The sequence below is a fragment of the Chryseobacterium sp. CP-77 genome (assembly GCF_036362765.1).
Taxonomy (GTDB): Bacteria; Bacteroidota; Bacteroidia; order Flavobacteriales; family Weeksellaceae; genus Chryseobacterium; species Chryseobacterium cupriresistens.
Genome location: NZ_CP143637.1, coordinates 2,249,189 through 2,306,859 on the forward strand (window position 1 = coordinate 2,249,189; position 57,671 = coordinate 2,306,859).

At 36.2% G+C, this 57,671-nt stretch carries 50 protein-coding genes and 1 riboswitch (2 of these 51 running past the window's edge); of the genes, 33 read left to right on the forward strand and 17 right to left on the reverse strand.

What is annotated here, in order from left to right; genetic code table 11:
- Positions 1–97 carry the 3' end of a CCA tRNA nucleotidyltransferase gene (locus V0410_RS09955; RefSeq protein ID WP_330747350.1) on the forward strand. It extends 1,322 nt beyond the left edge of the window, so the window shows 97 of its 1,419 coding nt (coding positions 1,323–1,419); the start codon falls outside the window, past its left edge; it ends in the stop codon at positions 95–97.
- A gap of 152 nt (positions 98–249) precedes the next feature.
- Here the strand turns inward: V0410_RS09955 and V0410_RS09960 are convergent, their stop codons facing one another.
- The 3 genes from V0410_RS09960 to V0410_RS09970 all read right to left on the reverse strand — a co-directional run bounded on the left by V0410_RS09960 (position 250) and on the right by V0410_RS09970 (position 4,817).
- Positions 250–1,308, reverse strand: coding sequence for a YncE family protein (locus V0410_RS09960; protein WP_202838854.1), 1,059 nt, complete (start codon positions 1,306–1,308; stop codon positions 250–252).
- 21 nt (positions 1,309–1,329) lie between these two features.
- Positions 1,330–3,156 (reverse strand): TonB-dependent receptor plug domain-containing protein, encoded by a 1,827-nt coding sequence (locus V0410_RS09965; protein ID WP_330747351.1) that lies wholly within the window; start codon positions 3,154–3,156, stop codon positions 1,330–1,332.
- A 32-nt stretch (positions 3,157–3,188) separates the two neighbouring features.
- A riboswitch (cobalamin riboswitch) is annotated at positions 3,189–3,366 on the reverse strand.
- A gap of 137 nt (positions 3,367–3,503) precedes the next feature.
- On the reverse strand, positions 3,504–4,817 hold the full coding sequence (locus V0410_RS09970; RefSeq protein ID WP_330747352.1) for a T9SS type A sorting domain-containing protein: 1,314 nt from the start codon (positions 4,815–4,817) through the stop codon (positions 3,504–3,506).
- A gap of 154 nt (positions 4,818–4,971) precedes the next feature.
- Between V0410_RS09970 and V0410_RS09975 the strand changes: the two genes are divergently transcribed.
- Positions 4,972–6,585 carry a helix-turn-helix domain-containing protein gene (locus tag V0410_RS09975; RefSeq protein WP_330747353.1) on the forward strand — a complete coding sequence of 538 codons (1,614 nt, stop codon included), beginning with the start codon at positions 4,972–4,974 and terminating at the stop codon, positions 6,583–6,585.
- The gene (locus tag V0410_RS09980) at positions 6,582–7,712 is read left to right on the forward strand and encodes a tetratricopeptide repeat protein (protein WP_330747354.1); all 1,131 of its coding nucleotides are present in this window, start codon (positions 6,582–6,584) and stop codon (positions 7,710–7,712) included. Before V0410_RS09975 ends, V0410_RS09980 begins: the two co-directional genes overlap by 4 nt.
- Positions 7,713–7,803: 91 nt before the next feature.
- Here the strand turns inward: V0410_RS09980 and pafA are convergent, their stop codons facing one another.
- The gene (pafA, locus tag V0410_RS09985; RefSeq protein ID WP_330747355.1) at positions 7,804–9,450 is read right to left on the reverse strand and encodes an alkaline phosphatase PafA; all 1,647 of its coding nucleotides are present in this window, start codon (positions 9,448–9,450) and stop codon (positions 7,804–7,806) included.
- A gap of 102 nt (positions 9,451–9,552) precedes the next feature.
- Between pafA and V0410_RS09990 the strand changes: the two genes are divergently transcribed.
- The 13 genes from V0410_RS09990 to V0410_RS10050 all read left to right on the forward strand — a co-directional run bounded on the left by V0410_RS09990 (position 9,553) and on the right by V0410_RS10050 (position 25,805).
- On the forward strand, positions 9,553–10,338 hold the full coding sequence (locus V0410_RS09990; protein ID WP_330747356.1) for a hypothetical protein: 786 nt from the start codon (positions 9,553–9,555) through the stop codon (positions 10,336–10,338).
- Between the two features lie 19 nt (positions 10,339–10,357).
- Entirely contained in the window at positions 10,358–10,750 is a 393-nt protein-coding gene (locus tag V0410_RS09995; RefSeq protein WP_330747357.1) for a VOC family protein, read from the forward strand.
- 9 nt (positions 10,751–10,759) lie between these two features.
- Entirely contained in the window at positions 10,760–11,296 is a 537-nt protein-coding gene (locus V0410_RS10000; protein WP_330747358.1) for a GNAT family N-acetyltransferase, read from the forward strand.
- Between the two features lie 80 nt (positions 11,297–11,376).
- Positions 11,377–11,607 carry a hypothetical protein gene (locus tag V0410_RS10005; protein WP_330747359.1) on the forward strand — a complete coding sequence of 77 codons (231 nt, stop codon included), beginning with the start codon at positions 11,377–11,379 and terminating at the stop codon, positions 11,605–11,607.
- A 98-nt stretch (positions 11,608–11,705) separates the two neighbouring features.
- Positions 11,706–12,776 carry a tetratricopeptide repeat protein gene (locus V0410_RS10010; protein ID WP_330747360.1) on the forward strand — a complete coding sequence of 357 codons (1,071 nt, stop codon included), beginning with the start codon at positions 11,706–11,708 and terminating at the stop codon, positions 12,774–12,776.
- 208 nt (positions 12,777–12,984) lie between these two features.
- Positions 12,985–13,542, forward strand: coding sequence for a putative glycolipid-binding domain-containing protein (locus V0410_RS10015; RefSeq protein ID WP_330747361.1), 558 nt, complete (start codon positions 12,985–12,987; stop codon positions 13,540–13,542).
- Between the two features lie 252 nt (positions 13,543–13,794).
- Positions 13,795–15,423: a T9SS type A sorting domain-containing protein gene (locus V0410_RS10020; RefSeq protein WP_330747362.1), complete on the forward strand. Its 1,629-nt coding sequence runs from the start codon at positions 13,795–13,797 to the stop codon at positions 15,421–15,423.
- A 10-nt stretch (positions 15,424–15,433) separates the two neighbouring features.
- The gene (locus V0410_RS10025; protein ID WP_330747363.1) at positions 15,434–18,850 is read left to right on the forward strand and encodes a hypothetical protein; all 3,417 of its coding nucleotides are present in this window, start codon (positions 15,434–15,436) and stop codon (positions 18,848–18,850) included.
- 4 nt (positions 18,851–18,854) lie between these two features.
- Positions 18,855–22,289, forward strand: a complete 3,435-nt coding sequence (locus V0410_RS10030) for a DUF6443 domain-containing protein (RefSeq protein WP_330747365.1) — start codon at positions 18,855–18,857, stop codon at positions 22,287–22,289.
- Between the two features lie 712 nt (positions 22,290–23,001).
- Complete coding sequence (locus tag V0410_RS10035) at positions 23,002–23,487, forward strand: PaaI family thioesterase (protein ID WP_330747366.1); 486 nt, start codon at positions 23,002–23,004, stop codon at positions 23,485–23,487.
- 33 nt (positions 23,488–23,520) lie between these two features.
- Complete coding sequence (locus V0410_RS10040) at positions 23,521–24,438, forward strand: alpha/beta fold hydrolase (protein ID WP_330747367.1); 918 nt, start codon at positions 23,521–23,523, stop codon at positions 24,436–24,438.
- A gap of 163 nt (positions 24,439–24,601) precedes the next feature.
- Complete coding sequence (locus tag V0410_RS10045) at positions 24,602–25,153, forward strand: REP-associated tyrosine transposase (RefSeq protein ID WP_330747368.1); 552 nt, start codon at positions 24,602–24,604, stop codon at positions 25,151–25,153.
- Positions 25,154–25,268: 115 nt separating this feature from the next.
- On the forward strand, positions 25,269–25,805 hold the full coding sequence (locus tag V0410_RS10050; RefSeq protein ID WP_330747369.1) for a hypothetical protein: 537 nt from the start codon (positions 25,269–25,271) through the stop codon (positions 25,803–25,805).
- Positions 25,806–25,865: 60 nt separating this feature from the next.
- Here the strand turns inward: V0410_RS10050 and V0410_RS10055 are convergent, their stop codons facing one another.
- The 3 genes from V0410_RS10055 to V0410_RS10065 all read right to left on the reverse strand — a co-directional run bounded on the left by V0410_RS10055 (position 25,866) and on the right by V0410_RS10065 (position 29,703).
- Positions 25,866–26,792 (reverse strand): malate dehydrogenase, encoded by a 927-nt coding sequence (locus V0410_RS10055; RefSeq protein WP_034699354.1) that lies wholly within the window; start codon positions 26,790–26,792, stop codon positions 25,866–25,868.
- Positions 26,793–26,907: 115 nt separating this feature from the next.
- A complete protein-coding gene (locus V0410_RS10060; protein ID WP_330747370.1) occupies positions 26,908–27,459 on the reverse strand; it encodes a biliverdin-producing heme oxygenase in 552 nt (183 codons plus the stop codon).
- A 21-nt stretch (positions 27,460–27,480) separates the two neighbouring features.
- Positions 27,481–29,703, reverse strand: coding sequence for an ATP-binding protein (locus tag V0410_RS10065; RefSeq protein ID WP_330747371.1), 2,223 nt, complete (start codon positions 29,701–29,703; stop codon positions 27,481–27,483).
- 344 nt (positions 29,704–30,047) lie between these two features.
- Between V0410_RS10065 and V0410_RS10070 the strand changes: the two genes are divergently transcribed.
- The 6 genes from V0410_RS10070 to V0410_RS10095 all read left to right on the forward strand — a co-directional run bounded on the left by V0410_RS10070 (position 30,048) and on the right by V0410_RS10095 (position 37,228).
- The gene (locus V0410_RS10070; RefSeq protein WP_330747372.1) at positions 30,048–31,097 is read left to right on the forward strand and encodes a linear amide C-N hydrolase; all 1,050 of its coding nucleotides are present in this window, start codon (positions 30,048–30,050) and stop codon (positions 31,095–31,097) included.
- 152 nt (positions 31,098–31,249) lie between these two features.
- On the forward strand, positions 31,250–32,413 hold the full coding sequence (locus V0410_RS10075; protein ID WP_330747373.1) for a porin: 1,164 nt from the start codon (positions 31,250–31,252) through the stop codon (positions 32,411–32,413).
- 18 nt (positions 32,414–32,431) lie between these two features.
- Positions 32,432–33,862 (forward strand): anion permease, encoded by a 1,431-nt coding sequence (locus tag V0410_RS10080; protein ID WP_089690053.1) that lies wholly within the window; start codon positions 32,432–32,434, stop codon positions 33,860–33,862.
- 16 nt (positions 33,863–33,878) lie between these two features.
- Entirely contained in the window at positions 33,879–34,535 is a 657-nt protein-coding gene (locus V0410_RS10085) for a succinate dehydrogenase cytochrome b subunit (protein WP_330747374.1), read from the forward strand.
- Positions 34,536–34,546: 11 nt separating this feature from the next.
- Positions 34,547–36,463 carry a fumarate reductase/succinate dehydrogenase flavoprotein subunit gene (locus V0410_RS10090; RefSeq protein WP_330747375.1) on the forward strand — a complete coding sequence of 639 codons (1,917 nt, stop codon included), beginning with the start codon at positions 34,547–34,549 and terminating at the stop codon, positions 36,461–36,463.
- Between the two features lie 12 nt (positions 36,464–36,475).
- Positions 36,476–37,228: a succinate dehydrogenase/fumarate reductase iron-sulfur subunit gene (locus V0410_RS10095; protein WP_330747376.1), complete on the forward strand. Its 753-nt coding sequence runs from the start codon at positions 36,476–36,478 to the stop codon at positions 37,226–37,228.
- Between the two features lie 91 nt (positions 37,229–37,319).
- Here the strand turns inward: V0410_RS10095 and V0410_RS10100 are convergent, their stop codons facing one another.
- From V0410_RS10100 to V0410_RS10115, 4 genes are all read right to left on the reverse strand, one after another.
- Positions 37,320–38,093 (reverse strand): cyclase family protein, encoded by a 774-nt coding sequence (locus V0410_RS10100; RefSeq protein WP_330747377.1) that lies wholly within the window; start codon positions 38,091–38,093, stop codon positions 37,320–37,322.
- An 80-nt stretch (positions 38,094–38,173) separates the two neighbouring features.
- A complete protein-coding gene (locus V0410_RS10105) occupies positions 38,174–39,070 on the reverse strand; it encodes a GLPGLI family protein (protein WP_330747378.1) in 897 nt (298 codons plus the stop codon).
- 13 nt (positions 39,071–39,083) lie between these two features.
- Positions 39,084–40,046, reverse strand: coding sequence for a hypothetical protein (locus V0410_RS10110; protein WP_330747379.1), 963 nt, complete (start codon positions 40,044–40,046; stop codon positions 39,084–39,086).
- A gap of 61 nt (positions 40,047–40,107) precedes the next feature.
- On the reverse strand, positions 40,108–41,121 hold the full coding sequence (locus V0410_RS10115; RefSeq protein WP_330747380.1) for a nucleoid-associated protein: 1,014 nt from the start codon (positions 41,119–41,121) through the stop codon (positions 40,108–40,110).
- A 637-nt stretch (positions 41,122–41,758) separates the two neighbouring features.
- Here V0410_RS10115 and V0410_RS10120 point away from each other — a divergent pair.
- The 4 genes from V0410_RS10120 to V0410_RS10135 all read left to right on the forward strand — a co-directional run bounded on the left by V0410_RS10120 (position 41,759) and on the right by V0410_RS10135 (position 43,504).
- Positions 41,759–42,115: a DUF7674 family protein gene (locus V0410_RS10120; RefSeq protein WP_330747381.1), complete on the forward strand. Its 357-nt coding sequence runs from the start codon at positions 41,759–41,761 to the stop codon at positions 42,113–42,115.
- A gap of 82 nt (positions 42,116–42,197) precedes the next feature.
- Entirely contained in the window at positions 42,198–42,329 is a 132-nt protein-coding gene (locus V0410_RS10125; RefSeq protein ID WP_262710328.1) for a hypothetical protein, read from the forward strand.
- A gap of 51 nt (positions 42,330–42,380) precedes the next feature.
- A complete protein-coding gene (locus V0410_RS10130) occupies positions 42,381–42,776 on the forward strand; it encodes a DUF7674 family protein (protein ID WP_062674152.1) in 396 nt (131 codons plus the stop codon).
- A gap of 128 nt (positions 42,777–42,904) precedes the next feature.
- Positions 42,905–43,504, forward strand: coding sequence for a hypothetical protein (locus V0410_RS10135; RefSeq protein ID WP_330747382.1), 600 nt, complete (start codon positions 42,905–42,907; stop codon positions 43,502–43,504).
- Between the two features lie 77 nt (positions 43,505–43,581).
- Here the strand turns inward: V0410_RS10135 and V0410_RS10140 are convergent, their stop codons facing one another.
- Positions 43,582–44,094, reverse strand: coding sequence for a thioredoxin family protein (locus V0410_RS10140; RefSeq protein ID WP_330747383.1), 513 nt, complete (start codon positions 44,092–44,094; stop codon positions 43,582–43,584).
- Between the two features lie 82 nt (positions 44,095–44,176).
- On the opposite strand from V0410_RS10140, the gene V0410_RS10145 reads away from it, so the two are divergent.
- From V0410_RS10145 to V0410_RS10170, 6 genes are all read left to right on the forward strand, one after another.
- Positions 44,177–44,752 (forward strand): hypothetical protein, encoded by a 576-nt coding sequence (locus tag V0410_RS10145; protein ID WP_330747384.1) that lies wholly within the window; start codon positions 44,177–44,179, stop codon positions 44,750–44,752.
- Positions 44,753–44,967: 215 nt separating this feature from the next.
- Complete coding sequence (locus tag V0410_RS10150; RefSeq protein WP_330747385.1) at positions 44,968–45,237, forward strand: hypothetical protein; 270 nt, start codon at positions 44,968–44,970, stop codon at positions 45,235–45,237.
- A 59-nt stretch (positions 45,238–45,296) separates the two neighbouring features.
- Positions 45,297–46,064 carry a GLPGLI family protein gene (locus V0410_RS10155; protein ID WP_330747386.1) on the forward strand — a complete coding sequence of 256 codons (768 nt, stop codon included), beginning with the start codon at positions 45,297–45,299 and terminating at the stop codon, positions 46,062–46,064.
- 185 nt (positions 46,065–46,249) lie between these two features.
- Positions 46,250–47,041 carry a helix-turn-helix domain-containing protein gene (locus V0410_RS10160; protein WP_330747387.1) on the forward strand — a complete coding sequence of 264 codons (792 nt, stop codon included), beginning with the start codon at positions 46,250–46,252 and terminating at the stop codon, positions 47,039–47,041.
- 112 nt (positions 47,042–47,153) lie between these two features.
- Positions 47,154–47,573, forward strand: a complete 420-nt coding sequence (locus V0410_RS10165; RefSeq protein WP_330747388.1) for a DoxX family membrane protein — start codon at positions 47,154–47,156, stop codon at positions 47,571–47,573.
- 19 nt (positions 47,574–47,592) lie between these two features.
- Complete coding sequence (locus tag V0410_RS10170) at positions 47,593–47,946, forward strand: cupin domain-containing protein (protein ID WP_330747389.1); 354 nt, start codon at positions 47,593–47,595, stop codon at positions 47,944–47,946.
- A 71-nt stretch (positions 47,947–48,017) separates the two neighbouring features.
- Here the strand turns inward: V0410_RS10170 and V0410_RS10175 are convergent, their stop codons facing one another.
- The 5 genes from V0410_RS10175 to V0410_RS10195 form a co-directional block, all read right to left on the reverse strand.
- Positions 48,018–49,127 carry a heparan-alpha-glucosaminide N-acetyltransferase domain-containing protein gene (locus V0410_RS10175; protein ID WP_330747390.1) on the reverse strand — a complete coding sequence of 370 codons (1,110 nt, stop codon included), beginning with the start codon at positions 49,125–49,127 and terminating at the stop codon, positions 48,018–48,020.
- A 314-nt stretch (positions 49,128–49,441) separates the two neighbouring features.
- Positions 49,442–50,392, reverse strand: coding sequence for a BPSS1187 family protein (locus V0410_RS10180; RefSeq protein ID WP_330747391.1), 951 nt, complete (start codon positions 50,390–50,392; stop codon positions 49,442–49,444).
- Between the two features lie 45 nt (positions 50,393–50,437).
- A complete protein-coding gene (locus V0410_RS10185; RefSeq protein WP_330747392.1) occupies positions 50,438–51,193 on the reverse strand; it encodes an aspartate/glutamate racemase family protein in 756 nt (251 codons plus the stop codon).
- Between the two features lie 366 nt (positions 51,194–51,559).
- Entirely contained in the window at positions 51,560–53,515 is a 1,956-nt protein-coding gene (locus tag V0410_RS10190; protein WP_330747393.1) for a beta strand repeat-containing protein, read from the reverse strand.
- Between the two features lie 585 nt (positions 53,516–54,100).
- Positions 54,101–55,468, reverse strand: coding sequence for a LuxR C-terminal-related transcriptional regulator (locus V0410_RS10195; RefSeq protein WP_330747394.1), 1,368 nt, complete (start codon positions 55,466–55,468; stop codon positions 54,101–54,103).
- 1,260 nt (positions 55,469–56,728) lie between these two features.
- Between V0410_RS10195 and V0410_RS10200 the strand changes: the two genes are divergently transcribed.
- Positions 56,729–57,671 carry the start of a beta strand repeat-containing protein gene (locus V0410_RS10200; RefSeq protein ID WP_330747395.1) on the forward strand. 1,190 nt of this gene lie beyond the right edge of the window, so 943 of the gene's 2,133 nt are visible here — the first part of the coding sequence; its start codon is at positions 56,729–56,731; its stop codon lies beyond the right edge, outside the window.

Genomic DNA, 57,671 nt, shown 5'->3' on the forward strand with positions numbered 1-57,671 from the left:
GAAAGAAGCTATTCTTGAGGGTGAAATTCCCAATGAAAAAGAAGAAGCAACGAAGTTTGTCATTGCTGAAGCTGAGAAACTGGGATTAACCTTATAATTCAATTTAGAAAAATATTAAAAATTCCGGCGGGATGTTCCATCCCGCCGGAATTTTTTTCTTAAGGAAACAAAGCCGGCCGGTTTCTTCGAAACCGGCCGGAAAAAAACACAAATGATGAAAAAATAAAAAATTATTTTTAGAAGTAATAATTATTGCGGGTTAAGGAAAGTTCCGTTAGCACCAAGACCACCTGTTTTAAGGGAGGTAAGCTTGGTACCCGTAGTTGCTGAATATACAGTCATTTCGCTTTCCTGAGTGAATTGTTTAACATCTGATGCAAAAATTCTACCATCAATAACATTAAATCCATAAAGCGTAAAATAAGGACCACCGTCTGCAGCTGTTAATAGCGGGCTTGCAGGAACTGTTGGTGTAGCTAAACTTGTTGTATACACTTTATTGGCAGAACTGAAATAGATTTTATCATTATCAATCTGAAGATTGGTAGCACTTGGAATTCCTGTCAATGTAACTACTGGTGTCATAGCCCCTGTGCCGGAGATTTTATAGATATAAGAATCAGTAGCTGTAGAAGAAATTGTATATACATTGGATTTGTATGAAATAGTACTGTTGATCTTACCATTCGGAACAGTAAGTTCAGTTTTACTGTCATTAGAAGTATTGATATAAGTAATCATATTTCCATATCCTGAAGTAGCATTCTGTACAAAAATATTTCCACCTGCTTCCACTGCTTTATCAGCCCCGCCTGTCATCGTGATTTTGCTTACAAATGAATAGTCGGAAGCCTTATATTTCGTTACACTTGTTGCATTCGTAGAGAAGTTTAGGTTAGCAACATAGATAAAGTCATTGGCAAAAGCAATTCCTCTCGGGTTATCAATCTGATTGGTGATTACTCCTAATTTCTTAAATGTGTAACGGTCTACTACAACAATTTTGTTTGAGTTATTGATCACAAGATAAGCCTTATTTCCATTAAGACCAATGGTCTGAAGAACGTCACCCAGAATTTCTTTATTGTTATTGTACCCATATACGTCATCCTGCTTTAAGCTTAAATCTCTTGTCAGGAATGTTACTTTAGCACCCTGGCTGTTAAAATTCCCTTCATTAGAGATAAAATATCCGTTCTGGTAAGTGATCGGAGAAATTTCAAACTCGGCAGAGTCACTTGTACATGAAGACATATTAAACAATAGTACAACTGCAAATAAGACAGTTAAAAGTTTAGTTATTTTCATAATTTATTCAATTTTAATTTATTAAAAATTTATTGCGGCATACACACTATAGTTTCTTTTCGGTAAAGGATAGAAAGAAACGGTTTTATAGTAGGTATTGGTTAGATTATTCACTTTAAACCCTAAGGTATATTTTTTTGCTAAGGTGGCAGAAACTCCCATATTTAAAAGAAAATAAGGATCTATAGCTTCTGATCTCTTTTCATCACTTGTGGTGTAGGTAACACCGTTCAGCTGTCCCTGTGCATACAACCTGAAGAAACCATATTCGTAATCTATACCGGCATTTCCCCTGTGCATGGGAACGTAAGGTCTCTGCATCTTCGTTTCTTTATCGATAGCTTTTGCATAATAATATGCTGCATTGGCTCTGAATTTATGATTTCCCCACTGCTTGCTGAAAGACAACTGAGATTCCAGCCCGTAAGATTCGGATTTATTGACATTGTATGCCTGCCAGTATCCCATAGCCGTTGGAAGCCATACAATAAGATCTGTGATGTTCATATAATAGGGAGACAGAGTAAGTTTGAAATCTCCCGCTTTGAACTCATTGGTCATATCCACCTGAGTAGAGGTTTCCGGTCTCAGATCTTTATTTCCTCCCGGTTCATAATAAATATCATTAAATGAAGGATATCTGAAGTTTTTGGATACGTTAATACTCAGATCATACCATTTTGCGGCGTTCCATTTTCCGGAGAATGAATACATAAAGGGAGACTTTACATCTTCTACAAAATCTTTTTTGAATCCTCCTTCAAAACGCAGGTCTTTTGTTGCAAAATACCGCAATAATCCCGAAACAGAACCTATATTCCTGCTGACATTGGATATTCCGCTCTCGTACCCTTCTCCTTTATTAATCTGAAATTCTCCGATGATATTAAAATTCCATTTTGAGTTCAGGAAATAATTAAAATCATTTTTAAAGATATAATTTTTCCCGGTTCCTCCACTGGATTTAGGCTGGTTTAACGAACCGAAATACTGAAAATTCTCTTCCGTGTAGGCTGTTTTAAGGGAATTGCTGAACTTCGCTTTGTTCCAGTCCCAAGAAAGAAGACTTCTTACACTTTGAGTTGTATATTTTGTTTTTGTTCCCGTTTCCTCATACACGGGATAATGCTGTGAAGAATCAAAAAACTGGCTTTGCCACGAAACCTTATGATCGTTTGTAATTTTATAGGATGCTCCTACATTGAATGTCGTATTGTAATAATTCCCGTTTCTGTTGATATAATTCAGATCGCTTACCTTATAATCATTTTCACTTACGGAATAATTTCCGGAGGCTTTAAAACTGAACTTATCATTGCTGTAAGACCCTTTCACAAAATTATTATAGGTATTAAAGGAAGCCACTTCAGAAAATAAAGAACCATGGAAACCTTTATTAAAATCAAGGGTGTTATTCAGGTGAATACTTCCCCCGATGGCACCACTTCCGTACACCACGCTTCCTCCACCCGCTTTGATACCGATCTGATCATAGCCGAACAAAGCAATATTATTGATATCTCCCTGCCCTAAAAAATTAGAATTGATATTAATTCCGTTCCACACGAATGCAGTCTGCTGGGCGGTAGTTCCTCTGAAAGAAGGTGAAGACACAGCTCCACGGCCATTTTCTTTAATAAAAACCTGCGACTGAAACCTCAGAAGCTCCGAAAGATTACTGGAATTTTTTTCAGCATCTTCTGCTGTAATTGTTTTTACGGGATGAAAAAGTTTCACCCTGTTCATCTGGTTGTCGAAGACATAAATAGTGTCAATCGTTTTCTCTTGTCCAAAAAGAAAACACCCATAAGATGAAAAAAGCAGTACTAAAGATCTTTTTATATCCATACTTTTTTACTTTTCCTCCGAAAGCAATATGTTTTTTAATTATAATCCTGGCAGGTCTCCTGACTTTCGCATTCTGCTCCTTCCCGTTTTTACACAGTGGCGTTTTGCAGAAACTTGTGTTGCGATTTACAGTTGCGGGGACAGTCCGGGAGTTACACCCGATTCCCTTTTCATTCCAAAATACTGGAAACCAAAATTTTTGCAAAGATAGTTTTTTATATGTATTCGCCAAAAATCAGACTTTTCTATACAAAACATGCTATCCTTTTGTTATATACACAAAAAAGAACGGCCGCTTTCAATACTGAAAACAGCCATTCATCCCACTACTTTACTATTTATATATGTTACTTTTTAATAAATTTATAAGGCTCCTGTTGTACTCCTTTTACTGAATATTGTAAAATATAATCTCCTTTTGACAGGGATGAAACATCAATCTGTCCTTCTACAGTATCCAATGATTTTACCTTTTGTCCAACCATATTATAAATTTCTGCTTTCTCTATTTTTCCTTTCCCTTTAAAATACAGGATGTCAGCCACTGGATTAGGATAGATACCTGCATTGTTTTTCTCTTTCACAGCATCACTCACCGATAAAAATTCAGAAGTATCGAGGTAAAAAGCAATCATCTGCCCTGAAGCATTCGTCCCTGACCCGGCAATTTTCTTTCCGTCCTGTGAAATCGCAAGAGGAAGTCCCATTGTTACTCCATTAGTGGCAATTCCTAAAGAAGCCGCATAATCATTCAGGTTTATCCTTCCGGCGGCAGAGGTCCAGATAAAGCCTTCTCCTGACATGGGTGGAGCCCCAAATGCTCTGTAATACCCGATCACTTTTTTCCCATCAGCAGAAATCCCGGTGGCACCTCCTTTGAAGCTGAAAGAAGCATTAGGATGCGTTATATAAGTAAGTCCGCTCACAGCATTCCAGACATAAGGATTAGGATTTGCCGAACCTATTATTGTATTTCCGTCTGCAGAAATTCCTCCTGCTTCTCCTACATGATTCCCATTATTATCTGTAATAAAACTTTCCACTCCATCCTGCCATTTTGCTCCGCTTCTCGTTCCGGTTGATTCATCCTGCCAACCTACAATCACTGTTCCTGCTGCATTGATTGCATTTGCTCTGGAGCTGCGTCCAGGAACTATACTTCCCAGATCTACCACGCCGTTTACTTCGTCCCATTTCACAGCATGTGCGTTCGCAGCTGTAAGGAATCCCAGCCCTACAATAGTATTTCCATCGGTTGACATTCCCCAGGTAGAGCTTACGCTGCCATCCCATCCTGTAGGTACAAGCCCGCCTCTGTTTACCCATGTGGCCGTAGCAACATCATAAGTAGATATTTCATTAAATCCTGTTGCGGCATTGGTAACGGAGGATGATATTTTGGTCCCGTCATTCGAAACAATGGTTCTGCCTGCAGCCGGATACCCGTTTGTTATAGAACCTATCTGTACAAGTCCTCCTGCAGCATTCCATTTATATATACTTCCTGCACTGGTGTGCAAGCTTACGACTCCATTATCCGATACTGCGCCTACATTATAATTTCCCAGGCCTATTACAGTAAGCTGTGCTTCTGCAAAACCAAATTTCAGGAAAAGACAAGCTATCAATATTTTCATTGACATTCTGTAAAAATTTTTCATATTTTATTATATTTAGCGTTTCGAATTGGTGAAAACAATATTAATACAACATTCACTCAATTAAAAGAAATTGACTTTCATAATTCGTGAATTTTAAAAGAGTTTAATTTTTAAAATACTAGTAACCAAACAGATATAAAACAATATTTTGAATATGGATTTTACCGGAATTATTCAAAAAAACACAAAAAACAATTTATCAGGACAAAAATTATTTCACATCTTACTGTTTATTTTCACTTTCTGCTTCCTTATTACCAAAGGACAGTCCGGCCCCGACTTCAATATGCTAGCAGATAAAGCATTTCTGAAATTGTATCAGAATCCCGACGAATGCATCAGTTATACCCAGGGAATTCTTGTGAGTGATCAAAATAAAGAGCACAAAATTGTACTTCAAAATATTATTTCACAAGCTTTTGCCCTGAAGGGAGACTATGTACAGTCTGTCAATATTTTTGCTCAAAAAGAAGATATTGATCAGAAAAATAACCTTTCATATTGTATGCAGGTCTTCAGTGGTTATAATCTTGCCGATCAGTATCAGAATCTGGGTTTATACAATCAGTCAAAGAGAATTATTACCAATCTTTTGTCCGATCAGAAACTTCCTAAAAGTAATGATCGTTCCTTAAGAATCACCACTGCAAAATTGTATCAACTTCAGGCATTAAACTCAGGAATCAACAGAAACTATCCTGAAGCCTTACAAAATCTTGATAAAAGCAACCAATACCTGGGGAATCATAATGAAGAGAACAGAATTTTAAAAATAGAAAACAGAATTTTTCGCTCTTCTTATCTGCTGAAGCAGAATAAATCGATAGAATATAAAACACTTATAGAAAATGTGATTGCTGATCTTGAATCTCAGAAAAACCAGCCGTTTCTTTTAGGTTTGGCTTATGAGAATCTGTCCCAATACTATTTCCTGAAACAGGATTATGCAACCTCTATTCAAAAACTGGAGGCAGGTCTTCGATTGATAGAGAATCTTCCGTTTAATAATTTAAAAATTAAAATTTACGAATCACTGTCCCGTAATTATTACGCGGTACATAATGATGCAAAATATCATCAGTACAATAAACTTTACACTGATTTAAAAACAAAAACAGATTCCGGTTCAAAAGAAGGGATACGATATCTCGTGAAGCTTGTGGAAACCAATCAGAATAAAAACATTGAATTTCAGAGGTATATGCTTTTAAGATCTTCCTCGGTTTTAATCTTCATTATATCTTTGATAATCCTGGGCTTGCTTGCCTATTTTTTAGTCATTAGAAGTAAAAATAGAGATTTAAAAAAACAGTTTGATTTCTTTGAAAAGCAGACCAGCCAAAAGACTCAGCCGGCTATTTTAAACAAAACAAATACAATAAAAGATAGCGGGACGCCCAAAATATCGAAGGAAAAAGAAGATGAAATTCTGCAAAAGTTAGAAGAATTTGAAAAATCCGACAGATTTCTTAATAAAAACATGTCTCTGTCGCTGCTTTCTTCTCAAATGGAAATCAATACAAAGTACCTTTCCGAAGTCATTAATAATAAGGAGAAAAATTTTAATAGGTATATCAACAAACTCAGGATCAATCACATTGTAGAATTACTAAGAAGTGATGCGGCTTTTCTTAATTATAAAGTGAGCTATCTTGCAGAATACTCCGGATTTTCATCACACAGTGCCTTTACAACTGTTTTCAAATCTGTTACCGGCATGTCTCCCAACACCTATATTCAGGAAATCAGTAAAACAAAAGCCTTATGAAATCCATTTTAAAAATAATACTGCTGCTGGCTGTTTTTTGTCATGGGGTGAAAGGCCAAAAGACGCCCGACAGTCTCTTAATAAAAAAAGCAAAACTTGAAATTTATGACAACCCTGACAACACCATCAAAATCGGGGAACAATTGTTAAAAAAATCTCATGATATAAAAACCTCCATTGATCTCTATATGCTGCTTTCAACAGCCAATATTGCTAAAAGAAACTTTGAGGAATCTTTACAATATATTTTAAAAGCGAAGGAACTTCTACAAAAAACCAATGATCCCAGAAGCCAGGCCGGAGTTCTCATTTCAGTCGCTATCCAGTATCAGCAAATGGAACTTTTCAGCAAATGTCTTGAAACACTGAATGAGGCTGAACAGTATATTGCAAAAATTCCCGAAAAAAATCCTGAAAAATATATTGAGACGGCAACCAGTTACGCAATAAGAGGAATGGTATATAAAAGCCAGTCTAATTCAGAAATTGCTTTGGAAAAGTTTCTGATTTCAATACAGAATTTTGAAAAGGTTCCCGTAAAGAAAACCACTTATTCCAATATGAGTGTGGTGTATTACAATATTGGGTACTGTTATCTGAACCTTAATCAAATTGATAAAGCACAGGAGTCTTTTCTGCAGTCCGTCAGCTATGCTCGGAAGAACTATGCTAAAAGTCTGGAAGCATTCGCTTTGAAAGGAATTGCTGAAATACACAAACAAAGACATGAAAATCAAGCAGCGATAAACCTTTTACTAAAAGCTGAGGACCTTTCTAAAAATACCGGAGATATTATCCTGAACGAAGGACTTTATAAAGAATTGGCTGAGAATTATCTTGCTTTGGGACAACAGGATCTTTATCAGCAGTATAATAAAAAACACCTGGAAATGCGTTTTCAAAGAAAACAGAATGAACTGAAGTCTATTAATCAGGTGATCGACAATCATAACAGGGAAACCGCTTTAAAAAGTGAGAAACTAAAATCTGACGATCGTTATATTAAAATGGGTTCTGTTTTCCTGGGAGGTATTTTTATAGTTCTGCTTATATATTTTATTATAAAAATCAGAAAGCAAAATAAGAAGTTTCATCAGGAGATACAGCAGATGATAAGAAGAACTTAAGCTATGAAAACAAAAAAACATTCCGGGTTGGAATGTTTTTTTATACTGTAATTGTTTAATTTATCAATAAAATGTTTAGCGAACCATTCATTTATCTACCAATAACTTCAGTAATCGGGTTTCCTACATTTCCACTTGGGAATTGAATTTTCAATAAAGAAGATACTGTAGGTGCAATATCCGTCATGTGATATTCTTTATTGCTTTCTCCCTGCTTTACTCCCCAACCCATAAAGATCAGTGGAATATGAGAATCGTAAGAATTCCAAACACTGTGCGTAGTTCCTGTTTTAGAATATGGCGGAAGCATAGAATCGTGAGAGATTAACTGAATATCTCCGCTTCTCTGTCTGTTGATCCCGTTGATAATTCTTTGTTTAATTGGCTCCGGAATGCTTGACTCCTGAACTTTGTCCACAGAAACAGCATATAAAACGGTAGGATCTTTTTCAATTTCTTTTACAGCGAAATTTCTAACATCATCCAATTCAAGCTTGTTGTCTGCCAATACTTTTCTGTCGAAATAAATCTGATAGTTATCAATGGCATTGACCAGTTTATCAGTTCCGAATTTTTCTTTCAGTTTCTCGTTCAGATTCTTTTCCGCATCTTCTCCGAAGAAACCTGTAGAGATTTTATGTTCTTTAAGGAATCCTACAGAGTGTGCTCCTCCGTGATCAGCAGAAAGGAAAACCGTGTACTCTCCTTTTCCTACTTTTGAATCAAGATACTTGAAAAACTCAGCTAAATCCTGATCTAATCTGATATATACATCTTCTACTTCAATAGAATTCGGCCCGAATTTATGTCCTGCATAATCCGTAGATGCCAGATTGATGGCTAAGAAGTCTGTAATATTATCTCCACCCAGCTTTTCACCTTCTACAGAAGCTTCTGCCAGTTTTAAAGTCAATGTATTTCCAAAAGGTGTATAACGGATATTGTCTTTTTTAGTTTGATAATCTTTTGCTAAATTACTGTAAGGGAAAGTAGGTGTTTTTGCACTTCCCAACAGACCTTCCCAAGGAGAATTGTCTGGTGCGCTTTCTGTATATTCGTTGATTGGAAGTAAAGTATTCCAGCCATTCGCTACTAACTTTTCAGGAAGATTCTGAGAGTTAAATGATTTTATCCACTGAGGAAGATCATTCATATACCACGTACTGGTAATGAAATTTCCTGTGCTGTCATCAAACCAGAAAGCTCCGTTTGGAGTGTGTCCTGCAGGAAGAATGGAAGCACGGTCTTTCAAAGAGACACCGACTACTTTTCCCTGGAAGTTTGTTGCCAGTCTCAATTCGTCAGTGACTGTGGTAGACCAAAGGTTTTTCGGAGAGTGGCTTCCCGTTTTTGTATTGGTAGTACCTACCGGCTGAACGTTCTCATCTGCAGTACAGTAAACACCTTTACCTGTTTCCTTATCTGTCCAGTCATTTCCTGCAATTCCGTGAATAGCGGGTACAGAACCTGTATAGATACATGTGTGTCCCAACGCTGTAACGGTAGGAACATAAGGAATATGTACATTATTCAAAGAATATCCTGTATTTAAAAGTCTTTTGAAACCGTCATTTCCATATTTACCATAAAAACGGTATAAGTAGTCCCAACGCATCTGGTCTACTACCAGACCAACGACTAATTTAGGTCTTTCCAGTTGAGTATTTCTGTTCTTCTGTGCATTGATTGTAACTACGGAGAATAAAGTAGCTGCCGCAATTGAAATGTTCCTAAGCATCCAAGTAAATTTTTATTGTTGACAAATTTAAGGGTTTTGAAAGTTTTGGAGTGTGAAATTTTATTTAATTTTGATTATTGTACAATTATCAACCAATCTTCTATGATTTTAGGCGTATACTGGTATTTCAAATTTCCGGAACAATTATATGACTTTCAATTTTTCAAATTTTCTCCTGGACTTGGAGGACATGCTGATACTCCTGCTGAACTGACTGCCAGAGTACAAGTGGAAAATACAGCTGATTTTGTCCATAAACTGCAAGAGCTAAAATCTGGCTATAAAAGGACATATTTACACCTGAATATCGATGAAAATCAAATGATCATCAATATTGGTGACCATATGCTTTTTGATTTCCATTTTCAGTTTGCATTAGAAATTGAAGAGTTATTAATCCGGGAAAATGCTGTATCAGTGGATTACAGTGTTCCTTTTACCATTCAATCTACCAAAAGTTTTCCTCCGGAAAAAGAAGAATTCAACAATATAGAACACCGCTTCATCCAGATGGTGGGTTCGGATTTCAGAAAAAGCAATGCAGAGAATTATGCAGCCAGAATTGATTGCAATCTGCCTTTGCAGTACAAGCAGGATCTTATTAATGATTTAGACCGTATATGCAGAGAAGAAAACATCCATGTATTTTACTATAATGATTTTGATTTTAAAGATCATTGTAACCTGATGCTCTTTTTCACCAATGGCAGACAGAAAAAAGATTCCCTGCAAAAGGTTGACATCAATTCATTTGGACGTAAAGTGAGGCAGCTTAGCCAGAAATATCCTCTTCATTTCGGTCATTTCGGAAGCTTTAAGGAATATCCTTTACACGGACCTCATCCAGTGTTGATGATAGATGAAGAATATATTGTAAACAAGACATAACCCTTTCAAATTCAAACTTATGATCAAATTCAAGTATGTTATTCTGTACGTGGAAGATGTAGAACTGTCCATGAATTTTTATAAAAACACCTTTGGTTCCGAAATAAAATTCATCACTCCTGAAAAAGATTATGGCGAACTGATGACCGGGGAAACAAGTCTTTCATTTGCTTCTGTGAGCCTGGCCAATTCCAATATTAAAAAGGGCTTTTTAACTGCAAAAAAAGAAGACAAACCTTTTGGAATAGAACTGGGATTTGCAACGGATGATGTGGAAGCCTTGGTAGAAAAGGCACTAAAAAACGGGGCTGTTCTCTACGAAGGTATCGCTGTAAAACCATGGGGACAAAAAACAGCTTATATCAAAGATCCCAGCAATTATCTGGTAGAAATCTGTACTGAAATGCAATAAAATGTAAAGGTGGAAATAAAAAAATTACAGCAGCTGTCCTCCAATCCCAGCTCAGGATGGGGACATAACGGATATACAACAGACATACGATATGTAGTTTCATCTATTGAATTCGGAGGTTCTTTTGAGTTTATTATAAAGGAAAAGTCTTTGCCTTATACCAAAATCTGGGAAACGACTTCCGAAGACCTTGAAGAATTGAATACCATCATTGAACAGGGAAATTCCTTTGGTGCTTTTGTCAATGAAGAGCTGGCAGGCTGGATCATCTGCGAACACAGAACGTGGAACAACAGTTTTTATATAGAAAACATTCTGGTTGACGAAAAACACAGACGGCAGGGAATCGGAATCATATTGATTAAAAACGCCATTAAAGAAGCTAGGAGATTAAATTGCAGGGTTATTGAACTGGAAACACAAAATACCAATTATCCTGCGATACAATTTTACAGAAGAATGGGATTTAATATTACCGGGCTCAACACAAGGTTGTATGAAAATACAGAGGAAATTGCGCTTTTCATGACTTTGGATATAGAGTAATTTTACCATATTCATTAAAACACTTGCTGGTGTGTTAATAATTTTATACATTAGTAATCAACAAATTAAAAATGATTACTATGAAAAATCTTAAAAAACTAAAGAGAAATCAGCTGGTGCTGATCAGCGGAGGTGACACTCCTTATGCCTTATGCGATATGGATGGCAACTGCCCACCAACGATAGGTTCCTACTATTGCAGCGATGGTACCTGTTACAGAGTTTCGGGCGGTGGCGGTAATCCCGGATGTAATGAACCGATGCGTCTGTGCCAGGAATGGGAAACAGGATGTGGGTGTGTCTATATGTAAAGTATACTTGTTAGATAAAAATTTGTTGAGGGCGGTTTTTCCGCTCTTTTTAGTTAAAAAAAATGCATATTTGCATTAGGACTAATATCAAAAAACTCATGTTACGACAAACTTATTTTATAGTTGCACTCACTACCTTTTCATTCATATATTCGCAGAAAAAGACATTTAAATGTGCAGAAGTTTATGATGCTGTCAAACTTATTGATAAGGAAAAATATGATGAGGGTATCGCTATCCTTAGAGAATGTGAAAAAAAAGATCCACAAGATTACACCTACCCGTATGAAATTGCACTTGCCTATATCCGAAAAGAAGACTATAAAAGTGCCATATCACTGTTAGAAAAAATCAAAGATTATCCCAATATAGATGACTATTATTTTGCCCTTCTCGGCAATGCATATGATTATGCCAATAATCCTGAACAAGCTATAAAGACGTATGATGAAGGCTTAAAAAAGTATCCGTCTTCCGGAAAACTTTATCTGGAGAGAGGGGTTGTTTTTGAACTTGAAAAAAAAATAGACCAGGCCATTGAAAGCTACCAAAACGGAATAAAGGCAGAACCGGCATATCCATCAAACTATTACAGAGCAGCCAAATTATTTTTAAATTCTAATAATATGCTATACGGTCTTGTTTATGGTGAAATATTCTTAAATCTGGAACGCACCACTTCCAGAAGCCAGGAAATGAGTCAACTTTTATATGACGGGTATAAAAAAGCAGTAAAATTCAAAGATAAAAGTACAACAGTTGATTTTTGCCAGGCCTTTATTACTATTAAAAAAGACAGTAAACCTACTGATCCTCTTCCTTTCTGTCTTCTTTACAGCGGATATTTTGCATTCGCTACTGTCGATAAAAAAGAAATCAATCTGGAAAACTTGTCAGATATCAGAAGAAAGGCATTGAGGGAATATCTGAAATACAAAAATAAGCCGTCAAATGTTTTATTAGACTATCAAAAAATATTGGATGATAACAATCTATTTAATGCTTATAATTATTACCTATTTCAGATAGGAGATCAAGAAGCGTTTAATAGCTGGCTCATTAATAATAAAGCAGAATATGAAAAATTTGTGGATTGGTACACCAATGATGCCAATATTCTTAAAATTAATGAAAAAAACCTGTACATTTCTGATCCTTTACCTAAATAATCTGATGCTTTTCTTTCGAAGAATTTAAGCGAACTTCATTATTTTCGTAAAAACAGGATCAATTAATATATTGCAAAACGCTCCGAAGTTTATCATTTTCTAATTATTGTGCCATCTCTCACTCGGCTGGCTTCATTTCCGGGAGCACAAGGAGAAAATCAAACCCGTTAAAACGAATGAAATCACATTACCCACCAAACAATATTTGATGAAAACATTAATCTGGAAAGGAATATTTTACCAATCTCTTGAATATTTTAATTTACAATCTGATGATAAAAACTATACGGTAGAATCAAAGATCATCGGTTGTCTTGAAGATAAAATATATAGTATAGAATATAAAATTCACATTGATAAAGACTGGCTCGTTCAAGACTTTCTGATCGAATCGGAGATCAATAAGGTAAAAAGAACACTTACCGGGAAAAAAATCCAGGATCAATGGGAAATTAATGGTGTTGTAAATCCTGAATTTGATCATTTCGATTTCATAGACATTTCGCTTACTCCGTTCACCAACACTCTACCAATCAACAATTTAAAACTTTCCGAGAGGGATTCTCAAAAAATTGATGTTCTGTACATTGACGTGTTAAAACATGAGATCAGACCTGTTCAACAACAATATACCCGGACAGCTGTTAATAAATACCTGTATGAAAATATTGTTACCGATTTTAAAGCTGAAATTTCGGTAGACGAAAGTGGATTAGTCACCAGCTACCCTGAATTGTTTGAAAAGATTGCAGAATTCAGACTCTGAAACAAACAATAACAATTTAGTCAAGAATACTTAACAAAATACATTTTAAATCATGAAAATAAAACGACAAGTTTTGTCGTTGTGTGCAGATAATTTTGCTACAGAATAATATAAAAGCTAAATATAAATAAGGAAGTTAAATATTTAACAGTAGGTTTTACATTAAATCGCACTAATATAATTTTCCTACCTTAAAAAGTGTTAAATTCGCAAAGTTTTAAGAAACTAATTACTAACTCAAAAAAACATGGAATGAAAAAATTCTATCTCGGTGCATTCACTTTATGCACAGCCCTGGGCGTATCTGCCCAGGAAGTGGTATGGCAGAAAGATATCCAATCCTCTACCCAGGATTTTCTAAGCCAGGTCACAACAACCATTGATCAGCAATATTTGATCACAGGAAGTTCTATTCAAAGCAATAAGCAACAGGCTTCAGGCAGTAAGCAAAACAACGGTTACGATTTTCATTTGGTAAAACTAAACCAGCAGGGGCAGGAAGTTTGGGAAAAATATTTCTCAGGACAAAACCATGATTATCTGTCAGCCACTGTTACTACGCAGGATGGCGGATTTCTTTTAGCCGGAACCTCTTATTCAGGAAAAGGATTGGATAAAAAAGACGATTCGAAAGGAGGATCAGATATCTGGCTGATCAGAATCAATGAATTTGGTGATGAACTTTGGCAGAAAACATTAGGCAGTTCTTCTGATGAAGAAGCAAGAGCTGTTATACAGACAACAGATCTGGGATTTTTTGTTGCAGGAAATATACAGAATGCCTCAAAAGGATATGGTTCCAAAGATGTCTTCATTACCCGGCTGGATAAAGACGGAAAAGAACTCTCCCAATTAATTTTAGGAGGAAAAGGGTTAGACGAAGTAGAGAAGATGATTCCAACGAAAGACGGTGGAGCATTACTGGGAATGTATTCAAGGAGTTCCGAGGTCCGTGTTTCGGGATCTGACAAAGGTTCCGGGGTGCGAGATGCGGGTTCTGTATCAAACGCTCAAAGCCCGAACCCCGTAACCCGTACCTCGAAGCAAACAGAAAACTTTGGCGAAGGCGATTACTGGATTGTAAAGCTCGACAAAAACGGAAAAATAGAATGGGAAAAGAACTTCGGTGGAAAAGGCGATGATCATATCAGAACATTGGCATTAACTTCAAATGGTTTTATCATTGGCGGAGAATCCAGATCAGAAAGATCAGGAAATAAAACCGTCGGATTAGAGGAAGGAACAGACCTTTGGCTAATTTCTTTAAACGAAAGAGGAGATGAACAATGGCAGAAGTCTTACAATTTTAAAAACAGAGATATCCTGATGGGAATGAGTGTTCTTCATTCAGCAGATGACAAATCATCCAAAGGAATCTTATTAGGTGGCTATACTCAGGCAGAAGGAAGAATACAAACAGATGATGAAACCTTTTGGATACTCTATCTTGATCAGAATGGAAATGAACAATGGAGAAAACATATCAAAGGAGAATCGAAAAAGAAGGAAGAGAGACTTTCAGACTTAAAGTTGAATAGAGATGGGTCAATCATTCTGGCAGGAACCAGTGCAGAAGAACTGGGTAAAGAGAACTGGAAGATTGTCAAGCTGGGAGACAAGCAGGTTGATCAGTTAATTGAAAAATATGACATCAAGATCTATCCAAACCCTGTCTCTGATTATGCTTACGTAGAAATCGGTTTCGATTTCAAGGATGCAGATATTCTTTTGTATGATATGAGTGGAAGACAGCTTCAGAGTATTAAAACGAAGAATAGAGTGACTAAGATCAACACCCAGGCTTTGGTTCAAGGGGCTTATCTGGTGACGATCAAAACGGATACAAATAAAACTGCGAATGCCAAATTGATAAAAAAATAAAAACTAATTCATGAAGAAAAATACCATAGCTATAGTTATATTACTAGCTTCACTACACAATATAGTTCTTGCACAGTCTGGAATAGGAGGTGATCCTAAAAGTTATGTTGGAGATATAAACCAAATGTTTGCTTCCGCACCCACTTCTAACAATTTAATGAAATTTGAAGAAGTTCCTGTAAGTTATTATACAGGGATTCCTGATATTAATATTCCTTTAGTCAGCATTCCAACAATCAATCCTAAAGTTGTAATGGCTGTACAGCTAAAATACCACCCCTTAAATGCTAAACCAGAAGATAGAGCTAGTGAAACAGGATTAGGTTGGAGCATTATTGCAGGAGGAACAATTTCCCGAACAGTTAGGGGAGGAAACCCTGATGAGAAAAACAGAACCATCCCATTCTCTTCTCCTCCAAAAACAAAATATGGTATTTATAATGAAATTTATAATCCAACTTCAAAATTAATGAAGGATCAAATAATTGATCTTAATGATTATAGCTTTGAGGCAGCCATGGGAAAATATGATACGGAATACGATCTGTATCAATACAATTTTATGGGGCAGTCAGGAAGATTTTATATTATAAAAGATGATAATGGAAATTATAAACCTGAAAAATTGGACAAAAATAATTTACAGATCATCATTAATGATATTGCTCCGGCTGAAATTACCAGTTTTACTATTGTTGATGATAAAGGAATCAGATACACTTTTGAAGGGATGGAAAAATCTCAAAAATCTATTACTAGTGTAAAAATAGGTATTATAAGCGGCATAGGTAACCCTAACCCAAGTATGGATATTGCAAATTATTGGGCTGCATTTAATCTGATAAATATCAAAGATCAGAATAATACTACTCTTGCTACTTTTAATTATAATCTCAATTCTGTTGTTAAATTTGAAGAAACTCCGACTACAATTAAGCGACTTGCTGGAAATGTACAATATTCCAACACCAGTGGAAGCACTGAAATCTCTGATGGAAGTATGCCTGGAGCTTTTGAAACGCAGTATGTTTATAATACAACCAATACCAAGTTGTTAACAAGCATTGATATCTTAGGAAAAGGATCAATTTATTTAAATTATGAAAAGGGAAGGCTGGATTCAAATTATATGGAGCCTGCAGAACTTTATAAACTAAAATCTGTTCAGTCAAATTATATTGGGCAAAATACACAACAATACATAGATAAATATGTGTTGGATTATGGGTATTCAAATACAAATTTACAACCTGAAAATGGTACGATGAAAACGTTGCAGAAAATGATGCTGGCAAAAGTTACCAAGACATCTCCCAATGCACAAAATCAGGAATACAACTTAGATTATTATAGTAATTCAGGAATACTTCAAAAAGATAAATGGGGATATTATAAAGGAGATAGTGATGCGTACAGAACAGACGTTTTAAAATCTTTAACATATCCTACAAAAGGAAAAGCAGTATTTGATTTTGGAGAAAATATTTATAGCTATATCAATGGAACAGAACCTGTAACAGGGGAATGGATTGACACAGATAATACTTTTGTTTCCTATGATTTAAATACGTTTAGTTCATCAATAAAAGAAGAATTCTTCACCATTCAGACTCCACAAAAAGTCAAGCTTCATCTTGATCTTGGAAATCTGATTTATTCCAATTGGCATTTTTATATTTATAAAAAAAATGCAGACAATACCTACTCTGCTTCCCTTGCGGACTTTGGCTTAAGCTGGCAGTCTTGTATCAGTAACAGTGGCGCTCAGTGCATGAATCAGAACTTAGGACCAAACGGAGAACCTCTTACAGAATATGACTATGAAACAGTTACTTTACAACCGGGAACCTACTATTTATCATTAACAGGAAGTAAAGGTATTACTCAAGTACCTATCTCATATTATCTTACAGCTTATACGAAAGAGCACTATTTTAATAGCTTCCTGACTAAAAAAGGTGGAGGTATCAGAATTAATAATATTAAATATTTCGATACACTGACCTCTACAGAACCAGCTAAAGGACTTTTTTATGACTATAAAGACATTAATGATCCGCAAAAAAGCAGTGGTTCTCTTGTCTTCCCGGAGCCGATCACAAGCTTTGACGATAGTTACACCTATAGAAATAAGTTTTATAATCCTACAATTACCTATAGCGCTGATTTTAAAGTAACCACAGATTATAATATTCTACCGGTTCAGAAAACACAGGGTTCTGATGTGGGATATAAATATGTAACTGTTGAACAAAAAGATAAAGATGGCAATGGAAAAGGGAAGACAGTCCATACATTCAGATCTCCCATAGATTATCCAAATGATGGAATTTTATCTACGGTACCCCCTGTTATACCTATTCCTAATCTTGATTACTTAAGAGGACAACCAGTATCAGAAAAGGTTTACAATGCAGCAGGTCAGATTATTTCAGAAACAACAACGCAATATACTACAACTGAATTTGAAAAAAATGATGCAATTAAGCTTTATGACAATTATGAAAAGAATATGGTTTCCGAACTTTTTGGTTTCAGCAGTTATCAGGCGCTTTATAATCAATTACACATTGGAGTAATGCTCACTAACCCATATAAAGGTTTTGAAAAGTTTGGAATAACACTGCCTAATCAAAAAGAAGAAAAAACATATTTCTACAAAAACGGAGTTCAGAATTCTGTTGTTAAAACAACGAACACAACGTATAATCAGGAAGATTATCCTATAAGTGTAACTCAAAATGAGACGGGAGCAGATACTCATATCTCAAAATATAAGTATGCTAAAGAAAAAAACAATCAATATTTGACTGTTAAAAATATGATTGGTATTCCGCTGGAAACGGAAGCTCAAAAGAACGGTATAATGATTTCCAAGGTAGAGTCTATATATCCTGTCAATCAGGCTGAAGCAGACACAAAGACTTCTGGGTTGGCTGTGCCTTACCAGGTAAATTCTACTGATTTACAAAATGTTGTTTCTACTGAAGTGACCTATGATAAATATGATGAAAAAGGGAATTTACTCCAGTATACTACAAAAGAAGGAATTCCTGTTTGTATTGTTTGGGGATATAACCAAACCCAGCCAATAGCTAAGATAGAAGGAATTACTTACGCACGTTTATCAGGAATATCTCCCGGTATTTTAGAAATTGTTAATGCTTCCAATACAGATGCATCTGCAGGTTCTGGTAATGATGAAACAGCCTTCTTATCAGCATTGAATACCTTCAGAAGTAATACCGCATTATCCGGTTATCAGATCACGACCTATACTTATGACCCTTTAGTAGGAGTAAGAAGCATCACACCACCATCAGGAATTACCGAAAGCTATAGTTATGATTCGGCTAACCGACTTGAAAAAGTCATTGATGTGAATGGCAAAGTGCTGAAAGAAATGAAATACAACTATAAAAACTAAACTGATGAAAAAACTCATAATACCTATAGGAGCATTGCTCTTATCCAATATAAGCTATGCCCAGCTTTCAATCATTTCAAGCAATGAAAATTATATTCAGACCAAAACGTATCTGGATTATAACGGAACTTCCCCTACAAAATCCTCGGAAACAGTCCAGTATTTAGATGGATTGGGAAGGCCTAAGCAGATTGTCAACTTACAGGCTTCACCTCTGGGAAGAGATGTTGTCACTCATATCGAGTATGACCAGTTCGGAAGACAGGTAAAAGATTACCTGCCTGTTCCCCAGCTTTCTACCAGCAATGGAAACTATTATTCCGGCCCAATGGGAGTGTATCCCACCACTTATGGTAATGAAAAAATCTATTCAGAGAAGATTCTGGAGAATTCACCTTTAGACCGGGTCCTGGAACAGAGACCGGTGGGAAATGACTGGAACGGGAAATCGGTAAAGTTTGAATATTCTGCCAATATTGGAAATGATGTCTACAAATTTGTTCCTGCAACAGTGTGGGAAAACGGAGCGACTAAAACGACTTTAACGGTATCTGCGTATAGTGATGCCAATCAACTCTACAGGAATATGGTCACAGATGAAGACGGGAACAGGACCTATGAGTATAAAAACGGACAGGGGCAAACTATTTTGGTAAGGAAAATGATTTCAGATACGGAATATGCAGACACCTATTATGTATATAATGAATATGACCAGCTGGCATTTGTGATTCCTCCCAAGGCTGTTAATCAGAGTCTGACAGATGATCTGCTTAATGCCCTTTGCTACCAGTACCGCTATGACGGAAGAGGTCGTTTAGTAGAAAAGAAGCTTCCTGGTAAAGGCTGGGAATATATGGTGTATAATAAAGCTGACCGGCTTATTCTAACCCAGGATACCGAACTTAAAGGAAAAGGGCAGTGGCTTTTCACTAAATATGACCAGTTTGGAAGAGTCATCTATACGGGAATTACAAATAATACTGCCAGCAGGACAGCGATACAAAACAGTGCCAATGTCAATACTGTTTTATATGAAACCAGAACTGCTGCGGCCGGATTTACCTTAAATGGTATGACTGTATACTATACCAAACTTTCTACTCCTTCCAATGTTAGCCAGGTATTAACTGTTAATTATTATGATACCTATCCCCCAAGCTCTTCTCCGGTTACCAATGTATTTGCCCAGCCTCTTCTTACGGATAACCCAGCTAATGCCCAAACCACCAAGGGGATGCTTACCGCGTCCTATATCAAAAATATAGAAGATGATAAATGGACAAGGAATTTTATCTGGTATGATACCAAAGGAAGAAGCATTGGTTCCAGAAGCAACAACCATTTGGGTGGCTATACCGTAGTCAACAACAAGCTTGATTTCACCGGGGTTGTCCTTCAAACCAATACTTATCATAAGAGAACTGCTGCAGATCCTGAAAAGACCATTGTAGAAAAATTCACCTATGATTCCCAGAACAGGCTTCTGACCCACACCCACCAGATTGGCAGCAACCCTGTGGAATACCTTACCCAGAATAAATACAATGAAATTTCCCAGCTTGAATCCAAGAAAGTAGGGGGAACCGCTGCAGCATCCCCATTACAAACTGTAGATTATAAATACAATATCCATGGCTGGATGACCAAAATGAATGATCCTGCCAACCTGAACGGGAAGTTATTTGGATATGAGATAAAGTATACCAATCCTGTGTATACCAATACATCACCAGGAAGATTTAATGGAAATATCGCTGAGATTGATTGGAATATTTCCAGTGCAGAGGGATTGAAAAGATACAATTACCAGTATGATCCTTTAAACAGAATGTTAAAAGGAGTATATTCCGAGCCTAATTCTTCTGTAGCTCAGAATAATTATTTTAACGAAGAGCTGAGCTATGATCTCAATGGAAATATTAAAACCTTAAAAAGATTTTCAGTGCCTGTTTTCGGGGGAACTATCGCAGAGAAGATTGATGATCTGGTCTATAATTATCAGAATGGGGACAAAAGTAATACCCTGGACAAAATTACCCTTCCTCCCGGTGTCATTAATAACAGTTCAGGATATAATGCTTTGCAGGGAACCATCGGCTATAACCTTAATGGGAATATGACGGATCACCCTGATAAGAAAATGAAGATCAGTTACAATTATCTGAATCTTCCCAATAGTATTGCAGTTAATGCGGGGATAATGGATAGCTCTACTACCAGCTACATCTACAGGGCAGACGGCACGAAAGTCTCTAAAACATACAGTAATAACGGGTCCATAGAAACCAATTACCTTGATGGCTTTCAGTATGATAACAGGCATGCATATGATACCTCAGCATCTCTTTATACCGTTCCGGTATTGAAATTTGTACCTACCTCAGAAGGATATTATGATTTTACGGAAAATAAGTATATTTACAATTACACGGATCATTTAGGAAATGTAAGAGTGAGCTATAAGAATAATGGTACTGCACTTGAGGTTATTGATGTCAACAACTATTATCCTTTTGGATTAAAACACCAGGAGGGGCTTATTGTGCCTGCTCCTTTTGGAGGAGTTCCTTATAATTATAAGTACAATGGTAAAGAATTGCAGGAGACGGGAATGTATGATTATGGAGCTAGATTCTATATGCCGGATATGGGACGATGGGGGGTGCAAGATTTGTTAAGCGAATTTTATTACTCTCATTCCTCATATAATTACGTTGGTAATAATCCTATTATTAGAACTGACCCAACAGGAGCAGATTGGTACACAGATAAAGATGGTAATTATCAATATAATTCTAATCTTACTAAAGATAATGCAAGTCAATTCTTTAAAGATAATAAGATTGAAGGTGCAAAATATTTTGCAGCAAGTGGGACAGCTATTTCTGGGTATAATTTAGGAAAAGAAAACCAAGAAATAACCTCTAGTTACAACCTTAATGGTAATGGTACAGTTACAGATAATTTTACAGGGAAGAATATTGATTCTGGCTCTACCCAAGAATTGGGTAATTCTGGAATTTCAGTAACTTCAGATGACGACCGACCTAATATAGGAACATATAAAAATGGAGAAACCTTTTCTTCAAAAGATGGAAATACATATGAGGTTGTAAACAATGAATGGGCAAAACAAAGTGGTATTCTTGCTCCTATGAATGCATATAGAATAACTCCTGGTCTAGCTCCTTCATTTGACCAAAATTATGTAGATACAGGGGTGATGTCTACTGCAGGAAAACAACATATGAATAAAATCATAGTTGAGCCAATAAAAGATTACATTATTGGTGGAGTTATAGCTAGAAAATTTGAACTTGAAAGTGCTCAAATAATTACATTAACTTTTATCTATAATAATTTTAGATATGTTTATGATCAAATTAATGAAAATCAACAACACGATGAAGAAGCCTCAAAACCAAATAAAAAATAGTTTTTTTAAAAGGATTTTTATTCTTGTTGTCATTGTTTCTTTATTTGCAGGGTCTCAAATTGTATTTAATCTGATAAAATATCCGGATAACTTATTTTATCATTTTTATTCTCAAATATTATTAGGATTTATTATATGGTTATTTTTATTACTTTCAAAAAAAATTTAATTTGAAGATAAAAGCTATGAAATGCAAAATAAAAACTAATTATGAATAGTAGAATTGTTATTAGAGCAATCATATATTTATTGAAATTTTGTGGAATTATTATAGTGATTGATATTATATATAATACTATTACTTCTCATCAATTAAAATCAGTTAATATAATATTTGATGTTATTTTTGGTTTTTTATTTTGGATATTATTCATTTTTTCTGGTAAACTTCAAAAATAATATTTTGAAATCCTAGGTAGCATAATAATCTTCTTATACACATGCATACTATAAAGCCACTGCATTAAACTGCAGTGGTTTTTATTTTGGATTGAGAAATCAGTAGTATAGCAAGTTTCACAACTTTGTACAGCTCTAGAATATTAAACCTGGGATATTTTCTCTCCCAGACAAGTGATGCGCTGTCAGGAATGAAAAAAAAGCTACTGCTCTTAGAGAATTTTAGTTCAATAGAAAAAATAAGTACCTTCGTTAGCCCCCGATTTTCTCATCCAAAGATCTGTATATTTATCTTTAAAAATATCCTGTATCCATGACAAAAATTCCTATTCTGGATTACCTTACCAAAGTAGTCAACAGTGAAAATGTAGATGAATTTACAAACTATCAGATCTATCCTACCGCGATTTCAAAAACACTTAGATTTCAAATAACTGATGTTGCCTCCGGAGAAGCCAAAGTCTCCATTAATACGGATCATGAAATACATGGAAATCAACAGGGAACCATCCATGGAGGACTGCTTTGTGAACTGGCAGATGCGGCCATCGGAACAGCCCACTCTCCCCTGATGAATGAAGGAGAAAGCTTCACCAGTATAGAACTTAAGATTAATTTTTTCCGTCCAACCTGGAAAGATAAGTTTACGGCTCATGCAAGACCGATACAATCCGGTAAAACCATCACTGTCTATCACTGCGAAATAACCAACACTGAAGGGAAACTGGCAGCAGCAGTGACCAGCACTGTTATGACCTTAAAAGGAGACAAGGCAAAAGGAGATAGTTTGGTATTTTAGTAATAAATACCCCCTTATAATTGTTATAATGGTATGAAAACAATTGCTATCCTACTCTTTTTTCTCACTTCCCTGACTGTCGTTTCCGCTCAGAATAAACCATCAGCAGGGTTCTTTGAAACCTCAGATCACGTAAAGATCAAATATAAAGTCTCCGGAAAAGGAGAAGCTTGTATTTATATTCCAGGTGGCCCCGGACAGGGATATCCATCTTTTGAGCTGATGGGCGGAAATAATCTGGAAAAAAACTTACAGATGATCTATATGGACCAGCGAGGTTCCGGTGAATCCGGCACATCGGAAAATTATCATCTCGATAAAATGATTCAGGATATTGAAGAACTGAGACAGCATCTCAAACTGAAAAAAGTATTTTTACTGGCTCATTCTTTTGGTGGAATCATTGCTGTCGGTTATGCAAAAAAATATCCAGAGTATACTAAAGGCCTCATTCTTGCGAATGTTACCCTTCATTTTCTGAATGATGAATCTGTCAAAGAGCAGATTGAATACGGAAACAGCCTTTTACAGATAAAAAACAGAGTGATTCCTAAAGACAGTCTTTCTTCAGAGCTTTCAAAAGTCAGCAGCGCTTTAAGAAAGAAAAGAATCGGATATAAATTCCTGACCGAAGATATTGAAACCATAAAAGAGTCGGATAAAATAGATTCTCTTCATCCCCGCATCATCGACTTTGGAATGGCAGTGATCTCAAAACCCAAAGAATTTCCTGAATATTATGCCGATTATGCACCCATCACCAGGAACATTCGTGTTCCGGTACTTATCATTACCGGAAAAAATGATAAGGCAGTCGGAACTCAGCATTATAAAACCTTCCAGTTTCCCAATCAAAAAGTAGTTCTTATTGATGGCGGACATCTTTTGTACTACGAGAAAAATAAAGAATTTGTGAAGTATGTTACTCATTTCGTAAAAACAATGAAGTAATAGCAGCTGTTTATTTTTATAATCAGTTTTCGGCGCGGCCTCCTGCCGCGCCGAAAACTTTCCCTACGCTGGCGCGAGCGTCTCGCTCGTGTCCCCACAATAATCTATTTTTAAAAATTTAATTCCTAAAAATAATAATGTGAGTTTTTATTACTTTTAGATTATGAGCAGAAAACACAAATTTCATGAAAAAGAAGGAGCATATTTTATAAGCTTTGCTACGGTATTTTGGATTGATATTTTTACAAGAATTGAATATTTCGATATCATTATTGAAGCATTAAATTATTGTAGAAAGAATAAAGGAATGATTATTTTCGGATATTGTATCATGCCCAGTCATATACATTTAATTTTCAGATCAGAAAAAGGTCAACCTTCAGAATTAATAAGAGATTTTAAGGGTTTTACTGCTAAAAAGTTGCTTAAGGCCATAGAAGAAAATAATCAGGAAAGCAGAAAAGAATGGTTATTGTGGATGTTCAAAAAAGCAGGAAGCCAAAATTCCAATATAAAAAAATATCAGTTTTGGCAGCAGAATAATAATCCAATAGAAATATGGACGTTGAAAGTATTTGAGCAAAAACTTAATTATGTTCATCAAAACCCTGTGAAGGCGGGCTTTGTCATGGAGCCTTGGGAATGGAAACACAGTAGTGCCAGGAATTATTGTGATGATTATGATGAGATTCTTGAAATAGATGTTAATTTATGATTGTGGACACGAGCGGGACGCTCGCGCCAGCAGAGGAAGTGATACTTAGTATGGTTTCCCGTAATTAGTAATGACATTGTTTTTTTAGTTTTGAAGTATTATAAAATGAATAATTATGAACTTAAAACCCTTAGTATTTTTAACTGTTTTTACACTAATTTCCTTAAGCTGTAACAATAGCAAAAAGGAATTAAATTCAAATCCAATATCAGAACCCATTGATAGTATTGCGATAAAACCAGTAGGAAAAGAAGACCAAATAACAGAAAGTTCTAAATCCACAAAAACAAATTATGAAAATAAAAAAGTAAAAAAAATTGATAGTAAAAAAGAAGAAAGAACTGATGGTAATTTCAACCAAATGACTCTTTTTGAAGTCAACAAAGATATTAGTTTAAGCCAATTAAAAGACTACTGTTCTAGTGTAAAACCTAATTATACTAATGGGTATTTTCAAATTTTAGTTTTTTTCAAAAATGCTGATGCAGCAAGATTTCCTGATAACCCTGTTACAGGAAGTTATACAGAAGAAAGAGATTTAAAGAGTATAAAAGCCATTTACACTATTAATAATATAAATGGATATAGTAAACTAGACTATTATGAGAAAAATAATTGGGAAAGTATTGCTCAAACAACCGACATAGATTGAAGAGCAATAAATAAAAAACCGCGCCAAAGGACGCGGTTTTCTTATATAAAATCCAGTAAATTAGAATTTAAGATCTCCATTCACTTCTCTTACCGCGTTGGCAGCTTCAGCGAATTTCAATTGCTCTTCAGCAGTTAAAGTTACATTTACGATTGATTCTACTCCGTTAGCTCCAATGATAGCCGGAACTCCTAAGCAGATATCGTTTTGCCCGTATTCTCCTTCAAGCATTAAAGAACAAGGAATCATTTTCTTCTGGTCACATGCAATAGCCTGAACCATTACAGAAACAGCAGCACCTGGAGCATACCAAGCTGAAGTTCCTAATAATTTTGTAAGCGTAGCTCCTCCTACTTTAGTTTCTTCGATCACATATTTTTGTTGTTCATCACTTAAGAACTCAGTTACAGGAACCCCGTTTCTTGTTGCTTTGCTCAATAATGGAAGCATACCAGTATCACTGTGAGCAGCGATTACCATTCCGTCAACATCAGAAATTGGAGCTTCTAAAGCTTCAGCCAATCTGTATTTGAATCTTGCAGAGTCTAATGCACCACCCATTCCGATGATTTTGTGCTTAGGAAGCCCTGAAGTTTTGTGAACAAGGTAAGCCATAGTATCCATTGGGTTGGAAACCACGATGATGATTACTTCCGGAGAGTGTTTTACTAAGTTTTCAGTAACTTCTTTCACGATACCAGCATTGATACCGATCAATTCTTCTCTTGTCATTCCAGGCTTTCTGGGAATTCCTGAAGTGATTACTGCTACATGAGAACCTGCAGTTTTGCTGTAATCTCCTGTTGTACCCGTAATTTTTGTATCAAATCCGTTAAGAGATGCTGTCTGCATCAAATCCATTGCTTTCCCTTCAGCAAACCCCTCTTTAATGTCTACCAAAACTACTTCTGAACAGAAGTTCTTCATTGCGATGTATTCTGCACAGCTTGCTCCTACAGCGCCTGCACCTACTACAGTTACTTTCATATTGTTACTTTTTAAATTATTTTTTTGTTAGTTAAGTTAAATTTGAAACTCCCCAAATTTAACAATTCCTGAAAAATTGCGCAATTTTTCAGGAATTTAATTAGAATTAAAATAATTAGTTGACATTCAGTAAAAACGAATACAGTTTTTTTGCGCCGGAAAGCACCTCATTGTAGCTTTCTTCCGCCACCTCAGTATCCAGAACTTCTTTAAAGTTTTTCCACATCGGACCTGTATTTTCCTGATAACATCCGAAAAAATTGAAAGTAACGTCATCAAAACCCTCCGTTTTAGAAAGCTGTTTAGCAATAACATTCCCTCCTAATGTAGACCCTTCAATCACATACATCGCTCCAAGCGCTTCATGTTCATTATCGAAATCCAGGGGATGAGAAACTTCCTGATTTTTCAGGGAAAGGCTTTTCAGATCTTTTTCAATAAGGGAAAGCTTCTTTCTTTTCCCAAGCTGAAGTTTTTCTGCATACTTGTCAGACAGGCTGCTGAATATTTTATCTTCGCTGTGAAGAAGCATCAGGTAATTGGTATGAATGATTTTTTTATAATCCTCTAAAGTGAAGGTTTTGTTGAAAATCTTCTCAGAATTAAAAAGTTTTTCTGCTGCATCGTGATACTCTGCTGTATTCTGTTTAAGATATTCTGATACCATAAATAACGTTTTAAAAGTTTCTCAAATGTAAGGCTTTTTGAACGTTAAAATAAATGAAGTCCCCTCATTATTACTCTCAAAATCAACATTTCCTCCAAGTCTTTGCATAATGCGGTGCACAATAGATAATCCCACTCCGTTTCCTTTGAATTTCTTGGCATTATCCATCCTGTTAAAGATTTTAAACATCTTATGTTTTTCCTCAAAAGGAATACCGATACCGTTGTCTGAGATCCTGTAAATAATGGTTTGTCCATCTTCCGTTCCTTCAATTTCCACTTTCGGAAGATCTTTATGGGAAGAATATTTCACAGCATTGTTGATGATGTTCAGAAACACCTGATGAAGCATTGTCTTATCAGCCAGTACATCCGGACATTCCTTGATAATAATCTCACTGTTAGCACTTCCGTAGGTCATCTTTGCATTTTCAGATATTTTCTCAATAGTATGCGTTGTTTTCAGACTTTCAAGCTGAATTTCGCTGTGCTTGGCACGGCTCAGCTGCAGGACGTCATGCATCATTTCAGCCATATTATCAATTTCTTCAATAATGGCATTGATCTTGGCTTTACTTTTTTCAGAATTATCGGCAAGGTTTCCCAGAAGCATTTGCGCATTCAGTTTCATCACGGTGAGAGGTGTTCCCAGGTCATGAGAAATGGTATAGGAAAAACTGTCAAGTTCTTCATTTACTTTTTTAAGCTCATCATTAAGCCTTTTAATGGCGTTGTAATTTTTATGGGAAGTTTCTAAGATCAGATCCCTTACAGCCTGTACTGCACTTATATTTCTGGAATTCCACCTTTTGGAATGCCCCTTGATATTTTCTGTAAAAATGCGGAATGAAGTTCGGGGAGATATTATTTGTCTTTCCTCTCCATTCTGAGAAAATACACTGACTTTCTTCTCCGGATTTCCGGCCCAGTTGATATGTTCATCAAACTCTTTTCTGAACCAGATCAGCATTTCATTTTTATCCCTTTCAATAAAATAGATGGCAATGCCCGCTGCATTTTCAGTCAGTTCGAGTTCTTTGCCATGATCTTTAAGGAAGTTTCGGCTCACATAAATACGTTCATCGGTATTACTAAGCGCCCATACTGCAATTCTTCCAATACTTTCGAGATCAGGAGTACTTCCGTCTGTTACTATATTTTCATCAGAAACAATGGCAAGCCCATCTGCTTCCGGTAAGTTTCTGATTTCTTTTTTACATTCAACAAGAGAATCAAAGAGATTGTTATGCTTTAAAAATTCCGTTTTCAGCTGAGACATTCTATCATTGAGTTCCAAACGGTAATTCAGCTCATTTTTTGATTTAAAGGAAGAATAGGCATTTGCTGCCAGAGCTGTAAAAATTCCGGCCTGTACTCTATCTTCAAGATCAATATGTTTAGGTTCAACATTCTGGCAGGTTACCAGACCCCAGAGATGATCATCAATAATAATGGAAACACTGAAGCTGGAAGCCACTCCCGAATTTTTCAGATACTGTGCATGAACCGGTGACATTCCTCTGGATGCGGAGTAAGTAAGGTCAATATTTTCAGGACTTCTGCTTAAAATGGGAACCGTATCCGCATATACATTGCTGAAGATTCTTTTTCTTTTTTTCAGATAAAGATCACGGGCCTGTTTTGGAATATCAGATTCCGGGTAATGGAGCCCCAGAAAACTTTCCATATTTTCATTTTTCTTTTCAGCGATTACTTTTCCGGAACCGTCCATCATGAATTTATAGACCATCATTCGATCATAATTTACCACCTTTGAAAGAGTTTCCAGGAGATGATTCCAGAGTTCCTTTTCATTATCGATGATGTAAAAGTTATCATACTTATTGGAAATCCGTTTGTTAGGATTAATGACAACCTCTTCGAACTCCAGAAAAATATAAAGTTCGCTTCTGAAAACAGAGAAATGATATTCTTTATCATTTATAAAAATCTTATCGAAATACGTTTCATTCTTACGTCTGGTAAACTTATCCAGCGAAGTATAGATTTCTGAATCAATAATGCCCTGAAAACTTTCCGGAAAGTCAGTAATCTTTCTTCCGAACAGCTCCTCCGAGCGATCAATTTTAAATAGATCCGCAATATTCCTGCTAAAAAAAGTAATGGTACGGGATTCTGCATCAATGCCAATCAGGTAACCAAAGTCTTGTATAGAACCCGGAATATGGATAGGTTCTTCATGGCATTCTATAAAGTTCATATATCTCTTCAGTCTAGTAATCAAATATAGCGTTTTTTTGAACAGCTTTCAATTTTGTGGTATCTATTTTCAAACCTCAGTATATCAGGCATTCACAGGAAACATCTGTATAAAAACACGTTAAAATATTCTTCATTTTAACCCTTTTTTTATGTCATTTCTTTAAAATATACGAAAAAAGATTCAATAATGCAATACTCAATCTTTAACCATGATTCATAACATAAATTACGGATTATTAATCTTAATAATTGTTTTATTTAAACAATTTTCGCTAAATTTATATCACCAAATAATGAATATGACGAAAATTCATTGAATTATTCACAACAAATTCAATACAAAATTTAAATTCAAATAATACTATTATGAAAAAGTTCCCATTAATTTTATTTTCTCTGATCCTCTCCGTAGGATTATGGAATCCTTCAGAAGCCTGTACAAGGGTCGTTTACAAAGGTCCCCAGAATACCGTTATTACAGCCCGTTCCATGGACTGGCGTGATGAGATCCCGGTCAATTTATGGGTACTTCCGAAAGGAATAGACCGCAACGGACTGGTAGGACCAAAATCTGTAAAATGGACCACCAAATATGGCAGCCTTATCAGCTCTTCATGGGATATTGCTTCAGCCGACGGAATGAACGAAAAAGGATTGGTAGCCAATCTGCTCTGGTTAGGAGAATCCCAGTATCCTAAATTCGACGGAAAAGGAAGTAAAAAGGGAATTGCCATTTCATTATGGGCACAATATTATCTTGATAATTTCGCTACAGTAAAAGAAGCCGTAGAGTTTTCACGAAAAGAACCTTTCGTTATTGTTAGTGACTATATTCCCGGGACAGAAAGATTTACCACCGTCCATCTTTCCATTTCCGATGCTTCAGGAGATAATGCTGTATTCGAATATATTGACGGAAAGCTTGTCATCCATCATGATCCGTCTTACACGGTAATGACCAATTCTCCTATTTTTGAGGAGCAGCTTGCCCTTAACAATTACTGGAAAGGTATTCCGGGGACCGTTATGCTTCCGGGAACCAACCGGGCTGCAGACCGCTTTGTAAGAGCTTCCTACTATATCAATGCAATTCCTCAGACTGCAGATACACGTACAGCTGTAGCCAGTGTTTTCAGCGTAATCAGAAACTGTTCCGTTCCTTACGGGATCACTTCTGCCACAGAGCCTAATATTTCTTCTACAAGATGGCGTTCTGTTTCTGATCAGAAAAACCTGGTGTATTATTTTGAAACAGTCTTTACTCCAAACACTTTTTGGGTAGATCTTAAAGAATTTGATTTAAGCCCAAAAGGTAAAGTAATGAAACTCGATCTTAGTAATTACCGTACATACAACGGAAAATCCAATGCAGAATTTAAAGAATCTGCTCCGTTCACCTTCTTGGGATTAAAATAGATATTTCGCCACAAACTACTTATGCTTAAGTAAATCTGGTCCCTGCAGATGAAGACCTGAGTATTCCGCACTTTGAGTGAATGTATGATCATTCATAATGCATCGGATACATGTGGTAAAATAAAATTTACAATAAAAAAACAAAAATAGATATGGCCTTTTTTTCGATTAAAAAGAAAAGCCTGATCCTGTGTATGCTGGCCTGTGGGTTATCAGCTTATGCACAAAATCAGGATTCTCTGAAGACCACACCTCCTCCACAGGAAGACAATATAAAATATCCGCAGCTGCAGATCAAAGGCCTTTTTCAGGCACGCTATCTTGTAGGAATGAGTAAAGATGTAGATGTAAACGGGCTTCACCACACCGATGGCTCCGGAACTGATAATAATTTTATGCTCAAATACATGAGAGTCCAGGTTCGGGCGCAGATCAGTAAACGTACTGAAGTGGTTGTTTTGGCTAACCTTGCCGATTTTAAAAATGATCCCAAAAGCAGAGTTCTTGAAAATGCTTACCTGAAGTATACTTTCAATCCCAAATTAGCGATTACCGTAGGACAGTTCAGACCTTGGTTTGGTATTGAAGAGACCTACCCTATTGACATTATTAAATCTCTGGATTGGTCCAATCAGTATACAGAATTTGGAAAACTGGGCTGGACAAGTTTCCAGATCGGGATGTCTGCTACAGGACAGCTTCAACTGGGAGAAATTCCTTTCCAATATGCTGTTTCAGTGGTAAATGGAAACGGAAAAAACCAGATCAATGATAATGACAATGGAAAACAGTATTCTACCCGGCTTGTTTTCGGATTATCCAAAAAATACAATTTCAATGTAGGACTGAATGGTGGTATCGGAGAGGTTTTTAGCAAAAAGGTATATGCCCTGGGCGTAGATCTGAGTTCACTGATTCACTTTGATCCAAAATGGAGCCTTGATATGCAGCTGGAAGCTAAGCAGGCTACCAACCATGTTCTGTACAATTCTATTGCCCCTGAATTACGTCCTGAAAACCCAGACCAATATCTGATCCGTGGAGCTTATTTTCTTCCGAACCTAAGATATGAGATCAACCACAAAAACCTCAGCGCCTTCGAACTATCCTGCCGTTACGAATATCTTGATACCAATTTCAGAATGGCTTCCAACCCAAGACAGACGATTACCCCGATGTTCGGATTGGAATTCCTGAAAAATTATGGGGCAAGAATTCAGCTGGGGGTTCAGTTTGACCGCTATAAACATCAGATAGAAAATACATCACAATACAACAATAATCTATTCATTGTACAGGTACAAAGTAGATTTTAACGATTAAATAGTAGTATCATGAAAGAAATTAATATTAAAAACGTAGCGATCACATTTGTTGTTGCGTTAATTATATGGTTCATTCCTGCTCCGGAAGGTGTTGCAGAGAATGCCTGGCATCTGTTTGCCATCTTTGCGGCAACCATTTTAGGAATCATTCTTAAGGCAGCACCAATGGGAACAATGTGTATGATGGCCATTGGTTTTACAGCCCTTACGCAAGTGGTAGCTCCGGGAGACGCGGGAAAATCCATTACCAAAGCGCTTTCCGGTTTTGGAGACAAAGTAATCTGGCTGATCGGGATTTCATTCTTTATTGCCAGAGGATTTATCAAAACCGGATTGGGAAACCGTATTGCCTTTTTATTCATCAGAGTTTTTGGAAAAAGCTCACTGGGACTGGCTTACGGGTTAGGACTTGCCGACGTTTGTCTTGCGCCTGCTATTCCGAGTAATACTGCAAGAGGTGGAGGGATTATTTATCCTATCATGAAATCTATGGCGATAAGCTTTGATTCTGTTCCTGAAAAACCGGAAACTCATAGAAAATTAGGATCATTTTTAACGTTGAACAGCTACTATATGAACCTCATCGCTTCTTCTATGTTCCTTACCGGGACAGCCAGTAACCCGATGTGTCAGAAGTTTGCAGCCAACCTTGGTATTGATATTACCTGGATGTCATGGGCTGCAGCTGGTTTTATTCCTGGTGCAGTAGCGTTCTTTGTCGTTCCCTTGGTATTGTACAAATTATATCCGCCTGAATTGAAAAAAACAGGGGATGCCCCGAAAATGGCAGCTGAGAAATTAAAAGAAATGGGGCCTATTTCCAGAAACGAATGGCTGATGCTGCTGGCATTCTTCATTCTGCTGGCCCTTTGGATATTCGGTGGAGCACTTTCTATTGATGCTACAACAACAGCTTTCATTGGCTTAACCTTATTGCTGTTAACCTCAGTATTAACCTGGGAGGACGTAAAAGGTGAAAAAGGTGCATGGGATACTATCGTTTGGTTCGCCGTACTGGTGATGATGGCAAGCTCTTTAAATGAGTTGGGATTCATTGGATGGTTCAGTAATCTTATCAAAGTACAAATCGGAGGATTGAGCTGGCAGGTAGCTTTCCCGGTTATTATTGTAGTGTATTTCTTCAGTCACTATATTTTTGCCAGTGCTACTGCTCACGTAGCGGCCATGTATGCGGCATTGCTGGGTGTAGGGGTTTCTTTGGGAATTCCACCAATGTTACTGGCGATGATGCTTGGTTTCATGGGTTCAATTTACGGGGTGCTTACTCATTACGGCCACGGTCCGGCTCCGGTATTCTTCGGTAGTGGATATGTTGACCTGAAAGCCTGGTGGCTCAGAGGTCTTGAAATAGGAATTGTTCTATTAATCATCTATATGGTTGTAGGAGGATTATGGATGAAAGTCTTGGGATATTATTAATCAATACATCAAAAATATGTTATCAACACTGTCAAGAAAAATGCTGATGTGCCTTACAGGACTCTTTTTGGGATTCTTCCTGTTGATTCATTTCCTAGGAAATCTTCAGCTTTTTCTTCCGCAAGAACAGGCACACCTGCAGTTTAATGCCTATTCGCATTTTTTATCAGGAAATATTATTATCAAAATTGTTTCTTACGTCTTGTATGCCAGTATTATTCTGCATGCTGTAGACGGCCTTATTATAACTTTAAAAAATAAAAAATCCGGTGGCGGTTATCAGTCTGACGGACGTGGAAGAGCCAGTACATGGGCTTCCAGAAATATGGGAATTCTCGGAACATTAATCCTGATTTTCCTGGTGATCCATTTCCAAAACTTCTGGTATATCTACAAATTCGGAAATCCTCCTTTGGATGAGAACGGAAATAAAGATCTCTACATTCTGGTAGTAAATGTCTTTAAAGAATGGTGGTACGTTATCATTTATGTTGTATCAATGATCGCTTTGTGTTATCACCTGATTCATGGAATACACAGTGCTGTAAGAACCCTGGGATTATATCATCCTAAGTTCGTACAATGGTTCAAAACGATCGGAATTGCCTATTCAATCATTATCTGTGTAGGCTTTGCATTGATGCCAATTTATGTATTCTTTACTTATCATTAAACAGAACGGTCATGATTTTAGATTCAAAAATACCACAAGGCCCATTGGAACATAAATGGGAAAATTATAAAAAGAAAGCAAGACTCGTAAACCCTGCCAACCGTAAAAAACTGGATGTGATTGTGGTAGGAACAGGACTTGCCGGAAGCTCAATCGCAGCTTCTTTGGGAGAAATGGGATATAATGTGAAATCATTCTGTTTCCAGGACAGCCCGAGAAGAGCACATTCAGTGGCAGCGCAAGGAGGTGTGAATGCCGCCAAAAACTATAAAAACGATGGTGACAGTGTGTACAGAATGTTTGTAGACACTTTAAAAGGAGGAGATTTCAGAGCCCGTGAAGCCAATGTCTACAGAATGGCAGAATGTTCTCTGAACCTCATCGACCAGGCTGTAGCACAAGGTGTACCTTTCGGGAGGGAATACGGTGGATATCTGAATAACCGATCCTTCGGAGGAGTTCAGGTAAGCCGTACTTTCTATGCGAGAGGACAAACGGGGCAGCAGCTTCTTCTGGGAGCTTATCAGGCTTTAATGCGACAGGTTGGAAAAGGTTCCGTTCAATTATTTTCAAGACATGAAATGCTGGATCTGGTGACTGTTGACGGCAAAGCCAGAGGAATTATCGTAAGGAATTTAGACACGGGAGATATTGAAAGACATGCAGCTCACGCTGTAATATTGGCAACCGGAGGTTACGGAAAAATTTATTATCTGTCTACCCTTGCCATGGGATGTAATGGCTCTGCCATCTGGAGAGCCCATAAAAAAGGAGCTTTAATGGCTTCCCCAAGCTGGATTCAGGTACACCCTACTTCCCTTCCTCAATCCGGAGATTATCAGTCTAAACTGACCTTAATGTCTGAATCATTACGTAATGACGGCCGAATCTGGGTTCCATTAAAAGAAGGGGAAACAAGACAACCCAATGACATTCCGGAAAATGAAAGGGATTATTATCTGGAAAGAAGATATCCGGCTTTCGGAAACCTTGCTCCAAGAGATATTTCTTCCCGTGCGGCCAAGGAAAGAATTGATGCAGGTTTCGGAATCGGGCCTTTAAAAAATGCAGTATATCTTGATTTTTCCAAAGCAATACAGGAACAGGGAAAAGATAAGATTAAAGAAAAATATGGAAACTTATTCGATATGTATCTTAAAATAACAGGATATGATGCGTACAAAGAACCTATGATGATCTCCCCTTCTGCGCACTTCTCAATGGGAGGCCTTTGGGTAGATTATGAACTGATGACTACTGTTCCGGGATTGTTTGCTTTAGGTGAAGCTAATTTTGCCGATCACGGTGCCAACAGATTAGGTGCCAACTCACTTCTGCAGGCCTCAGTTGACGGATATTTCATTGCGCCTTACACCATTGCCAATTATCTGGCGGATGAAATTCACACCGGAAAAATTTCACCGGATACTCCGGAATTTGAACAGGCTGAAAAGGCCGTTAAAGATCAAATTAATGGCTTCATCAATATCAAAGGAACCAAAACCGTTGATTATTTCCACAAAACATTAGGAAAACTCCTGTATGATTATTGCGGACTGGCCAGAAATGAAGAAGGACTGAAATACGCCATTCAGGAAATCCGAAAACTGAAACAGGAATTCTACAAAGACGTAAGAGTTTCCGGACAGGGAGATAAAATGAATACCGAACTGGAAAAAGCAGGCCGCGTAGCCGATTATTTCGAAATAGGAGAACTGATGTGCTATGATGCTTTAACCCGTAACGAATCTTGCGGAGCTCATTTCAGAGAAGAATTCCAGACTCCGGACGGAGAAGCCATGAGAAATGATGCAGAATACCAATTTATTTCTGCCTGGGCCTGGAAAGGTGAAAATGGTGAACCTGAAATGATTAAGGAACCTTTAATCTTTGAAGAAATTCAGCCAACGGTAAGAAGTTACAAATAAAAACAGAAAATTATGGATTTACATCTTAAGATATGGAGACAGAAAGACAGAAAAAGTGAAGGAAAACTGGTAAGTTATGACCTGAAAGGATTAAATTCCCATATGTCTTTCTTAGAAATGCTGGACACTTTAAATGAAAAACTGATTATTGAGGGTGATGAACCCGTTGAGTTTGATCACGACTGCCGTGAAGGAATCTGCGGACAATGTGGAATGATGATTAATGGTATTGCCCATGGTCCTTTGAAAAATACAACCACCTGCCAGCTTCACTTAAGGTCCTTTAAAGATGGGGAAACGATTCTGATAGAGCCATTCCGTGCTGAAGCATTTCCGGTGAAGAAAGATTTAAAAGTAGACCGTTCTGCTTTTGACAGAATTATATCTTCGGGAGGTTTTGTATCTGTGAATACAGGCCAGGCTCCTGATGCCACAGCAATTCCGGTGACCCACCAGACGGCTGAGGAAGCTTTTGATTCTGCAGCGTGTATCGGATGTGGAGCTTGTGTTGCCACTTGTAAAAATGGAAGTGCAGCTTTATTTACCTCTGCAAAAATCAATCACATGGCACTCCTTCCTCAGGGAAAAGAAGAACGTAGCAAGAGAGTACTGGATATGGTGGCTCAAATGGATACGGAATTATTCGGGCACTGCTCCAATACAGAAGCCTGTGAAGTAGAATGTCCACAAGGAATTTCTGTCCTGAATATTGCCAGAATGAATTTTGAATATAACAGGGCCTTGTTTTTCAGAAAGAAGAATTAACCCGAGAAAATAAGGATGCTACATTTAAAAGGGCAAATTTGAAGATTCAAATTCGCCCTTTTTATTTTTTGTCAGAGATGATTTTTTCTTTTTATGCATCCATCATCGCCACCACTCTCGCCGGAGCTGCAGAACCGCCAACAATTTTTAACGGAAATACACAGATTTTAAATCCGGATGGAGGTAATGCACTGAGATTTGTAAGCTGTTCGATGTGTAAATATTCTTTTTCGATTCCTACACGATGGCCTTCCCAGAAGAATTCAGGATCATTGAGTTCTTTCGCTTTCTGAGCCATATATTTCAGAGGAAGATCCCAGCCCCACTGATCGATTCCCATTACTTTTACGCCCTGGTCAATCAGCCATTCTGTAGCTTCTTTACTCATTCCCGTTCCTTTTTCTACGAAATCCGGAGTGCCCATCATTTTGTCGCGATCCGTTCTGATCAGAACAATATTTCCTTCCTGAATGGTAATTCCGTTTTTATCGAGATCTTTTTTCAAATCCTCAACAGTGATAGCAACAAAATCTTCTTTATGCGTACAATCAATCACAATTCCGTCTCCGTAGCACCACTCCAGTGGAATCTGGTCTATCGTTTTAGCAGGCTTTCCTTCTACTACAGGGCCATAATGCCAGGGAGCATCAATATGTGTTGTAGCATGAAGTCCCATATTTTTGATCGTGTCATCTGCCCAGCCTATCCAGTTTTTAGGAAAAAGCCTTGACGGAAGCCTCAATGCCAGACGAATCAACCAATGCGATTTTCTATGGGCTTTATGTTTGATTTTCACCCTCATGAACCATGGGTCTCCTGCATTATACTGAATTGGCTTTGTTAAATCGACAAGTGTTGTTTTCATATGATTTAGCTAAGAAGACAAAGATAATGAATAAGGCAAAAAAACGAATAGATATTAGCAAACGAAAAAAAGATTAGCCATTACTGATCGTTTTCTAATTCTATCGGGTTTTCATATTTTTTGTTTTCTTCTCGTTCTTTTTGTCTTTGTCTTATCATTTCTTGACCTTGTATAATGGTTGTTCCATAACTTGCGAGTACAGCAGCGGCATTGGCTTCATTATTTCTAACTGCTTGCTTTAATTTTTGTTGTGTGGTTTCTATCGCATCTGTATATCTGCTCTTTTTAATGGTAATTAATTTACCATTTAATTTAGATGCAGGTATAGATTTTACCAATTCAAAATCAAAATCTCCTTTATCATCTGTTATTTTAACAATCAGTCCTGGTAATCCGCTAAATTTATATGGACCGTAAGGCAACGGAATTTCGGGATCATACCATGCTATCCAGTTCCGCCCTTTAAAAGTAACTTCTGCTTTCTTACAAATAATTGTATTGATTACTTTGGTCTCATCCACAAGCCTCCAATTCTTTATTATTGGTTCTTTATAGGTAAGTAAAGACATTCCAGCTGATCTAAAATATTGTATATTTTCGTTGGATTGAATTATGGTAAAAGATAAACCTGTTTTTGGAATCACTACCCCTTTTTTCCAGCCAAGAGTTATACTGCCGTCAGCATTATTTGTGCTTGTTCCTGAAGTGGCCATTACCGAATCACCTTTTAGCGATATAACACTTGCAAAAAATGCACGGTTATCTCCTATCTGTAATGAGAATTGTTCTTCATGCTGATAATCAGTCCGTGTATCGAATTTTGCTTTTAATTGATAGGTAAATTCCCCACGCAGAGTATCCTGTTTGTATGATTGTGTATAAAATAAAACACTATAAAATAAAATGAATATTTGTATTAGTTTTTTGTGGTAATGCATAATAGATAAATTGCATTTATAGTATTTACTTTTCAACATTTTTTATCTTTCTCTAAATTCCTCTGGGAATCATAATCTGCTTCGGATCATTTTCGTCATACATGATCTCAATAGTTCCTTGTTGAGGAATGGAAGAAAGCTTTAAAAGACTCACAATTTTCTTATAAACAGCAATATGTTCAGTCCCTCTGAAATCTTTAAAACTTACCTGAAACATGATTTGTGGCTGATCGTTCACTGTAAGGCCTGTCTGGCTTACACTGATAATATTGGCTTCAGCATTTCTTCCTGAAAAAAGAATACGTTCTTCTTTTGTATTTTTTAAAAACTTCCCGAAAATAAGCTGAAAAACCAGGACATAAATAATGGTCATCACCCCGCTGAAAATAATCGGGTGCATGAATGTCAGAAACCTCCAGCCGAAATCAAAAGATTCTCTCCAATAGAAATAAGAGTATAAGCCAATAACATAAGCCATCAATAATACAAGAAATACGATTCGTAAAATCATTCCTGATGTATTGAATCCCACTTTCTGGTCACTTAAAATAAAATAGGGTTCCTGTGATACCTTAGGATTCAGCAGTACTTTGATTTTGTTTCCTACATCAAATCTTTTTTCCTGCGGTCTGGAATCATGAAACATCATTTCATGTTCTATCACCGTATTGCTGAGATTGGGAAATGAAAGCCCGACCTGAATGAGATTCATGTTTTTTGCAGGAATGTATTTCAGAAGCTTATAATCAATAATTTTGGCTTCTCTTGGAATTCCGTTCTGTACAATGGACCGGATCGTATTTTTCTCTTTAAAAGTTGTAATGAAAAGCTTATTGATAAAGAAAATAATCACATATCCCCATATTAACAAAGAAAAACCGAGATACCCATAGCTCACCGCTAATGAATTTCTCGGTTCTGTTGCCAGCTCCTCCGTCATCATGTAAATGAAAATCGGAAAAGGAACGCAGAAAAAAAAGAGAAAAGCTCCCCAGAAAATGATCATCAATTTCATAGCTGTTATTTTGTAATCAGCAATAAAGTTATGATATTATTATGGAACCGGAGATTTCTTTTTATACCTCTTTTTCGAAATAAAGTCTGTAATATTTTCCTTTATCATCCTCACCCATCTCGATTTTTTGTCGGTCTCCGTGGATGTAGATATGGAAGTTTTTATCTAATTTAATGATACTTTTAAAGTGTCTCTGCGTCTTTTTTACCGCTGCTTCACTGATCGGGAACTCTTCAGCAATATTCACCTGCATGTCCTGTTCGTAATCTGTTTTAAAGTTCACAAAACTTTCAATCACATGCTCATCACCCAGTACTTCACTGGCAAATTCATCCAGCTTAAACTCTTCTTTTTCTTTGAAGAAATTGATAGACTTGTTCAGGAAATCTGCCTGGTCTGCTTTGGAAACTTCAAATTCCTGAGGAAGCTGTTTGGTGATATAATCTTTATACACCATCAAAGCTTCCTGCGTGTGGAAATATTCATCATCACGCTGTTTTACTTTCAGGAAATCTTCAAACCAATAATACATATCCCCGTTTTTGTTGTTGTCAACTACGGAAAGTACATACCCTGTTTCTTTATTGTTGTTGTAGATCAAAGCTGCTTTATCAATTTTGGATAAACCAATACCCTGGTCTTTTTCAATATCAAATGTTTCTTCTGCAGGATTGATTTTCAGGAAAGATTCTCTCTTCTCCGTTTTAAAAATCCCGATTTTATCCACTCTGTCCGGACGGTCGCTTTCATCTTCAAAAAGTACGATAAAAAGCTCTCCACTCTGAACTCTCGGATTTTCTGCCGCTTCGAAAAGATGTTTGGCAATATTCTCAGATTCCCAGATAAACTTGGATTTATCATCAAAAATTTCAGATACGGCACTGTACACCGGATTATTCACCAGATAAGTGTCACTGTAAAAATGGAAGGTTTCTTCCGATTTGAAGGATCCTAAAAAGTAATCTTCCAGCAATTCTGCCATTCCTTCTTCCAGTTTCAATTCTTCTTGGGAAAGTGTCAGGGAATCTCCGTTGATCTTATTTCCGACTCTGTGTACTATTATTTTTGAAAACATTTTCTGAATATTTGGACTGCAAAGATATTCATTCTTATCCTTACTGCGAAACTTAAAAATAATATTGATTTTGAGATAACATAAACTTTATTTTTAACCACAAAAGGCACAAAAGTTCTTATTTTAAATCCTTTAGCCCATTTTAGAAGCGTAATGATACACACTAAAAAAAGTTCACTAAAGGTGAAAATCTTAGATTTTCAAAATTTCTGAGTACTTCTTAACTATAAAGCCGATGACCTTAAATAATTTAACAGTTTAACTCTTTTGTGACTTTGTGGTGAGTTTTAAGGCAAATCATTTATTTTTTCTCCCATTTTGATAAAAACCTTATCATTTTGACAGGCTTTTTTGTTTAAAAAACTCGCCTATAAAATCATAATTTATTAATTACCAACACATTAAATACATTCCATTTTCAACGGAATATCATTGGCATCATGATTTGAAAACATAGAAAAATGGACTTAAAGACTTTAAACAGAATCGACAAGCTCAGAAGGTTAAAAAGCAAAGGACCTGCAACTCCAAAATGGCTTAAGCCCTATCATATGCTCTTTTTTGCTTTTTTAACCATTTTCATTTTTGGAGCCTTCATCAAAATGCTCGAACACTATCACCATTAAAATATAATACGATGAACTATTTACAAGCCGTAAAGGAAATCACTGATGTGGTTCCCGATTTTGAAAAAGAAGTAAAAGAAATTAAAATTCAAAACTCATACAGCATTATCCGCACCTTCACGGAACGTATTAAAAACATGATCCGCCAGAATGACAGAAATCTACTGTTCAGAAGTTTACAGAAAATGGACAAAATTTATACTGACGGAGATACAGTTTTAAAGAATGCAATTGAGACAACCTTTATCTATTCTCTGGATAATTGTACTGCTTTCTGCACTGAGGAATACAGAAAAGTGATTTTTAGTCACATTTCTGCCAACCTTCAGAAAGTATATTCAAGACAAATTTACACTCACGGCATATAAACGTTTTGTTACATTTTTTATCCGTTTCATTACAAAGTGTTTAAATTAAACAAAATTAAAAATAACTCACAATCAATAGATTATGAAAAACAAAATCAGAAGAATTTCAGACTGGAAAACCTGGAAAACAACGACTAACAGACACAATGCAGAGATATTATTCACTCACATTGCTGTGATCGTTGGAGTATTTATTTTTGCAGCCTGCCTTTAAATTTTGGTATACATTTCGCTGCACTAAAAAGTGTTTGAAAAATTCTTAATTATGATGAAAGTACAAATGCAAACTATTAATCAAAAAATAGCTGTTGAATACTTAAAATTTTTCTATCCGCCACTTCGCAATGAGATCACCCAGCTGTCTGTACAGGACAATTTCGCCGGGATCATGCAGGCTACCGTGAATTATCTGAAGCACCTGCTGCAGGAATCGAAGATCAATATCATTGCCCATCACATCAAGCTGATGGACTGGATCTACAGAAACGGGAATTCTTATGTAAGAACCATGATTGAAAACCTGTTTGTAAGGTCTTTCGAAAGCTTCAAAAAACATGCAAAGATCCAACATTGGAAACTTCTTTACCAATATATGCCTGTCAGCTTCCAGATCATTTATAATGAACAGCAGAAGCAGGATCAGATGTATTTTGGGAAATAAATTAAGTCAAAAGGCGAAAAGGTAAATACACGTTTACCTTTTCACCTTTTATTTTTACCTTTGCCCAATTATAACTTCCACTCTGTTTCGTTTCCCTAATAGATGCGAAACTTCTTTATAAATATACCATGAAATACTCTTTTTATACCCTGATAATGACATTGTCATTGATCTCGTGTGAAAACAACGATAATATAATTGATGATCCGAGACCTGTTGATAAAAATGTTTACTCGTTTCAATTTAAAAGTTATACTGTAAAAAATACAGTGTTGTATAAAGGATCAAACGGAGAAAAATCTACTCCGGATGAATCTTACCTTGCCGATTACTGGAGCTTATACCAGGAACCGGCCTGGAAAAAAATAAATCTTGATCTTAAAAATAAAACGATCAGGTTATTCTCAGAAACCTCAACTACAGATTTCACCTATAGTTTTACCATCGTAAATGACTCTGTACTGATCAAAGAGAACAACAATAATAAACCATCTTACATTGGTGATTTCAATAAAAACACGTCATCCTTTACTTTAAAACGAACATACCGATATGTTAAAAAAGTACCCCGAGATGATCATGACGCACTATTGATTACCAAAAGTGCTCATTTTGGAACCACTCAATATGAAAATATTTTTGTCAATATATTTTCCACTCCTTCTGAAATGATCAAAACAGGAGATCAGGTTTTATGGACTAATATCGAATATTCTTATCAGGAATAATTGTCATGTATGATTATCCAAAGCAAATCCCCGGAACTTACTATTCCGGGGATTTGTTTATAAAAAAGTGGTAAATCTTATTTCTTCACAAATACTTTCTCTATAATCTGTGCTTCCTCATTACTTAGTTTTGAGGCTTTCCCAAGTTTGGCAATAAAAGTATTTACTTCTTCCGGTGTGGCTGGCGATCCCAGATTTTCTCCTTTGGCATCAAAAGAATCCGCTAAAAATTCTCCCTTGGAATTAAGAATCAGCCAGAAAGGGAGTCCGGCATTTTCTCCATTAAATTTATTCATCAGCTCTTGTCCACCGGGATTCTCAAGACTTTTTTTATCACCTCTTTCCTGAACGTCTATGTAGGCTGTGACAAATCTCTTATCAAAAATAGGTTTGGTTTCAGGAAGATCCATATTTTTTTCCATCATCTTGCACCATTTGCACCATGAAGCATGGAATACCAGTAAAACATTTTTCTTACCTGCTTTAGCTTCTGTGAAAGCCTTATTTAAGACAACATCTGCTTTTTCCTGTGCTGCTCCCAACTGAAACAATAACAGGGTTACAACGATAATAATTTTTGAGTATTTCATTCTGAATTTTTATTTAAAATTTAAACGAATTTAGGTATTTAATCGTTCAGTTATTTTATTTAACTTTAATTATTTATAAATAATGAGCTATAAATATTTCTACTGTTTTCTATTCACGTTTAGTCTTACAATATCTAATGCTCAGGTCTCTGAAGCAGTAAAAAAACTGGCACAGCCTTTAGACAATGTCTCATATGCAGAGTCTCCTAATATTGGAGTTGGAGGTGAAAAAAGCAAAATTTATAATCAATTTAAAAAAGTTGCCAAAATAGCCAGTAATGATGAACTCTATTATTATGCGATGAATGGCAGCAATGCGTTAAGGGTTTATTCCGCCAAGGAGCTATTTAAAAGAAATGATAAAAGATTCTTAGATATCTATACTTTCTATTATAACAATCCTTTAATGATGAAATATACTTTGGGATGTGTCGGAGAAAATAAAAATATTTCAGAATTTTTAAAAGATGAAGTATACTCTACCCAGTATTATATTTCGCTGCGGGATCAGTTATTAAAAAATAAAGATAAGCAAGATGAAATATCAAAATTACAATTAAACCAAATCAAAGAGCTGGGTTATGGGAAACTTACAGAAGAAAATATCAATGCAGTTAAAAAGCAGTTAGAAAAAATTGATAATAAAAAATCAAACTAAAATTTATCTGCTCAATATAATCGGCAAAACCAAAAGTATAAAAAATATTACTATACCCGCCGAATTTTCGTTGGATAATAGTTTTATTTTAAAGAGTATTTAAAGGAGCCTTAAACAAGACTTAAAATCTTTTTAATATCCTTACGGTTTTCCACATTTGGTGATTAGAAAAATAATTTTATATTTAAATTGTTAAATATTTAAAAAACATAATTATGAAAAAAGTATTATTACTTTCAGCATTTATGGTTGCTGGACTTGTTTGTGCTAAAGAAAGCACTTCTAACAAATTAGAGTCAAAAAAGGAAAAACAGCAAATTACAGCCTTTACAAGGTATTTGGTGACTATCAAAACTATTTGTGGAACTACTTATCAAACAGTTTTTGATTCTGAATTTGATTCAAGTGATTGCCTTTACAACGAATGGGAAATGTATAACAATCAAGATTGTGGGCATTCCAGTTATGAAAATCCAATGACGTAATGAAAAAAATAATAGGCTGTCTTTTAACAGCCTATTTAATTATAATATTTTGAGTACCTATGAAACCACTTTTTAGAATTTTTTTGTTATTTCTTTGTTTTAACTATGTGAGAGGTCAAGAAAAAAAAGATTATTCGGAAATCGAAGTAAAGTATAAATATACTTTTGTACAAGATACTTTGGATAAATTATCTACAATTAATGAGCCTATGGTATTACTCACTAATGGCAAAAAATCTATATATTATAGTGAAAATTATAAGGCTGCAGTGGATGGTTTTGGGAAAAAACTGGAAGATGCAATGAAAACCGGAAATATTGTTGATCCCGGCTCTCTTCCGAAATCTAAGGTAAAGCATAACGTATATAAGGATGAAAACAAAACCTATATATCAAATTATTTAGGGAGAAATTATTACACCTATGAGAGTCCTGATAAACTTGACTGGCAAATTGATAATAAAAGCACTTCTATTATTGGCGGCTATAAATGTAATAAAGCAGTTGTAAGTGCAGGAGAAAAAAAGTTTATAGCTTGGTTTACTTATGATATTCCAATAAGTGATGGTCCATACAAATTTAGAGGACTTCCTGGATTAATATTAAAGATCAATGAGGTGAATAATTATATAGGTTTTGAACTTATATCAATAAATAAAACGAGTTTACCCATTGAGCAAAAAAAAGGGTTAATTGTATCCAAAGATCAATTTATAACAAAGAGAAAAGAATATATGAATGACCCTTATCAAGGTAAAATTAATAACCCTGAGTATAGAAAAATGATTGAGGACAATAAAAGGAAATATAACAATTCTTTAGAATAAAAAATAAAACACCTGAAATTACAGGTGTTTTATTTTTCATTATTTCTATACATCATTATAGCTAGCATTATGAGTGAGCTGTGTACCTATAATTACAGTTGTAGCTTCATCAAAAGGATTTTTACAATATCCGTTTTGTTCCATCCAGTGACATCAATTTGATATTCACCTTTAACAGATCTGAAATGATTAAAATAAGAAAATACTCCAACCAGGCAGGATATCCTGAACCGCGACGGGTCATCAGATACACCTTATTCTGGTGCCAGTCCGGAAATGCAGAAATTCTGATTGACGAACATATTTTTGTGATGAAAACCGGTCAGGTTGTAACCATTACTTCAGGACAGTTTCATCAGTTAAAATCAGTAGAAGGAGAATTGACTGCATTGGAATTTACGCTGGATTTTTTCTGTAAAAGTGATAGTGATATCGAACTTATCTTCCACAATGGTCTCTTTTGCCATTTTGGAATGAATGAAATGATCACTGTACAGCGTCCTGAATTTTTCTCTGAAACATTGAATACTATTGAAAAAGAAATTCTGGAACAGCCTTACCAGTATCTGATCTCTACACATTCTCTGGTGGAATTGCTTCTCGTAGAAATCAACCGCAGTAAAATTGCCCACGGCGATGAAATATGGAAGCCCGATGCTTTATTTTTAAAATTCCTTGAAAGTGTAAGGGCAAATTTTAAAAATAATTATCAGGTCTCTCATTTTGCTGATCTTCTCGGAACTACTGAAGCCAAATTGAATGAGGTTTCAAAGCTTCATACCAGCAAAACGGCCCAGAATGTGATCTACAGCCTCATTATTTCTGAAGCTAAGAGACTATTGATGTATGAAAAGCTGACTGTAAAAGAAATTGCCTACCAGCTTGGTTTCAATGATCCTTTCTATTTTTCAAATTTCTTTAAAAAACATACTTCACAATCTCCCAAAGAGTATCAGAAAGCGGTAAAGGAAATGTAAAAACTTCCAGCTTCCTTCTCCAATATTACATGCTTTTCCCGGAATTGTCTATTCTTTAGGCGACGGCTTTCGCTGAACTTTGTACTGTAATTAAAACCTAAAAATTATACGTATGAAAACGCAACAGGATACCGCCGTTTTTTTATTAAGAATTGCTCTGGCTGCCGGATTTTTATCAGCAGTAGCAAGCAGGCTGAATCTTTGGGGAACTCAATCTTCAGGCTGGAAAAATTTTGTTCATTATACCGCTGAAACCAATTCATTTTTACCACCATTGTGGGCAGCCATTATTGCAATATTATCAACCATTGCTGAACTGTCAATCGGCATTCTGCTTCTTCTGGGTTTTCAGATAAAAAGAACAGCAAGGTACGCCTCTGTGCTCACTTTATTTTTTGCTATAGCCATGAGCATTTCTTTTGGAATTAAAGAACCTCTGGACTATTCAGTCTTCGCATTCAGTGCAGGAGCATTTCTTCTGAGTACATTTTCCCAATATACATGGAGTTTTGACCATTTCTTACATCAATAACAATTAAAATTTATATCACATGAACACCAACATCCACGATTACATCGTAAAAACAGAACAGAAAGAATGGCAGCCTTTGATTGAAAAAGGTATTCATTATGACGGTATTTTTGTAAAATCCTTAAAATTTGATACTGAAAAAAACCGTTCTACCAGTATTCTTTTAAAATTTGAACCGGGAGCCAGCTATCCTTATCATAATCATCCTGCAGGAGAGGAATTATTTATAATAGAAGGTGATGCAACGATTGCAGGAGCCCGGCTTGAAAAAGGAGATTACCTATATACTCCGCCTGATTTCAAGCATTCCGTGAAATCTGAATATGGCTGTATCATTCTTTTTGTTGTACCGGAAGAAGTGGAAATTCTTTAAACTGATAACAAACAAAACCACAGTAAACTTTTACCGTGGTTTTATAATTTTACATGATAAAATGGGAATTGTTATTTCAAAACTGTTTTATCAGTTGATATCGGTCTGAAGCCAATTAAAGTTTTTTTCTTTCTTATGACATCCACCAAAGTCTGTACTGAAAAGGTGAGAATAATATATAACGGGATCAGCATACATACGTATTCGATTTCATGTTGTCGATATCCGAAAATTCCTTTTCCCCACGAGATTAATATCCATTGAATCATGTACATTGAAGTCAGATTTTTACTGCAATATTTGAGAATACGTATAAAACCATTTTCTTTGGCGTTTGCCGTAAACGTATTAATCAGCCATAAAAACAGTAGTGTCCAGCCTGCAAAATAAAGAACACCGCCAGGGCCCATGTGATAAAAACCATTGTAATGATAATCACCATACAGAAAAACCAGCGGTGCTCCTATGGCAATAAATAACAGTCCGGCATAGAGCATATTTCTAAATATCTGTTGGGTATTGTAGTTCAGCTCCTGAAACCATTTCCCGAAAAACATTCCGATGATGATAAAGGCCATCCATGGAAAAACAGGGAAATAGACATATGCCGGATAATCGGTATTGAAAAGGAGATCCAGGACATAATTGATCACAGGATAATCCAGGTTAATTCCGCTTACTTCCCTGGATACCAGCGCAACGAATAAACCTATTGCCAGGATAATATATTTATTTTTGACATATTCTCTGATAAATCCTACAAATAATAAGGACATCCCTGCCAGCTGTAAAATATCACCCAATTGTACCAGATATACATACTGCTGTTCTATAGGTGCATCCCATCCATATTTTTGGATAAAATTATCGGGAGCAAAATTAAAAAGCACTGGAATCATAAACTTCATAAAGTTCATGAACAATCCTGCAAATACCAGTAAAGCACCCCGTTTTAAAGCACTTTTAAGACTTTGATGACTGGAAGTCATGAAAGTAATTCCCATACAGATCAGGAAAATGGAAGTTCCCCTTCCAAGAAAAACAATAAAACTGCCGACAGCTGTTTCATATTGTGATTTTACATTGGCATACACCAATAAGGTATGTATAATGATCATTCCGATGACACTTATACCTTTTATTACATCCAGAGTAAGGATTCTTTTGTTTTGTAGTTCCATAGTTTTTAATGAGAATGTGGATTAGATGGACAAAATTGTATTCATTAATGATTTTCTTAAATAATATTTTTATTTATTCTAAATAAAAACCAAATATACAAATTAAAACCACTCCTCATAATTCATGAATCAATTTTCATAAAATAGTAATACTTAAACACTTATTTCAGTATAATTACAATAATATCTTCAACACTCAAGTATGTAATTTTCCCTTTGAACGTCAGAAAATGAAAGTTTAATATTCTATGTCCTTTAATAAAAAACTCTTCCAGCAGGAAGAGTTTTATCATATTTAAATTGATATCTTAAAATCATAGCCCCGAACCAAGCATTTTTATCCAGATAGGTTGATACACAGGATTTTTAACTCCTTCCACATGATAAGGATTAGGAGGAGTACGCTTATTTGTGTTTTGAACAATAGGCTGATCTAATGCAAAAACATTCTCTGCAGGAATATGCAGCTCTTTACAAATCTCCGCCAGCTCTTTTGCTGCCACTTCTTTCACATGATAGGTTGCAAAAACATTTTCAGGTGATGTCAGCAATTTTTGGGAATACCAGCCTGCTATCTTTTTCGTTCTGGAATCACTGTAATCCCATCCTCCTGAAAAGCTGATGATTCTTGCCACAGACTCATGCTGAGCGATAAATTCCGCCATTCCTCCACCCTGGGATTGCCCCGCTATGGCAATTTTGCTCCAAACGGGCTTACCCGTGCTCTCATTCAGATATTGGGACCATGCACCATCTTTATCACTTTTCGACAAATACTGTAAAAGTTTTGTCAGACGAGGTATTATGGCATCCTGATACTGATCCGGAATAGGAAGGAAAGTATTATCACCATAAATACGTTTTCTGCGGAACTCCGCTGCACAATCAACATTTTTACTCAAATAACTGCCTTTACAAACCTGTGAAACTCCCGGGGTGCTCATAAAAGAGAGTGCTATAATTCTATATCCCTGATCTAATGCCGTTTTAAAAAAACTTTGAGGAACGTGATCAGTAGATCCTTTGGTTCCCGTAAGCCAAAGCAATATCTTATTATTTTTAATGCCCTTATCATACATTACGATATGTGCACTGTCCCAATTCTTTACCGAAGGGTCAGCTTCGCTTGGCTTCACTTTAAGTGTTTTATATCCGGAAAAATTGTTAGACGGACTTACCTTTTGTGCTGTCAGATCTCCGGGCAAACTTACCATAAACAACAAAATACATATCACCGTGGTGAATATTGAGGTCTTTTTTTCCATAGTATTTACAATTAAATTAAACAAATAAAACTCTATAACTAAGCACTAAAAATCAGAATCCAGGATAAAATCTACTCCCATCTGAGCGTGCAATAATGTGGTATTGAATATGGGTATCTTAATATCATTCGGACCGATAATAAGTGGGAATTCGGTACATCCCAATATGATGCCTTCAGCACCCATCGTTTCCAGCATTACAATCTGATCCAGTATATATTCTTTTGTTTCAGGTTTTAAAATTCCAAGAGACAGTTCTTTTTGTATAATGATGTGAAGTTTTTCTCTGTCTTTCTTTTTATCGGGAACCATCATATCAATATCATATTTATCTTTTAGGATTTTTGCAATAAATGGCTCCTCCATGGTAAATATTGTTCCAATAAACCCGACCTTCCGAAGACCTTTCTTTCTGATCTCAGCACCTGTTGCATCTCCGATATGCAGTATGGGAATCCTGCTTTGGGCCTGTACATCATGATACACTTTATGGGGGGTATTAGCACAAAACATTGCTGCAGAGGCTCCGGCTTTATATAATTGATCACAGGCTTCAATCAGCATTCCTGCTATGATGTCCCAACGGTCCGATCGTTGTAATTGATGCATATAATACTGATCAAGATTTATTACTACAAGAGGAGGATTAGTATTATTACCGAAATGATCATTGATGGTTTGATTCAGGTACATGTAATATTCAAGCGTTGAATGCCAGGAAAGACCTCCGATAAGACCTAATTTTCGTAATCGGGAATGATGTAGAGGATAATCTATAGAACTTATATTATAATTAGTCATAAATCTGTAGAATTTTTTTTTATGATATAGATGTGATATAAAATTTGACAGTATTTACAATTTCAGTTATTATAATTTTAATAGTTATACCGAAGTACAACCTGTCATTATCTCTGGAAAATTAGCCAACTGTACTTTACATAAATTCTGTTCGCTTTTAATTCGCTTTTAATAAATAAGCTATACCCAAAAGTATAGCTTATCCTTTATGACAATTTTAATGTCAAAAATGACCAAATACAAATCCGATTCTTTAAAAGATCATGCTATAGATTTTCAATAAATAAGAAATTCCTGTCTTCTATAATTTAATAAATTAAATCAAAACATTGGTTTTTCTATACTTTTATAATATATGTCACTTTTTTATTTCCCTAAATAAACAAACATATTGACACTTAAACTTTGAGGCTGTATGTTGATGGACTGCTGTGCTACACCGCCATTTACACTATTCGTGGTAAATGAATGGGAGTGCGGATTTTGGTGTAATACATTAGTATTAACATGATCAAGATTTCTCGTACCTGTACCAATTTTACCGGCTAAGAAGGTATATGAATAAGTATCAGTTGCCGGTTTACCATTGTTATTGATAATATCATACATTATAGTAGGCTCAGCTGAACTGGTGTTACCAGATAACTGAAAATTAGGCAATTGATTCCTTGCTATCACACGGGAGTTGTTGCTGTTAATACTTCCCAATCTTGTACCGTCCTGTACTAAGTAAGAGTTGCTGGCATTAGGAATGTATGATGAAAATCCTAATGAATTTGCAGCAGCTCTTTGAGTAGTGGTCAAACCTCCTACTGGTCTTCCATCAAGTTTTACCCATCCACTGTGATCAGATACCGAAAAACTTGCCTTAATATCTCCAATATTAGCTGAACTTACCCCAACAGTACCTCCATCGGTAGATCTCCAGTTTGAATTACTGAAAACATATTCCAATGCTTTACCATTAGGAACGGTAACCCCATTCAGTGTTGCTCCGAATCCTCCCGAAGTATTGTTAAACACAACAAGTCTCTGACCAGCATTAGGCGCTGCAAATGCATTAATGGTAATTGTTCCTGTAGCAGTACCGGTAAGCTGAACCTGACCTACATTAGGTGGAACCGTTACAGTATTACCGGAAACAGCTAATACAATTTCACGGTTGGTAATCGCTCCATTAACATCCAGTGCTGTACCCGGAGTTGTGTTAATACCTACATTGCCCCCCTCCGGGTTCAACACCAAAGGAAGTCCTGCAGCAGCTGTTTTGTTCTGGCTTGAAATATAAGATCCATAAGGAGAGTTTGCATAGGTTCCGAAATCAAGGGCATGATTACTGCTTCCATCAACCCGAAGCGTGGCATTGGTAGTTGCTGTCCCTTGTGCAGAAGGCTGTGCATTACTCCCGGCTATCACCAGTTTATTAGTGGGAGTCACCGTTCCTACTCCAACATTTCCTCCTGAGGTAATAGTCATTTTTTGAGTATTATTGGTAGTAAATCTCAGATCATTGGCTGTAGTGGTTCCCACAGAAACTACACCTCCTCCGATATATGTTTTTAAGTTCACTGTACCATTGGTATGATTTAATCCAAAACTGTTATCCGGGGTACTGATGGTAAGTTTGGTATCAGGTGTTGTTGTACCAAGACCTACACGGTCATTGGCAGCATCTACGGATAAGGTATTTCCATCTACAGAAAAAGCATTGGTCTGCGTTCCGGTAAATGCTAAGGTATTGGCTCCCTGTGTTACGATCCTGTTACCGGTAAGGGTACCGTCAGCCGTATAAATATTAGTAGAAGTTGTTCCTGAACCACCATCAGTAGATCTCCAGCCAGAGTTACTGTATACATATTCCAAAGCCTTACCATTGGGAATGGTAACACCACCCAATGCAGCACCAAATCCACCTGTTGTATTATTATAAACAATAAGACGCTGCCCTGGGTTAGGAGCGGCAGGTGCAGTAATAACAACTGCACTGGTAGCAGCTCCCGTAAGCTGTACCAAACTTACATTAGCCGGAATAGTAACAGCATTGCCTGCAACGGCTAAAGCGGTTTCACGGTTGGTAATGGCTCCGTTCACATCCAATGTGGTACCGGGAGCAATGAGCCCCAGTCCCAGATTACCATTAGGAGTCATCACCAGATCATCTTTAGCCTGAGCGGAAGTAGGCACCCCACTTGTTGGATTATTTTTCATCCCATCAACACTAAATATACCCTGAGGATTACTGGTATTGATCCCCACCTGTGATTTCGCTGCCAATGAAAACATAATAAATATGCTTGTTAATAATAATTTTTTTTTCATCATTTGTGTATTAATTAATCTGAATAAATTAGTTAGTAATAAAAGTCATTTGTGTTGTGAATGGGGCCATAAAATTTGCCAGTGCAATATTAGAACACTTAAAATAAAATTCATCTTTTAGATCTACATCATCCATACAACACGATACATCATTTATGCATCACGGAGAAAATCTATATAAGCAAGAATCAATAACATGCACGAAATCAACAGATTTAAAATCCGTCTCTCTATACTCAAACAAACTGTTTGTTTTTTGATCCATAATAAAAAAAATATCCCATTCATATCAAAAAACAAGGATGCTCTACATTAAGTAATAAATGCAGAACTAATGGACAACTGTACCGGATGTAAGTGCCAGCAACAAAACGATAGTTTGTATATTAAAAGAATGTAACACTCAAACCAACAAAGAAGGTGATTATCAAGGTTACCAATACGAATATTGTACGAGAAGAGAAATAGAAATAGCAAGTCTTATTATGACAAATCTATAAAGGTTAAACAAACCTACAGAAAAGCAATAATAAAAACCTGCTCCCATGTTTCTCTGAAATTTTATTCAGTTACACTAAATTAACATTTCTAAGGTTCCAATATAGATCTGAAAAAAAGATACAGATTGGTCTCGCTTTCCAGATTCAGTTTTTTACGTATTCTGTACTTTTTTGTCTGTACAGATCTATGCTCCATAGAGACACACTGAGCAATTTCCTTTGATGAAAAGCCTAGCCATATCATAGCACAAAAAGTTAAATCCGATTTGGAAAGATTAGGATTTATTTTCAACAACTCCCTGAATAATTCCGGATATGCTTCCTGGAATTTAGGAAAAAAATCAGCTTTTTTTTCTCTGGCAAGCTGAATGACATTCTCATAATTTTCGCTGAGTTTTCTTTTCAGGTCTGTCGTTTCTTTTCCTATTTCAAAAATTATTTTTTCACTTTCCGCCAGCTTCTTTTTCTTTTTTCTGACATGCAAATAAAAGTAAATGGTAACTAAAATAATTAACAGCATTAAGATACCACTATACCATAATGTGGTATTATTTTGACTTTTAAATTGGACCTTTTCCTTTTCTCTATCTTTATTCAGTTTGTTGATGGAAAGATTTACTGCTTGATTCTGGTTGGCATCAAGGCTGTCCTGCAATGAGATTGCTTTGTTCAGATATTCATTTTCTTTATCAGGATTCCCCTCTTTTTTATAAAGTACAGACAACTCCTTATAATTGCCAAGAATAAGTTTTGGTCTGTTGACCTGTTTTGCAAATCCAATCGACTTCGTAATTGTATCGATGGCCTCACTGATTTTTCCCTGACTGTTCAGAAATATTCCATAATTCTGTAAAACAACAGCTCTCTGGAATTTGTTATGTTTAAATTTTTTGGTTTCTAAAAGCACAAAAGCCTTTTGAAAGTAATATCTGGCAGAATCAGGTTTCGCTTCAAATACGGTATAATGATGGGCAACATTAGCTACATCGAGAGGATTTGCCTCTATTTTCATAGCTTTATGCAGGTAAATAATGCCCGAGTCAGGACGGTCAACTTTATACATGAAGACAGATCTGGTTGAATAGACATAGCGTAAAAACAGACGGCAGTCCCGGTTATCTTTTCTCAGCTTCAGACCATACTCCATAGCTTTTGAATTGTATTCCAAAGCCAGCTTACTCACGTCCATCTTACTATAAACCTGGGCATACTCCTGATTGATTTTACCAAAAAGAAAATTATTATTGCTTTTCCCGGATATATCTTCAGCCTTGTTTAAATATTCCAACCCTTTCTTTAAATCGCCCCCAAATATATACCGGTTCGCAATATTGACATATCCCACTGCCTCTCCTTCACGGTAGCCAATCCGAACCGCTTCCTTTATAATTCCTTTATTCCAACGGATAAGATCATCGTCAGATATTCTTGTCCGAAGTACTTCGTTTGTTTTCATCAGTAAAGTATCAATATTCCTTTCCGTATATCGTTGTGAAAATAATTCCGAACAACATATTATGAAGGAAAATAAAATAATTTTATTCATATTTTTTAAAAAAAACATAATAACGGGTTGTTGATTAAAGATAAAAAAATACTTATCATGACCAAATAAAATTATTATGATAAGTATATCAGATCAATATTTCCAATTTGGAAAAACAGCAGTATTTCAGGAGAAATAAACAACAGCTTCCTATCGATCATAATTTACTGCTCTGGAACATAGCATTACTCCTTTTTTGAACGTTGTCTTTTCTCTGCTTTTATTTACACGGATAACAAGATTTGGAATACATCAGAACATCTGTGATCTCCCGTTTTCGTTTCATATCATTAATAAATTTCAACTTTTCCTTTTTTTTGCTTTAAAAAATGATCAACCATACTATGCAGGATTATGGCATATTCCTTTAAAATTCTACTGCATAGGTCAGTTTCTTTTGCCCATAAAAGCAGCAGCATCAAAAAACTTATTAATTTCATCCTTTTGCTGATATTCCTTTTTCGCAAAGTCCGGAATTTCACGAAGAGATCAAGAGTTCATTTTTCTGATACACATATCTATTTTATTTTTTGGCAAGGTTAAAAAAAAGTGAGAAAAAATGCATAATAACAACATACAGCGTAGATACATCATCCTCCCAAACCATTATTAATAAAGGGTTACAAAATTCGGTACAACTTCACTACATCTTCAACAAATGCATTCGATTTCCACCTGAAAGCAAAAAATTCCGGACTCAAATCAACATGTGCTTACAACAGATGTAAAGATGATCAAAACATAATTAGCTGTCTCTTTACTAATTTAAATCAATAACCTACTCTTAATAATAATTTCTCCACCATAAATCATGATTTGAATTATACCGGCCAATCTATCTTTATTGTCAACCTCTTTTAGCAAACTGATAGAAAGCGACAAAGATAAAAAACAAAGATAGTATTTTCATCATTAATTCACTTAATTGTGGTTTAATTTATTAAAGTTTTTTTCCCTATAAAGCTTATTTTTTTAACAAAAACACGAAAATGATGTATATAAGATAGACCTATGTTGTATCTATGATGAGTATATAATATGCTTACAATTTCCACCAAGCATTACCTTTGCATCCAATCCATAGTAATAAACACACAGATATATAATGCGGTAAAATGTTCACTGCTATTATAACTGTTGAAACAAGAAAATTATTAATTAACACATATTATGAAAAAAAATTTATTCGTAGTAGGATTACTTGCTACCTTTTCATTGGCAAAATCACAGGTGGGGATTAACACCCCAACCCCCGCTGCAACACTTGATGTAACTGCTAAAAACAGTACCGGTACCGGTACAACAGTAGAAGGATTACTTATTCCAAGAGTAGACAGACAAAAAGCTCAGAGTATGACCGGGGTTCCAACATCCACACTGATCTATGTAAACAGTATTGCTACAGGAACTACAGCAGGTACTGCTGTGAATATTGATACCGTTGGCTATTATTATTACAATGGTACCGTATGGACAAAGCTGAGCACTCCTGTTAATATTTACAATGCAGATGGCACGCTTACCGGCAACAGAACAGTAACTCAGGGTACCAATACCTTAGCATTTACCGGAACACAGACCAATGCGTTTTCTGTCAATGGGAAAAACTTTTCAGTGGATGCTGCAAATAGCAGAGTGGGAATTGGTACCATCGCTCCTGCTTCTTCCCTGTCTGTCCAAAACAGTCCGGGAGCTACGACCAGTGCCATTTCTGCAGGAATTGAAAATTGTGGTGCTGCATGTCTGCAAGGAATAGCAAGAAATATTACGCTCTATAATTTAAATGGTACCGGCGGGCAGTTTGGTGAAATAGGATTTATCCCATCAACATCAGAGACAGGACTTTCCGGGGCCAGCATCACAGGTATTGACCGTGATGCAGCCAACAGCTATGCAGGGTTGCAGTTTTCCACCAGAAATGCTACAGATTATGCCCCAAGACTGACGATCAAATCCTCTGGCAATGTTGGTATCGGCACAACGAGCCCTACAAATAAACTTCATATTGAATCCGGCACAAGCGGAGCTTTGAAAATTGTAGACGGTACCCAGGGTACAGATAAAGTTTTAACATCCGACGCCAGCGGAGTTGCTACATGGAAAGCTTTGCCGG

What these genes read in the sequence shown, in the direction of transcription:
- V0410_RS10050 (WP_330747369.1), top strand. Translation starts at nt 25,269, where the DNA reads ATGAACTTAAAACCCTTAGTATTTTTAACTGTTTTTACACTAATTTCC.
- V0410_RS10110 (WP_330747379.1), bottom strand. Translation starts at nt 40,046, where the DNA reads ATGAAATTGATGATCATTTTCTGGGGAGCTTTTCTCTTTTTTTTCTGC.
- V0410_RS10060 (WP_330747370.1), bottom strand. Translation starts at nt 27,459, where the DNA reads ATGGTATCAGAATATCTTAAACAGAATACAGCAGAGTATCACGATGCA.
- V0410_RS10100 (WP_330747377.1), bottom strand. Translation starts at nt 38,093, where the DNA reads ATGAAAACAACACTTGTCGATTTAACAAAGCCAATTCAGTATAATGCA.
- V0410_RS10040 (WP_330747367.1), top strand. Translation starts at nt 23,521, where the DNA reads ATGAAAACAATTGCTATCCTACTCTTTTTTCTCACTTCCCTGACTGTC.
- V0410_RS09960 (WP_202838854.1), bottom strand. Translation starts at nt 1,308, where the DNA reads ATGAAAATAACTAAACTTTTAACTGTCTTATTTGCAGTTGTACTATTG.
- V0410_RS10070 (WP_330747372.1), top strand. Translation starts at nt 30,048, where the DNA reads ATGAAAAAGTTCCCATTAATTTTATTTTCTCTGATCCTCTCCGTAGGA.
- V0410_RS10080 (WP_089690053.1), top strand. Translation starts at nt 32,432, where the DNA reads ATGAAAGAAATTAATATTAAAAACGTAGCGATCACATTTGTTGTTGCG.
- V0410_RS09990 (WP_330747356.1), top strand. Translation starts at nt 9,553, where the DNA reads ATGATTTTAGGCGTATACTGGTATTTCAAATTTCCGGAACAATTATAT.
- V0410_RS10150 (WP_330747385.1), top strand. Translation starts at nt 44,968, where the DNA reads ATGAAAAAAGTATTATTACTTTCAGCATTTATGGTTGCTGGACTTGTT.
- V0410_RS10105 (WP_330747378.1), bottom strand. Translation starts at nt 39,070, where the DNA reads ATGTTGAAAAGTAAATACTATAAATGCAATTTATCTATTATGCATTAC.
- V0410_RS10090 (WP_330747375.1), top strand. Translation starts at nt 34,547, where the DNA reads ATGATTTTAGATTCAAAAATACCACAAGGCCCATTGGAACATAAATGG.
- pafA (WP_330747355.1), bottom strand. Translation starts at nt 9,450, where the DNA reads ATGCTTAGGAACATTTCAATTGCGGCAGCTACTTTATTCTCCGTAGTT.
- V0410_RS10135 (WP_330747382.1), top strand. Translation starts at nt 42,905, where the DNA reads ATGAAATACTCTTTTTATACCCTGATAATGACATTGTCATTGATCTCG.
- V0410_RS09975 (WP_330747353.1), top strand. Translation starts at nt 4,972, where the DNA reads ATGGATTTTACCGGAATTATTCAAAAAAACACAAAAAACAATTTATCA.
- V0410_RS10020 (WP_330747362.1), top strand. Translation starts at nt 13,795, where the DNA reads ATGAAAAAATTCTATCTCGGTGCATTCACTTTATGCACAGCCCTGGGC.
- V0410_RS10185 (WP_330747392.1), bottom strand. Translation starts at nt 51,193, where the DNA reads ATGACTAATTATAATATAAGTTCTATAGATTATCCTCTACATCATTCC.
- V0410_RS10180 (WP_330747391.1), bottom strand. Translation starts at nt 50,392, where the DNA reads ATGGAAAAAAAGACCTCAATATTCACCACGGTGATATGTATTTTGTTG.
- V0410_RS10010 (WP_330747360.1), top strand. Translation starts at nt 11,706, where the DNA reads ATGTTACGACAAACTTATTTTATAGTTGCACTCACTACCTTTTCATTC.
- V0410_RS09980 (WP_330747354.1), top strand. Translation starts at nt 6,582, where the DNA reads ATGAAATCCATTTTAAAAATAATACTGCTGCTGGCTGTTTTTTGTCAT.
- V0410_RS10055 (WP_034699354.1), bottom strand. Translation starts at nt 26,792, where the DNA reads ATGAAAGTAACTGTAGTAGGTGCAGGCGCTGTAGGAGCAAGCTGTGCA.
- V0410_RS10075 (WP_330747373.1), top strand. Translation starts at nt 31,250, where the DNA reads ATGGCCTTTTTTTCGATTAAAAAGAAAAGCCTGATCCTGTGTATGCTG.
- V0410_RS10035 (WP_330747366.1), top strand. Translation starts at nt 23,002, where the DNA reads ATGACAAAAATTCCTATTCTGGATTACCTTACCAAAGTAGTCAACAGT.
- V0410_RS10095 (WP_330747376.1), top strand. Translation starts at nt 36,476, where the DNA reads ATGGATTTACATCTTAAGATATGGAGACAGAAAGACAGAAAAAGTGAA.
- V0410_RS10085 (WP_330747374.1), top strand. Translation starts at nt 33,879, where the DNA reads ATGTTATCAACACTGTCAAGAAAAATGCTGATGTGCCTTACAGGACTC.
- V0410_RS09970 (WP_330747352.1), bottom strand. Translation starts at nt 4,817, where the DNA reads ATGAAAAATTTTTACAGAATGTCAATGAAAATATTGATAGCTTGTCTT.
- V0410_RS10170 (WP_330747389.1), top strand. Translation starts at nt 47,593, where the DNA reads ATGAACACCAACATCCACGATTACATCGTAAAAACAGAACAGAAAGAA.
- V0410_RS10145 (WP_330747384.1), top strand. Translation starts at nt 44,177, where the DNA reads ATGAGCTATAAATATTTCTACTGTTTTCTATTCACGTTTAGTCTTACA.
- V0410_RS09995 (WP_330747357.1), top strand. Translation starts at nt 10,358, where the DNA reads ATGATCAAATTCAAGTATGTTATTCTGTACGTGGAAGATGTAGAACTG.
- V0410_RS10030 (WP_330747365.1), top strand. Translation starts at nt 18,855, where the DNA reads ATGAAAAAACTCATAATACCTATAGGAGCATTGCTCTTATCCAATATA.
- V0410_RS10155 (WP_330747386.1), top strand. Translation starts at nt 45,297, where the DNA reads ATGAAACCACTTTTTAGAATTTTTTTGTTATTTCTTTGTTTTAACTAT.
- V0410_RS10120 (WP_330747381.1), top strand. Translation starts at nt 41,759, where the DNA reads ATGAACTATTTACAAGCCGTAAAGGAAATCACTGATGTGGTTCCCGAT.
- V0410_RS10165 (WP_330747388.1), top strand. Translation starts at nt 47,154, where the DNA reads ATGAAAACGCAACAGGATACCGCCGTTTTTTTATTAAGAATTGCTCTG.
- V0410_RS10015 (WP_330747361.1), top strand. Translation starts at nt 12,985, where the DNA reads ATGAAAACATTAATCTGGAAAGGAATATTTTACCAATCTCTTGAATAT.
- V0410_RS10125 (WP_262710328.1), top strand. Translation starts at nt 42,198, where the DNA reads ATGAAAAACAAAATCAGAAGAATTTCAGACTGGAAAACCTGGAAAACA.
- V0410_RS10130 (WP_062674152.1), top strand. Translation starts at nt 42,381, where the DNA reads ATGATGAAAGTACAAATGCAAACTATTAATCAAAAAATAGCTGTTGAA.
- V0410_RS09965 (WP_330747351.1), bottom strand. Translation starts at nt 3,156, where the DNA reads ATGGATATAAAAAGATCTTTAGTACTGCTTTTTTCATCTTATGGGTGT.
- V0410_RS10190 (WP_330747393.1), bottom strand. Translation starts at nt 53,515, where the DNA reads ATGATGAAAAAAAAATTATTATTAACAAGCATATTTATTATGTTTTCA.
- V0410_RS10140 (WP_330747383.1), bottom strand. Translation starts at nt 44,094, where the DNA reads ATGAAATACTCAAAAATTATTATCGTTGTAACCCTGTTATTGTTTCAG.
- V0410_RS10005 (WP_330747359.1), top strand. Translation starts at nt 11,377, where the DNA reads ATGAAAAATCTTAAAAAACTAAAGAGAAATCAGCTGGTGCTGATCAGC.
- V0410_RS10195 (WP_330747394.1), bottom strand. Translation starts at nt 55,468, where the DNA reads ATGAAAACAAACGAAGTACTTCGGACAAGAATATCTGACGATGATCTT.
- V0410_RS10160 (WP_330747387.1), top strand. Translation starts at nt 46,250, where the DNA reads ATGATTAAAATAAGAAAATACTCCAACCAGGCAGGATATCCTGAACCG.
- V0410_RS10175 (WP_330747390.1), bottom strand. Translation starts at nt 49,127, where the DNA reads ATGGAACTACAAAACAAAAGAATCCTTACTCTGGATGTAATAAAAGGT.
- V0410_RS10115 (WP_330747380.1), bottom strand. Translation starts at nt 41,121, where the DNA reads ATGTTTTCAAAAATAATAGTACACAGAGTCGGAAATAAGATCAACGGA.
- V0410_RS10045 (WP_330747368.1), top strand. Translation starts at nt 24,602, where the DNA reads ATGAGCAGAAAACACAAATTTCATGAAAAAGAAGGAGCATATTTTATA.
- V0410_RS10025 (WP_330747363.1), top strand. Translation starts at nt 15,434, where the DNA reads ATGAAGAAAAATACCATAGCTATAGTTATATTACTAGCTTCACTACAC.